Here is a 57,671-nt window from a genome sequence, read left to right as displayed (position 1 = left end):
AAAATAGAAATAGACGAGAACAGGATCTAACGTGGCTAAGGTAATCGCGATCGCGAATCAAAAAGGTGGTGTTGGTAAAACTACAACTGCAGTTAACGTGGCAGCATCAATGGCGGCAACAAAACGCAAGGTGTTGCTAATTGATCTCGATCCACAGGGTAATGCCACCATGGGAAGCGGCGTCGATAAATACGATGTCGAATGCACGGCATTTGAATTGCTGGTTGAAGAAAAGCCAATTAACGACGTTATCGTTAAAGCAACAAGTGGTAAGTATGACCTTATTGCTGCTAACGGTGATGTGACAGCTGCAGAAATTAAGCTGATGGAAATGTTTGCCCGTGAAGTACGTCTTCGCAACGCATTAAAGCCAGTAATGGATTATTACGACTTTGTTTTTATCGACTGTCCGCCTTCACTCAATCAGTTAACGGTGAATGCCTTAGCTGCTGCAGACTCAGTAATGGTACCTATGCAATGCGAATATTACGCACTTGAAGGGCTTACTGCGCTAATGGATACCATCCAAAAATTAGCGTCTGTGGTGAATCCTGAATTGAAGATTGAAGGGGTATTGCGTACTATGTACGACCCGCGTAATCGCCTTGCAAACGACGTTTCAGAACAATTGAAGCGTCATTTTGGTGAACAAGTTTATCGTACGGTTATTCCGCGTAACGTTCGCCTAGCTGAAGCGCCAAGCTTTGGTACGCCAGCGATGTACTATGACAAGTCGTCAACAGGCGCTAAAGCTTACCTAGCATTGGCCGGTGAAATACTGCGTCGAAGGGATAAAACATCGCCTGAACAGGCAAAAGCTAGTTAAACACAATAAGCTGAACACTATCAGCACATGCCATAGAGGACACTATGTCAGCACGTAAAAGAGGCCTTGGCCGCGGTTTAGATGCGCTACTTGCAACCAGCCAATCATCTGCTCAAAAAGAACAAGATGCCGCCGAGGTTAATTCATCAAGCGGTGAGTTAAGTAAACTGCCTATTGAATACTTAGTGCCGGGCAAATATCAGCCTCGTAAAGACATGTCGCCTGAGGCATTAGAAGAATTGGCCTCGTCAATTCGCGCGCAAGGTATTATTCAGCCTATCGTTGTGAGAAAAGTCGACGAACACCGCTATGAGATTATCGCCGGTGAACGTCGTTGGCGAGCCTCACAATTAGCGCAACTAGACGAAGTGCCGTGCTTAGTCAAAAACGTACCCGATGAAGCAGCTGTTGCCATTGCTCTTATCGAAAACATTCAGCGCGAAGATTTAAACGCGATGGAAGAAGCACAGGCCCTTGACCGTTTAATGAGCGAATTCGCGTTAACTCATCAAGAGGTGGCTGAAGCGGTAGGAAAATCTCGTACAACCGTGACTAACCTACTTCGTTTAAACAATCTAAACGACGACGTAAAACTGTTAGTTGAGCATGGCGACATTGAAATGGGTCATGCTCGCGCACTATTAGCGCTAGAAGGTGAAGCTCAATCAGAAACAGCGCAAGTGGTATCGGGAAAAGGTCTTACCGTACGCGATACCGAAAAGCTCGTTAAAAAGCTTTTAGAGCCAGTTAAACCTAAGCCTGAGAAGAAAGTTGATCCCGATGTACAAAACCTTATGACACGACTTTCAGAAAATTTAGGCACGCCTGTGAGCATCGACCACAATGCGAAAGGCAAAGGTAAGCTCACGATTAGCTTTAGTGACCTTGAACAATTAGATGGAATTATCTCTAAAATTCAATAAGTTAAAATCAATAGAATAGAGATAAAGCCTTTGCCTACCCGCAATTGACTCGATGTTCGGTGCTAACACCGGACACTCTCCTTTCCGGTTATAGCAATAGAATATTTTCAGAATAACTTTCAAAAAGCGTTGTACTGTTGAAAATTGTCGGTAAAACAGTATACTTCTGACGCTTTTTGTAAGACGTGAACAAGCTGCGAGTAAAAGTGACGAACAAGTTAGCAAAACGCGGGATAGACCTCGCTAAGAAAGGGCTACTTTTTCAGGCTGTAACGGCCCTATTCGTTTCTGCCCTCGCAGGCGCCGCAGGTGGAAGTCATTCCGCCATGTCGGCAGCAGCAGGCGCTTTAATCAGTATCTTGCCTAACGGTGTTTTTATGGCTTTCGCGTTTCGTTACGCTGGGGCGAGTAAAAATGACCTTGTTGCACGGAGTTTTAGCCAAGGCTCTAAATTGAAGCTGGCACTGACAATAATTTTATTTGTAATTGCTTTTAAAGGCTTAAACGCCTCGCCATTAGAAATTTTCATGGCATTTGTGATTACAACCGCTAGCCACGGGCTAGCCATGTTTCATTTCGGTACGAAACAATAAAGACAACGCGAGGCGTTGCGATAACTAAAACAGCGTAATCGACCGATTGAGACACAAGAACCAGTCACCAAATTTTTACACTTTACAACTTGGGTTAAACAATGGCATCTGAATATACTACCTCAGAATACATCAAGCACCACTTGACCAATGCCACCATGTGCTCAACTGACAATGGAATCGCTTTTAACAAAGCGTGTTCTGATGCTGGTTTTTGGGCATGGCATGTTGATACATTGGCATGGTCTATTGGTCTTGGTCTTCTTTTCTTAATCGTCTTTAGAAGCGTTGCGTCAAAAGCGACAACCGGCGTACCTGGCAAAATGCAGGCGTTTGTTGAGCTTGTGGTTGAGTTTGTTGACGACAACGTAAAAAGCACCTTCCACGGTAAAAGCGCATTAATCGCGCCACTAGCATTAACCATTTTCGTTTGGGTATTGCTAATGAACCTTATGGACTTGGTGCCAGTTGATTTAATCCCATGGGTATCTGGTCTAATTGGCCAAGCGGCTTTTGGTATGGATCCACACGACGTTTATAACAAGGCAGTACCAACGACTGACCTTAACCTAACGTTCGCACTGGCTTCTGGCGTGTTTATTCTTATTCTTTTCTACTCAATCAAGATGAAAGGCATTGGCGGTTTTGCGAAAGAGCTTACAATGCAGCCTTTCGGTCACCCAATCTTCATTCCGGTGAACTTCATTCTTGAAACGGTTACTTTGCTTGCGCGTCCGCTTTCATTAGCACTGCGTTTGTTCGGTAACCTGTACGCCAGTGAGCTAATCTTTATATTGATTGCTACAATTGGGTATTTCCAGCTTCCACTGCACTTTATGTGGGCTGTGTTCCATATTCTGGTACTTCCGCTACAAGCGTTTATCTTCATGATGTTAACCATCGTGTATTTAAGCCTGGCGTGTGAAGAACACTAAGCATTAACGGGTGTCGGTAACCTGGAAAATCCGGCACCGTTTTTACAGAGTTTGACTTTTAAACATTAACTTTAAATTTAACTTAAATCGGAGACGTAAATGTTATACATCGCTGTTGCACTACTGATTGGTCTTGGTGCCCTAGGTACCGCTATTGGTTTCGGTCTACTAGGTGGCAAATTCCTAGAATCTGCTGCTCGTCAACCTGAACTAGCACCTCAACTACAAGTTAAGATGTTCATCGTAGCGGGTCTTATCGACGCCATCGCGATGATCGGTGTTGGTATCGCTCTGTACCTATTGTTCGCTGTTGGTGCCTAATATTACTAAACACTTTTTTAGCGAACTTTAAGAGGAGGGGCGATTGTGAATTTTAACGCCACTTTTATTGGTCAATTAATCGCCTTCGCTGTGTTCGTGGTGTTCTGCATGAAATATGTATGGCCTCCACTAATGGCAGCGATTGAAGAACGTCAGAAGAAAATTGCCGATGGGCTTGAAGCTTCTGAACGTGCAGAGAAAGACCTAGAACTTGCTCAAGCGAAAGCTACTGAGCAATTGAAAGATGCGAAAGCGCAAGCAGCTGAAATTATCGAGCAGGCCAAAAAGCGCGCCAACCAACTGGTTGACGAAGAAACGCAAAAAGGCCATGCGGAACGCGAGAAGATTATCGCTTCTGGTTATGCCGAGATTGAAGCTGAACGCAATCGTGCCAAAGAAGATTTGCGCAAACAGGTTTCTGCTCTTGCAGTTGCTGGCGCACAGCAAATCTTACAACGTGAAATCGATGCTAACGCACAAAACGACATTGTTGAAAAACTTGTCGCTGAGCTTTGATAGGGAGATGAGCCATGTCTGAATTGACTACTGTTGCTCGTCCTTATGCTAAAGCTGCTTTCGATTTTGCTGTCGAGAAAAATGCCGTTGCAAAATGGCAAGAAATGCTCACCTTCGCAGGTGAAGTAGCAGTAAATGAAGATATGCACCAGTTGCTAACTGGTGCTATCGCCGCTGATACGCTAGCCGACATTTTTAATAATGTGTGTGGTGAGCAACTCGACGAACACGGTCAAAACCTAGTAAAGGTTCTGGCTGAGAATAAACGTTTAGCCGCGTTGCCTGAAATTTCTACTTTGTTTGATGCGTTTAAAGCAGATTACGATAAAGAAGTAGAAGTGGACGTAACCTCAGCATCTACGCTGACTGATGCCCAAACAAATGAATTGGTAGCATCTTTGGAAAAACGTTTGGCACGTAAAGTGAAGCTTAATTGTAACGTGGACCCTGCCCTGATCGCTGGAATGGTAATAAATGCCGGTGATACAGTAATTGATGGTTCCGTAAAGTCGAAATTGAACCGTCTAGCAGACGCGTTGCAAGCATAACGGGGATAAGAGCATGCAACTTAATTCCACTGAAATTGCTGAACTGATCAAGAAAAGAATTGAACAGTTCAATGTAAGCAGTGAAGCACGTAATGAAGGTACTATCGTCGCAGTAACTGACGGTATTATCCGCATTCATGGCCTTGCAGATGTAATGCAGGGTGAAATGATTGAGCTTCCTGGAAGCCGTTACGCAATTGCACTAAACCTTGAGCGAGACTCTGTAGGTGCAGTTGTTATGGGTCCTTATGCGGACCTGAAAGAAGGCGATAAAGTACAATCTACTGGCCGTATTCTTGAAGTACCAGTAGGTACCGCACTTCTTGGTCGTGTTGTAAACACACTAGGTGAACCTATTGATGGTAAAGGCGCAATTGACGCGGCTGGTTTCGAGCCAGTTGAAAAAATTGCACCTGGCGTAATTGAACGTCAATCAGTAGACCAGCCAGTACAAACTGGTTATAAGTCAGTTGATGCCATGATCCCAGTAGGTCGTGGTCAGCGTGAGCTTATCATCGGTGACCGTCAGTGTGGTAAAACAGCAATGGCTGTTGACGCTATCATCAACCAAAAAGGTACAGGCATTAAGTGTGTGTACGTAGCGGTTGGTCAGAAAGCGTCTACTATCGCTAACGTAGTACGTAAACTAGAAGAGCACGGTGCCCTTGACCACACTATCGTGGTAGCAGCATCTGCTTCTGAGTCTGCAGCGCTTCAATACCTAGCGCCTTACTCTGGTTGTACTATGGGTGAATACTTCCGTGACCGCGGTGAAGATGCGCTAATCGTATATGATGATTTGTCTAAGCAAGCTGTTGCTTACCGTCAAATCTCACTACTACTTAAGCGTCCACCAGGCCGTGAAGCTTACCCAGGTGACGTATTCTACCTTCACTCACGTCTACTAGAACGTGCTGCACGTGTAAACGAGCAATACGTTGAGCGTTACACTAATGGTGAAGTGAAAGGTAAGACTGGTTCATTGACTGCGCTTCCTATTATCGAAACGCAAGCTGGTGACGTATCTGCATTCGTACCAACTAACGTAATCTCAATTACCGATGGTCAGATCTTCCTAGAAACTGACTTGTTTAACGCAGGTATCCGTCCAGCGGTTAACGCTGGTATCTCGGTATCTCGTGTTGGTGGTGCTGCACAGACTAAAATCATCAAGAAATTGGGTGGCGGTATCCGTCTAGCCCTAGCTCAGTATCGTGAACTTGCGGCGTTCTCGCAGTTTGCTTCTGACCTTGATGATGCAACTCGTGAGCAACTTGAGCACGGTGAGCGCGTAACTGAGCTAATGAAGCAGAAGCAGTACGCTCCACTATCAATTGCTAACATGGGTGTATCTCTGTTCGCGGTAGAAAAAGGTTTCCTTAAGGGTATCGAGCTTAACAAAATCCTAGATTTTGAAGCCGCTCTTCACTCTTACATGAACAGCGAACACGCTGACCTTATGAAGACTATCAACGAATCAGGTAACTACAACGACGAGATTGCCTCTAAGTTGAACGACGCTTTAACAAGCTTTAAAGCGACACAAACTTGGTAATCAATGGTGCTGGTGTTTAACCACCAGCGCAATTCGTTGAGTAATCGGAGAGATAGTCATGGCCAGCGGTAAAGAAATAAAAGGTAAGATTGGGAGTATCAAAAATACTCAAAAGATTACCAGTGCGATGGAAATGGTTGCTGCGTCTAAAATGAAAAAGGCGCAGGAACGTATGGCTTCTGGCCGTCCATATGCACAAAATATGCTTAAAGTGATTGGTCACATTGCAAACGGTAACCTTGAGTATCGCCATCCATATTTGGAAGAGCGTGAAGTCAAGCGCGTCGGTTACATTGTGATTTCCACTGACCGAGGCTTATGTGGTGGCTTGAACACCAATGAATTTAAGCTCGTCACCCAAGACGTCAAAAAATGGCGTGAACAGGGTGTAGAAGTGGATTTCGCTGCATTAGGTTCTAAAGCGTGCAGTTTCTTCAACCGTTTTGGTGGCAAGTTGCTTGCTGCTGAATCTGGTTTAGGTGACAAGCCGTCTGTGAGCGATGTAGTGGGTGTTGTACGCGTTATGCTTAAAGCGTACGACGAAGGACAAATTGACCGAGTATTCTTGGTATTCAATGACTTCGTTAACACCATGACACAGAAACCTGTGATCAATCAGTTATTGCCTTTGCCAAAGTCAGAAGACGAAGAATATCAACATCGTTGGGACTACATCTACGAGCCAGATCCAAAGGAAATTTTGGAAGCACTAATGGTTCGTTACATTGAGTCTCAGGTGTATCAGGGTGTTGTAGAAAACGCGGCGTCAGAACAAGCTGCGCGAATGGTTGCCATGAAGGCAGCAACCGACAACGCCGGTAACCTTATTGATGAGTTACAACTGGTATATAACAAAGCGCGTCAGGCTGCAATCACACAAGAAATCAGTGAGATTGTTAGCGGTGCCGCAGCGGTGTAGGCAAAGGTTTAAAAGAGATAACGAGGACAAATTATGAGTCAAGGTAAGGTCGTCCAAATCATTGGCGCCGTTGTGGACATTGAGTTTCCACAAGATGCGGTACCAAGAGTTTATGACGCACTACGAGTTACCGAAGGTGACTTGTCAGGTCTAACCCTGGAAGTGCAACAACAATTAGGTGGTGGTGTTGTTCGTGGCATCGCACTAGGTACTACTGACGGACTAAAACGTGGTCTTGCAGTAGAAAATACCGGTAACCCAATCATGGTTCCAGTTGGTACGAAGACACTAGGTCGTATCATGGACGTACTGGGTAACCCAATCGACGAAGCAGGCCCAATTGGTGAAGAAGAGCGTATGTCTATTCACCGTGAAGCGCCTAGCTACGAAGATCAGTCTAGCTCGGTAGAACTACTAGAAACTGGTATCAAAGTAATCGACTTGGTTTGCCCATTCGCTAAGGGTGGTAAAGTTGGTCTATTCGGTGGTGCGGGTGTAGGTAAAACCGTAAACATGATGGAACTTATCCGTAACATCGCAATCGAGCACAGCGGTTTCTCAGTATTCGCAGGTGTTGGTGAGCGTACTCGTGAGGGTAACGATTTCTATCATGAAATGAACGATTCAAACGTACTTGATAAAGTATCGCTTGTATACGGTCAGATGAACGAGCCACCGGGTAACCGTCTACGTGTTGCACTTACCGGTCTAACTATGGCTGAGAAGTTCCGTGACGAAGGTCGTGACGTTCTTTTCTTCGTAGATAACATCTATCGTTATACCCTAGCAGGTACTGAAGTATCAGCACTTCTAGGTCGTATGCCATCTGCGGTAGGTTACCAGCCTACGCTTGCAGAAGAAATGGGTGTACTTCAGGAACGTATTACGTCAACGAAGACTGGTTCAATCACATCAATCCAAGCGGTATACGTACCTGCGGATGACTTGACTGACCCATCTCCAGCGACAACCTTTGCTCACTTGGATGCAACGGTAGTACTTTCTCGTGATATCGCGTCTCTTGGTATCTACCCTGCGGTAGACCCACTAGATTCAACGTCTCGTCAGCTAGACCCTCTAGTAATTGGTCAAGAGCACTACGACGTAGCACGTGGCGTACAGACTGTTCTTCAGCGTTATAAAGAGCTGAAAGACATCATCGCGATCCTAGGTATGGACGAACTATCTGAAGAAGACAAGCAAGTAGTATCACGTGCTCGTAAGATTCAGCGTTTCCTATCTCAGCCGTTCTTCGTAGCAGAAGTATTTACCGGTGCACCTGGTAAATATGTATCGCTAAAAGACACAATCAGTGGTTTTAAAGGCATTCTAGACGGTGAGTACGATCACCTTCCAGAGCAAGCCTTCTACATGGTTGGTTCTATTGAAGAAGCGCTAGAGAAAGCCAAGAAAGCATAATTGAATGGCTAGTGTAAGCTAGCCTTTCATAATGCTAACGTACCTAATCAGGAGGTTCACATGGCAATGACAGTACATTTGGACGTAGTAAGCGCGGAGAAAGCGATTTTCTCTGGACGCGTTGAATCGATTCAGGTGACAGGTAGCGAAGGTGAATTGGGTGTTAACCCAGGTCACGCGCCACTTATCTCTGCTATTAAACCTGGTATGGTGCGTTTGGTTAAACAGCACGGTGAAGAAGAAGTTATTTATGTTGCAGGTGGTGTACTAGAAGTACAGCCTAACAACATTACCGTACTGGCTGATACCGCGGTTCGAGCTGAAGATCTTGACGAGCAGGCAGCAGAAGAAGCCAAACGACGTGCCCAAGAGCACATCGCCAACCCAGGCGCTGACTTTAATTACGCTGAAGCAGCTCACGAGCTTGCAGAGGCTATTGCACAACTTCGTCTTATTCAGAAGTTACGCAAATAAAAAGCACAGCTTTGAAAAAAAACCCGCCAACTGGCGGGTTTTTTATTGCCGAACGAAAAGTAAACGTTCACATTCTCTTACGTTTATTTCTATTGCTATAACTGACTACAAAGCTTATCGTTAGTGCGTTTTAACTACTTTGAATTAAAACTCAATATGCGGTAACCACACTACAGCTGCCTATTTCAACGAATTATAAAAATGAAGTTCAACCCGTACTCAAACATGCACAAGGGAGCCTCTATTGGTTTCTTCCCTTTATTGGCAACACTGATCCTTCTTTCAGTGCATTTCTTTACGGGTGCCTTAGACTGGCCCTATGTTGGTGAAGTGAGAGCCCAGCGAGACTTTAATTCTGCTATTGGCATGTCGCTGTTAACGGGTTATTTCTGGTTTGCGCTACGCTTGATGCATCAAAATGTGGCTAGTACACTAATTTCACTGCTTGTTAAAACAAACCAACTCAGTCAGTTTTCCTCGCACCGCAATGAGCTCGCTCTAGAGTTTAAGCACCACATTTTCAATGCCGCTATTATTTCAATCATGATCACTATTATATATTGCATGTTTGAAGGACTGATAACGGTAAAGCAGGAAATTCACGTATTGTTCCTTACCGCAACCGCTGTGCCCTTTTGGCTTCTAGCAATATTATTTTTGTTCCAGATATCATCTAATATCAAGTATCTTACAAGCAAAGTATTACCAGATGCTGGGAGTAATATTGACCGCCTTAAGTCAGTAATAACTATCTTAAAATTGGGAACAACAAATAGTATTTTCGCTATGGGGGCACTCGCTATCTTCCCAGTTTTCTGGTTAAAGAAAGATATACCCTCAATTGACGTTTTAGCGGTTACTTTTTTTACGGGTGTTGTCGGCTTTTATTTATTTTGGCCAGTAATTAAACTCAATAAAATGCTTGAACAAGAGCAGGAAAAAGCAGTTTTACTTCTCGAAGAAAATATTGAAGATGGAATTAGACGTTGCGCAAAGCAACAAGAGTCTGCGACTGCAGTCTCTATAGAGCAGTTGGAAAGTGAAAAGGAACGTGTACTTAAGATGGGAGCCCGCATATTCGCACCTAGAGACAAAGCGCGCGTTGCAGCATGCATCGCTTTAATTCCAATATCATGGGTGTTTTTGTTTCTTATAGAATGGCTAATTCAGTTGCCGATTTACCATTGAAATCTATAAATTTAAATGATCCATTAATTAGCATTTTTTACTAAATTTTACTAATAGCAAAATTCCGTAGTTGCCTATATGCGTTTTTAAAGATTGTTGTTGATACGATGCATTGATATGGTAAGCGAATATGAGTCAACGAGATTACCGCAGTGCGAATTTACGGCGACAAACGTTCTGGAAATTGCTACAAGCTCCAACTACTCCTTTCTTTACTCGGCAAAACCTGCGAATGGATTGATGTAGACATAATGAAGGGCGAAACGAGAGCGCCGTCTTTTCTTGAAAAAACGCCCAATGGTAAGATCCCCTTGCTTGAACTCGATGATGGAAGGGTTCTGTCTGAGTCTAATGCCATCATGCACTATCTTGCCTCGAATACGCCGTTTATCCCCCCTTCGCCCTATCACTTTGCACAGCTGTTACAGTGGCAGTTTTTTGAACAGTATAGTCATGAACCGTATATCGCCGTTGCCCGTTATATCAACATTTACTTAGGGTTGCCCGTAAGCAGAAAAGCGGAATATGAGTCTAAACAAGCAGGTGGCTATCGCGCGTTAGCGGTTATGGAGCATCAACTTAACAGTACGCCGTTTTTACTTGGCGATACTATTAGCCTTGCTGATATTTCGCTGTTTGCCTATACACACGTAGCACATGAAGGTGGCTTCGACCTATCAGCTTATCCTGCGATCCGACACTGGATAAGATTAGTAAAAGAACAAAAAGGTTTTATACCTATGAACGCTTAGCGTGTTCTGTAGCATTCTTAGCGTCACACTTGTCGTCTATGAGATATTGGGCTTTGCCATTGTCTTTGAAAAGCGCTCTGAGCTTTATAAAGGCCAGTTACATCGGCGTTTTCTATACAGCTTATCGCGTAAGCAGTCGCTTCTAGTGTGGAAAGCGCGTTCTTTATTTTAGTATGGCGGATAGCATAATTAGATGTTGGCGCCGACGTAAAGTGAAAGGCAGGTAATACTGCAAGCCAGGGATTCTGCTTAACAATCCCAAATGCTTGTTTCCAACTCCCATCAATTAATACCAGCGTTGAAATTTGATTTGCCTTTGTGAGAGCGATACGCTCAAGCGGCATACTCGTGTCGCCAGGGTAAATAAGAGCCGACGTTTGTGGTAAGCACTCCTTTGCAAGGCTTTGCATTGCGTGGATATCGTTTGATAAAAGAATTTGAGTAGTAGGAATACATAAAGAGATAAGTCGCGCTGTGTTCTTCGCATGACTCACTTCTTTTTCGTGTTGAATAATGACGATATTTAATGCTGTATTTACAGCCCTAATATGGGGGCAAATACAGGTTTTTTTGGGATACTGGCATTGTTCACAATAAAGGCGCATAACCTGACTTCTCAATTCCTAGTTTACGGTGTTAATAGCGTTGAATTATCTAAATAACTAACTTACCAGATAGGATAATATACAAGATGCCAAATAAGGCAGTACAATTTAGAATTGAGAAAACCCTTTCTTTAGTACCCCGAGGAAAGGTAGTGAGCTATGGCCTACTCGCAGACTTATGTGGTTTACCGGGTAGAGCTAGAATGATGGGGAAATGTCTAAGAGAGATAAGCATAGACTGTAACTGGCATAGAGTATTACGCAGTGACGGAAAGATCGCCTTTCCTGCTGGCTCAGAAAAAGCAGAAGAGCAGCGACAGCGTTTAATAACTGACGGTGTATTGGTTAAAAACTACCGAGTAAATATGAAAAAATTTGGTTGGACACCGGATTTACTCACTATACTGGTAGAACTAGAATACTAAACCCTCTCCCAGAATAAGAACCGTGAAGTAGCAATGTTATATGTTTGGCCATTAGTGTTGTGCATTTAGAATGATAAAAAAGATTACTATAGATCAGCTTAAACCGGGTATGTTTGTTCATCGAATATTAGAACAAAAAGGTGACTTGACGGTAAAAAGCCAAGGGCGCGTTACTTCGAATGATGTTGTTAAAGCATTGAAAAAACGAGGCGTAAAAACCCTTGCCATTGACACTGATAAAGCGTTTGAGGTAGCCGATAGTACAGCATCGACATCAACAAAAATTAGTGAACAGACGACTTCTACTAAGGTAGAAAAATCAAAAAAAGTCTCGCTTGAAAATGAATTGTCCAGGGCGTCTAAGCTGCATGAACAGGGCAAAGCGATTCAAAAAATTTTACTTGCTAATGTGCAAAAAGAAACACCTTTCGATACGAGTATTCCTAAAGCGTTCTCTAGCAAGTTGGTAGAATCGGTAGATAGAAATCCTGATGCTCTACTTTGCTTATCAAAGATTCGTGAAAAAGACGACTACCTACTAGAACACTCTCTCAACGTTGCTATTCTTCTAGCTAATTTCGGAAAATTCTTAGGGATGTCTGAAGAAGAAGTCCAAGATCTCTCCTATGCTGGTTTTCTTCATGATTTGGGCAAGATAAAGATCCCTGACGAAATTCTTCACAAGCCAGGACGCTTAACAGATAGCGAAATGGAGATTATGAAAGAACATGTGAATTACGGAGTAGACTATTTAAAAGAGACAGAGATAGCGCCACCGCTTATACAGGCAATTAGTGAGCACCACGAGCGCTTAGACGGCCTAGGCTACCCAGCCGGAACCAAAGGTGACGATATTAGCCAAGCAGGGCGAATGTTAGCTATCGCCGATATGTACGACGCGCTTACTGCTGATCGGGTTTACAAATCGGGTATGTCTAGCCAAAAAGCGTTCTCTATTTTGATGAATGATGCACCTTCACGCCTTGACCAATACCTTGTTCAGCAATTCATTAAATGCCTAGGGGTTTATCCTGTGGGAAGTCTAGTTTTACTTTCCAACGAAAGGCTAGCTATGGTGATTGAACAGAAAAAATCTCCGCTAACGCCTTTAGTTAAAGTATTCTATTCGGTTCGCAACAATCACTATCTAACGCCAAAAGATATTGACCTGTCTGTGGACAAGTCTGTCGGTATCGCTAAAGCTGTTATCGCTTCAGACTACAAAATAGATGTAAATGCATTTTTCGAGCGCTCAATTTCTGTTGGTTAATACGTTACCTTTTAGCAACACAGTGTAGAGTTTACACTGGTTAATGTTCTTTCCTACATTCTCCGAATTACAAAACTCCCAATTCCGTTTAGCTTGCGTTCAGACTATGTCTTGTACAATTTAGCGATAAATGTAAGGAAAGATAGGAGGGATTAGTCTTCTGCTCTCTAATCTCCAGGCAATATTTTGTTTAAAATGGAAACCTAAACAAAAGACTTAATACACTGCCTGCTATCTAACCTTTAGTGAATGGAACGTTAATTGCTGTCTCTAGGCAATTAAAAAAGGTTTTTATACAAAGCATATTGAGGACGGTACTGGATATTTGCAATTCTCAATGTTGAGCTTTTAATCGAAATAAGAGGAAGTTATGAAAAAGACCCTTGCTGTAAGTTTGATTGCTGCATCATTAACAGTAGCCGGTTGTGCTACTGATCCTAATAATACCCAAAAAGGCGCTGCTATCGGTGCTGTTGTTGGTGCGCTGTTAGGTAAAGCAACAGGCGACAATGATAAAAGTCGCTATGCGTGGGGGGCGGCAGTAGGTGCGATTGCAGGTGGTGCCATTGGAAACTATATGGACAAACAGGAAGAAGATTTACGTAGTGAACTTTCTGACACTGGCGTACAAGTAGTACGTGAGGGTGATAACCTACGACTAATCATGCCAGGCGACATCACTTTTGCCACTGACAGCTCAAGTATCAGCCCTAACTTCAACCCTGTACTTCAAGATGTAGCTAAAGTTGTGAACAACTATGAGAAAACCGTTTTGATGATTAAGGGACATACTGATGACACTGGCTCAGAGCAGTACAACCAGTCGTTATCTGAGCGACGTGCGGGAGCGGTTAAAAACTTACTAATTAACTATTCGGTTAACTCAACGCGTATTACTACGGTAGGCATGGGCGAATATGCCCCTAAAGTGCCGAACAGTAGTGCTGCTAATCGTTCAATGAACCGTCGCGTTGAGATGGAAATTCAACCGCTTACTCAATCAAATACCTAATGGCTGACAAGTAGCAAAGGTAAAGGCCCCGTTTAACTGCGGGGTTTTTTTTACTGCATAGCCCTAACTTGGTCGGCAACCGCACCTGCAAGTGCATTTGGAATGGGGATGGTTAAATGATATTGAGTTAGTTTCCAATCACTCCCAGTCTTTATTAAAACACCAGTGCCTCGAGTTTCGCCCAAACCTTTGTTATCAAGCAACTCATCAAACCAAGCTACATTATTATCGGGTGAAAAGTAAATATGTCTGTCCCTGGGGTGGTATGTCCATCCTTTGCCCTTGTCAAAGTGAGGCTTGGCATAGGCTTTAAACGCTTCTTTAGTCCATACTTCTGACGCGTCAGTGCCTATAAAGACTGCGCTGTCATGATACAAATTGAAATACGCATCGAAGTCAGCAACAGAGGCATTATGATGCAAAGCATCAAGAGTTTGATTCACTAGATCACGGTTAGTATTGGCGCTGACGTTTGCTGCTATCGTAAGCATTAGCAACCCCAGCAGTAAATATTTCATTGCGACTCCTATGCCCTATTTATTACGAACGCTCCCGCGTTTGTAATACGGATCTATTGTTTTAGACTTATCTTAGCCTTCGTGTTTCACCGCAGACTCTCGCACTACAAGTGTTGGTTCAAAGCACAGTTGAACCTTATTAGATTGCCCATACACCTTATTAAGTATGTATTTCGCTGACATTTCTGCCATATCTGCAATGGGGTTACTTACTGTAGTAAGGCGGGGAAAAACGTGATGCGCAAAGACTACATCATCAAAACCAACAATAGATAGGTCATGGGGCAGGCTCATACCCAAATCTCTTGCGCAGCTAATTGCACCTGATGCCATCCAATCATTTGCACATACCAAGGCAGTGAAAGGCACATCGCGGGCCATAAGCTCCAACAGGCCAACCTTTCCATCTTCTTCGGTATAATCGCCGTTAAAGATGAGCTGCGAGTTTATTGGGAGTCCGGCTTCCGATAACGCCCGTTTGTGACCTTTTAAACGCATGCAGGCATCGCGCTTTTCTAAAGGGCCAGAAAGGTAAGCGATGTCTTTATGCCCTAATTCAAGTAAATGGCGCGTAGCAAGGTATCCGCCTTTTTCATTGTCTAGATTTATGCAGGCCTCTGGGAGGCCTTCTATTTGTCGGTTAACCAAAGCGACGGGCAATTTAGACTGATTGATGTCTAATAAGTATTCGTCGGATAACGCTTCGGCGTGCATGATAAGTGCATCGCAATTGCGACTAATTAAAAACTCTACAGCATCTTTTTCAGTTTCAAGGCAGTTTCGTCCTACCGTAATAATGACGTGTTTGTCTGCGGCACGTAGCGTTGATTCTACTGCCTGCATCAAGTCACCAAAGAATGGGGCATTTAATTCAGGTACAAGTACGCCTATGCTGTCAGTGCGACTATTGGCCAAAGAACGTGCTACAGAATTAGGGCGGTAATTTAACTCAATTACCGCGTTTTCTACCCGCTCTTTCAATACCTTGTTTACCGAAGCCTTTCCATTTAAAACGCGGGATACCGTGGATAAAGAGACGCCAGCGCGCTCGGCAACTTGGTAAATGGTAGGCACGAAATAAAACCCCGCTTATTTAAACAATCACTTGAAGTTTTTGTATTATGCCGTTATCGGCGTTTGTTCGCTACGGCGAGAGAGTAAAGCTTGAGTAACTTCTCTTTGTTTTTCGTCATTTAATGGGTACAAACAAATAAGTGCAGCGCCTGCAAAGCCAAACAGCGCGGGTATCCAACTCATTAGTGACTTCATACCAGGCAGGGATTGGCTAATAGTATTAATATCAAGCCCGTTGTACCCATAGCTACCCAAAACCAATAATACCAATGCGCCTGCGAAGCCCCCACCTGTCTTTTGGACAAAAGAGCCCGCTGAATAAACCAAACCTGTCGCTCTTCGGCCTGTTTTGTATTCACTATAGTCTGCTGAATCTCCCAACATAGAGAAGAATAACGTGGGTAATATAGCAGCAAAAAATTCAGCACTGCAGCCTAGAATGAATATTCCGTTTACATTGCCCTGAGGAACAAAGTAAATGCCACAGGTTAGTAAGCTACTTGCCAATAGCGCGACTATGAAAAGCTTCTTTCGCCCCATTATTGAAGATAGCTTTGACGTTGCTAGTGCTCCCACAATGGATACCAACAGAAGAGCAATGAAAAAGTACCCAGTAAGTAGTTCGTTTCCCATGTAATATTTAAAATAATAAGCAATAACGCCATACTTAATGCCGTTAAACATCATGGTTAAAAAACCCATTCCTAACAAAATAAGCCAGGGCTTATTGGAAAGCAGGTCGATAATATCTTGTTGAGAGCGGGTGTTGTTAGATTCTGGCCGACGAATGAGCCGTCTTATAGCGATAGTAGTAAGTGCCATAACGGCAATGAATATTGCACCCGTTAAAACGTCTCTATAATAAAAAAAGGCGGTAATGGCTGAAAGAGGGATTAAAATTAACGGCAGCTGCTTACCTAAGTCTCTAAGTTCAGATGACAATGAGCGAGGCGCGTCTGATAACTGTTTACCCGATGAAGTTTGAATTGAACTAGGCTGAGGCGGTAGTGATAAAGTAACACGCTCTTTCGTGGTAAATACTGTAATGCACATTAATATGACAAGCAATGTGGCGAACAACCACATGGTATACTGATATCCCGCTGCGTTATTTCCTTGTCCTAGTGAATCCACCAACATGGGTAAGCATCCCATGACGAGTAGTCCTCCGAAGAATGCCCCGGCGAAGCGAAAGCCAGATAAACTCGTACGCTCCCTATCGTCACTAGTCATCACCCCCATTAAAGCTGAATAAGGCACATTGTTAACTGTGTAGGCCAGAGTAAGCCCGATATAGGTTAGGTAGGCGTAAATGAGTTTGCCAGAATATGAAAGGTCCGGCGTAGTAAAGCAGAGAACCATAAAAAGGCCAAGAAACGGTGTGGAACCCAATATCCAAGGACGGAACTTTCCCATTTTGGTTTGGGTTCTGTCGGCAATCATCCCCATAATGATATCTGTAACGCCATCTGAAAGACGAACTACAAGAAATAGCATTGCTGCTGCGGCAGCGGTAATGCCAAACGTATCGGTATAGAATACCGCCAGGTAAGCTAGTGCGCCTCGCCATACTAAGTTGGCCGCCGCATCGCCCATGCCATAACCCACTTTTTCTTTTAATGTCAGCTTATGGTTCATCGATAATTCCACTGTTGTTATGTTCGGCTTGCTAATAGTGTTTTATATGCTTTGGCGCTGCGTTTAAGCGTACGCTCTTGGGACTCAAAATCTACGTAAACTAGCCCAAATCTTTTTTCATATCCTTCTGCCCACTCAAAGTTATCAAGAAGGCTCCATGCGAAGTAACCACTCACTTCAACTCCCTCAATCATTGCGTTGTGTATCATGTTCAAATGGGCATTATAATAGTCAATTCGATCCACATCGTTAACACTACCGTTTATGAGTTCGTCTGCCATCGCAGCACCGTTTTCAGTGATAAAAATTGGTGGCAGCGTATAGCGCTCATTTAAGGATGTGAGTAAATCATAAAGCGCTTTGGGATAGATTTCCCAACCAATATCGGTTTGTGGGCCTTGATGGGGGTGCTCGTAAAATAGTGCGCTTTTTTCTTTGGGCGCTGAATAGTGTAATCGTGTGTAGAAATTTATCCCTAGAAAATCAATAGGCTGACAGATTGTCTCCATATCCCCTGGTTCTACAGGAGGCCTATCCTCGTCATCTAAATCAAGTATCACCTCGGGATAGCTTCCCACCATTACAGGCTGCATATACCATTGATTAATATAGTCATCCGCCTTGCGGGTGGCTAACACGTCTTCAGGTTTTTGTGTGGCGGGGTAGCATGGGGTAAAATTAAGTACTATACCGGCTTCGCTATTTGGTACATTTTCTCTTAATGTTTTTATACCTAAACCATGAGCTAATAAAATGTGATGCGCTGCGGTGCGCCCATTTTTTGTTCCCGTTCTACCTGGCGCATGTACGCCAATTTCATACCCGAGGTAAGCGCTGCAAAACGGTTCATTGAAGGTTGCGTAGGAAAAGACGTCTTCACCAAGAGCTCGCGTGATTTTATCCACATAGTTTTGAAATTCATACACTGTTTGTCTGTATAACCACCCGCCTTTATCTTCTAAATATTGAGGGAGGTCCCAATGATAGAGTGTTACGAATGGTTTTATGCCCTTCTCGTTCAGCGCATCAATTAAGGTTTTGTAGAAGGCAACACCTTTCGGGTTTAACTCCCCACCTTGCGTCATAACGCGGGGCCAAGAAATTGAGAAGCGATAAGCGTCTACATTTAAATCTAACAGTATATTGAAATCTTCTTTCCAGCGAGCGATGTGGTCGCAGGCCACATCGCCATTAGAGTTGTCAGAAATTGCGGACGGGCGCTCACAAAATCTATCCCATATACACTCCAGTCGATTTTCAACATCACCTTCTATCTGGAAGCTTGATGTAGCGGTTCCGAAAAGAAATGGCCGCTTTAACAATGGGCTGTTTGCGGGGAGAGAAATACTGTGCATAGTAGATAACCTTTTTCTTACTGCGCAAAATTAAAAATGGTGTCGCGTGGGCAGTATGATGAGCCTTAAATAATGAAACGATTTATAGCACAAATAAAAAGCAATTAGAAAGCGCTTTCTCAAATAAATGTCATATTAACGTTAATGGAAAGGGTTTTGGCTTTAGATGTTTAGCTTTGCGGGGGTGAAATTTTTTATCTGTCTTATTAATTTAATTTATTGAATTTGTTGGTTTAAATTTTTCATGCGAAGTGTTTTCCAAATAGATAGGGTATCTTTCTCTGTGAATTATTTGTAAAAAATGTGTTGATCTAAACCTTTTGTTGAATTAATGTTCGGAAAGCGCTTTCTTGTTGCGGTTTTTTCATTCTATTTAAGAGAAAGCCCTTTCTGGTGGCGCAAAAGTTTAAAAACACACTTATACAACAGATGAAAGAGAGAGCGATCGTGACACACAAAACACCACACAAAAGTAAAATCGCAACAAGCTTGTCGTTAATACTGGGAACCGCATTAAGCAGTGGCGTTATGTCACCGGTCGCAGCGCAAGAGTCTGAAAAGGATATCGAAGTCATCCAGGTTTCGGGTATTCGAAGTAGTGTTCAGGAAGCCATGGGCATAAAACGTGACTCATCGGGCGTTGTTGACGCTATTTCAGCGGAAGATATTGGAAAATTCCCAGATACTAACTTAGCTGAATCTCTTCAACGCATAACAGGTATTTCCATCAGTCGTAACAATGGTGAGGGTAGTCAAGTTACAGCACGTGGCTTTGGACCAGATTTCAATATGGTTACCTTAAATGGAAGAACTATGCCTGGTTCAGCATTACCTGGAGGAGGCGGTACGCCAAATTCTCGCGCGTTTGATTTCTCAGATCTTGCCTCTGAAAGTGTAAGAGCTGTTGAAGTGTATAAAACCGGCAGGGCTAGCATTGCAACAGGCGGTATTGGTGCAACGGTTAACATTCGTACTGCCCGCCCATTTGATGCAGCAGACAATGGCATTACTGCTAGCGTGGGGGCGAAAGCCTTGCACGATACCACCAATCGCGTGGGCGATGATGTTACGCCAGAACTGTCAGGGTTTATTAATTATCTCAACGATGATAACACTTTTGGCGTTACATTTACGGGCTCTTTCCAACAGCGTGACAGCGCAGCACAAGGTGCATTTGTTAACCAGTGGAGAGTTAACCCCTTCGATGGAACCGTTCCTCAATCTCCAGACCCAGCTAATACAGATAGTGGCGACCCTGTTGTGTTAAATAACGCACCAGCTATGGGGCAACTGTTCGCGATTCCTTCTGACCTTCGCTATTACATGGCAGATCGAGAGCGTGAGAGAACCAATGCTCAACTTACATTCCAGTTTGCGCCAACAGAAAAAATGACGGCAACGCTTGATTACACTTATTCAAAACAGGACTTGTATGAAGCGCGTGCTGAACAGTCTATTTGGATGGACGATAGGTATTTCGCTGAGCTAACTTTCGATGATGAAGCGGTTAAAACACCAATATTAATTTCACAAGAGCGCCGGGATTTGCTTCCTCGTGATTTAGGCTTAGCGCTACAAGAACTTAACCAAGTAAACGAAAATAAATCGATTGGCCTAAACCTTGAGTACTTCGTTAATGACGACTTTACTCTGGTTTTTGACCTTCATAATTCGACAGCTGAAGGCCGCCCCGATGCCCCTTATGGGACGTGGACTAACTTAGGGCTAGGTGCAAATGTGGTTAAAGGACAAGGCGTCGACTTTAGCGGTGATTTCCCTGTTATGTTTGTCGATTTTGACGATGCAGCGCGGGATAATTTGAACGGTAACGGCGTGTTAGACCAAGATGATGTGGGTACATCAATTTTGGACATGAACTTTTCATCCCAAGATACCGAAATCACCCAAGCCCGTCTTGATGGCTCTTATACAATGGACACTGGAAGCATCAACTTTGGTATAGAGTCTCGTTCTATGGAAAGTACGTCGCTTCAGTCGCTAACCCGCCACACTATGGGTAACTGGGGCATAGAAAATCCAGGAGAGCTACCTTCAGGTTCATTAACCCCGCTCGATTTAGCTAACGAGTTTGATGACTTCAATACTGATGGTATGTTTTCTCAAGGCTTTACCGGAAGTGTTGGGCAAATTGGTGCATTTGCAGCGCAGCAGTATGGTTTCGACTTGGTTGCTAATAACCCGTTTGCAACAAACAGAACCATTGAAGAAGATATTACCGCCGTTTATTTCGAGCTAGATCTATCGGGCGAGTTAAACGGTATGGAATATAACCTTCTGACCGGTGTGCGTTATGAAAATACTGATGTTACTTCAATTGCAAATATCAGCCTGCCCAGCGGTATAGCTTGGGAAGGGAACAATGACTTCAACGTGCGTTTCGGTAGTGCAATGGAAGACGTTGAAGTAGAGGCTAGCTACGACCATGTACTTCCTTCGTTAGATTTCGATATTGAAGTGGTTGAGAATGTTATTGCTCGTTTTTCTTACAGTAAAACCATCGCGCGACCCACATACAACAACTTAAGTGCTGCTGCATCTGTATCACCTCAGAGTGGACCTACCCTCCTTTCCGACAGTATTACAGCAACGGCGAGTTCTGGTAACCCATCTTTAATTCCGCTTGAATCTGATAACTTAGATTTATCTTTTGAATACTATTTCGATGAGACAAGCTATGTGTCAGTCGGGTTTTACGATAAGCGAGTGAAAAACTTCATAGGTAACGAGCAAGTTGAAGAGAACGTATTCGGCCTAAGAGATGTGACAAATGGCCCTCGCGCAGAAGCTGCGCGTGCAGAGTTAGAAGCCCGTGGAATACCAGTAAACGATACATCTCTCTTTAATATGGTTGCTGCCATAGAAAACGGTATTGAATATGACTCATTAACCGATGAGCAATTTGAGCAACAGTTCGATATTTTACCGAACAGCGACGACCCTCTCATAACTTTTATAAACTCAAAGCCAGTGAACAATAAAGCCGCAAATATATATGGCTTTGAAGTAGCAGCGCAACACTTCTTCGGCGACAGTGGTTTTGGTGTGTTAGCTAACTATACGTCAGTTAAAGGTGACATTGGGTTTGACAATGAAGCGGCACCCTCTATTACTCAGTTCGCGCTAGTGGGATTAAGTGACACGGCAAACCTAGTATTCATGTACGAGAAAGACGCGCTGCAAGCTCGTATTGCATACAACTGGCGTGACAAGTTCTTAGACACTACATCTCAGTATATTAATGAACCAGGGTACACCGAAGCCTACTCTCAAATTGATTTGAGTATCTCTTACGATATAACCGAAGACTTAACCGTGGCTTTTGAAGGTATCAATATTACTGAAGAAAATATTCGCCGACATGGGCGCACCAGTGCAATGCTTTGGAACTTGGATGAATTTGGCGCAAGGTATGCGTTAAGTGCTAGATATACATTCTAAAAATTGGGGTGTATTTGCCCGTTATAGCGCTTAGGGTTGCGCTTTAGCGGGCTTTTTTGTCATAGTGCTGTTTGAATAGTAAACAAAAAATCCGACACGTGAGAGAAACAGTGCTTTTCAAGATAGCGTGGTTATCGTTATATGAGTAATTCACAAAACCAATGCGGTCTGCATCGGGTCGTCATTGTTGGTGGTGGAACTGCAGGGTGGCTTGCTGCTGGCGTTCTTGCAGCGAAGCTTAGCGCAAAATACTCGGTTACCCTTGTTGAATCTCCTACTATCTCATCCATCGGCGTTGGTGAAGGTTCATGGCCGTCACTTCGCGATACACTTCTTGATATTGGCATTAATGAAACTGAATTTTTAACCCTATGCCAAGGTGCTTTCAAGCAAGGCTCTAGTTTTGTGAATTGGTGCAAAGGCGGGCATCGCTATCACCATCCATTCACTATTCCAACGGGCTACAACGAACTTAATATTCATGCTTGTTGGCAAGCTTTTGCGCCCGACATGCCATACGAAGACGCCTTTTCTCTACAATCGGCAATGTGTGCATTAGGCAAGGCGCCCAAGCAAATTGCCACGCCCGACTATGCCCATGTGCTTAACTACGGTTACCACTTTGACGCCATAAAGCTCGCTGATTTATTGAAAAAGCACTGTGTAGAGAAGCTGAACGTTAATCACCTTATAGGCCATATTGCTTCGGTCACTTCACATTCGAATGGCGACATTGAAAAAGTAGTAACAGAATGTGGACAAGAGGTGTTTGGCGACTTGTTTATCGATTGTTCCGGAAGCAGCGGTTTGCTTATTGATAAACATTTCAATGTACCGTGGGTACCCGTTAAGCACGCTATGCTTAACGATAGAGCCATAGCCTTGCAAGTGCCTTACGCAGACGATGATAACGAAATAAAAAGTACCACTGTGGCTACCGCCCAAACCTGCGGGTGGACGTGGGATATTGCATTACAGCACCGTCGGGGTGTTGGTCTGGTTTACTCTTCTCAATTCTCAAATGAAGAAGAGGCAAAGCAGGTCCTTATCAACTATGTTCGTGAACGTCACCCTGGTGCAAATGAGCATGAACTTGCCTTTCGCACACTGTCTTTTGAGCCTGGCTACAGGTCAAAGTTTTGGGTTAAAAACTGCTTAAGCTTAGGTATGTCCTCGGGGTTTGTTGAGCCGCTAGAAGCATCAGCGATTGCTATGGTTGAGCTTGGCTTACGTATGTTATGTGAAGCCTTTCCGCATAATAAAGATCACATGACAATAGTCAGTAAAGGCTACAATACGCGCTTTGCATACCGCTGGCAGCGAGTCATCGACTTTTTGAAGTTACATTATGTTCTTAGCGATAGAGATGAGCCTTATTGGTTAGCACAGAGAAGTGATACTTCAATTCCTGACTCCCTCGCTGAATTGCTTAAACTGTGGCAGTATCAAAGCCCTTCACGCTTAGATCTTATCGAAAACGAAGAGATTTTTCCCTCTGCCAGCTACCAATATGTTTTGTACGGAATGGGCTTTTCGACATCTGCATCGCCACTACGTTTAAACGAAAAAGATAAGCGCAAAGCCCTGTATCTTCGTGAAACGTTACAACAAACTGAAAATACGTATTTGCAGGGGTTGCCGACTAATAATGCGCTGCTTAAAGATATCGCAAAGCGCTATAACGACGAACAAAAACACCTTCACGCGCATTTTCAACGTCAGGACTATGGCCACACTTGCCCTTCAAGTGAAAGTGATCGCGCTACAAATTTAAATAACAATTCCTCTTCAGATAAAAAGGACACCTCATATGGCCGTATCGGGTTTAGATAGCAGTAACAATCAAACGCCCGTTAAGAACGTTGTTATTGCAGGTGGCGGTACTGCAGGATGGATGGCGGCAACGGCGTTGACCCGGCTTTTGGGTAAGTCGATAAAGGTTACGCTAGTCGAATCAAAAGATATTGGTATTGTGGGCGTTGGCGAAGCCACTATTCCGCCGATTAGAACCTTTCATAAGTTGCTAGGTATAGACGAAAAAGCCTTTATGCGCGCTACCCAAGCCACGTTCAAACTGGGTATAGAGTTTGAAAATTGGCGTGAACAGGGTCACAGCTATATCCACTCGTTTGGCATTACCGGAAGAGAGTGCTGGGCAGGCGAGTTTCACCACTTTTGGCTACGGGCTAAAGAATATGGTTTCGGCGGTGAATTTGGTGATTATTGCCCTGAACTGATGGCCGCTAAGCAGAATAAATTTGCTACATCAGAAGCTATGCCGCTTAACTTTGCTTATCACTTTGATGCCGTCGCCTACGGTCGATTTTTAAAATCTTTAGCTTGCGAAGCTGGGGTGACGCACAAGGAAGGAGACATAGAAAAGGTCGTTGTTTGCCCGCAATCAGGCAATATCCAGTCTCTACAATTAGCAAGCGGTGAAGTGGTAAACGGTGACTTCTTTATAGACTGTACAGGCTTTAAAGGCCTGCTTATTGAACAAGCTCTTCATACTGGATACGACGATTGGCAGCACTATTTATTTTGCGATAGAGCAGTAGCCATGCAAACAGAGCTTCCTGCCCCACCTTGCCATATACCAAAAGTGTAGCGCACGAAGCGGGGTGGCGTTGGCAGATACCGCTTAAAGAGCGCATGGGTAACGGATTGGTATTTTGTAGCCGCTTTATGAGCGATGAGGACGCCATTAATACACTCAAATCGCAGGTAACAGGTGCGCCAATTAATGAGCCGAGAGTCATTCGCTTTACTCCGGGTAAACGCAGGCGTGGTTGGAATAAAAACTGTGTAGCGTTAGGGTTATCCAGTGGCTTTATCGAGCCATTAGAGTCGACCAGCATTCACCTAATCATGACCGGCCTTATACGCCTAATGCGTTTATTCCCTTTCGATGGCATCACCCAAAGCGCAATCGACGAATACAATAAAAAGTTTGATAGCGAAATGTCGGCCATACTCGACTTCATTGTTATGCATTACAAGGTGACACAGCGCGAAGACAGTCCATTTTGGCAACAGTGCCAGCGCATGGACGTACCGCCGTCACTTACACATAAATTGGCTTTGTTCGCCGAGTCTGGCCGTGTGTTTTTAGATGATGGAGATATCTTTCGTGTCGACTCCTGGACTCAAGTATTGATGGGCCAAGGCATGACGCCCAAGCAATATCACCGCGTTGCCGATGAAATGAGTGAGCAGTCTTTAAAGCAATTTATGGCAGGATTAAAACAGCAGGTGGATAACCATGTAGCTAAACTCCCCGCGCACGAGGCCTTCTTAACACAGTATTTGAAATGAATTATTTGAAGCGTTAGTTGTTGGCGGCAGGTCGCGCGTTAACAGTGAGCCTAGCAGCTCGTAACCGAAGAGCCATCAAACGCTCTGCTAAGCAACGCTTTTACCATCTCTCAGGTAAATACTGCGTGAAATACAAAGGCATCACGATATTGGTTTTTTCTAACGCTGAAGAGCCTTGTGTACCAGTCAACTTAAAAGTTTTACTTGGATTACATTTTTCAATGTAGGATGCCAACGATTTTGCTCTTGTACGTTTACCACTTTTGACTTCAACAGCGACGATATCGCCAACATCGGTCGCCAAGATAAATTCGATTTCGGCGCGGGCGTCATTCCACGAATAGCTTGGGTCAACGCCAATAGCAGTGAACTCTTGTTGCACAAAGTTTTCAGCTACATAGCCTTTGTATTCATAGTTTTGTTGCTTAATCTCTTTATAACTGCTGCCTAGCATATGATTGAGCAGGAAAAATAAAAAAGCCCTGTATTTGCAAGCAAATAACAGGACTCTTAAGACATTTCGGGATGGGTGAAAAACTACTCAATATTCTGAATTTGCTCGCGCATCTGCTCAATCAATACTTTAAGTTCAACTGCCGATTGTGTGATGTCAGTACTGATAGATTTTGAACCTAACGTGTTTGATTCGCGGTTAAATTCCTGCATCATGAAATCTAAGCGGCGACCCACTGCCCCACCCTTTTTAAGGATATTGCGCGTTTCTTTAACGTGAGCGTTTAGGCGATCTAGCTCTTCGGCAACATCCACTTTTTGCGCAAGCATAATCATTTCTTGTTCAAAACGGCCAGCATCAAGCTCTATCTTTGCTTCTTCAAAGCGGGTTTGCACTTTTTCTCGTTGCCACACCATAATTTCAGGCATACGCGCGGCTACTTTTTCCGCTTCAACTTCAATGGCGTCTAGGCGTTGCGTGATCATACCTTTAAGGGCTTCACCTTCTGTAGCGCGGGCGCTAATAAAGTCGCTTAATGCTTGGTCAAATGCCGCCATTACATCACCATGAATGGTATCCATATCGGCTTCTTCTGCAGCAATAACCCCAGGCCAGCGCAAGACGTCAAGCGGGTTCACACCGGTTGATTGGCCATGAGACTGCACCCAGTCAGCGGCATGAAGCACCTGCTTGGCCAATTCTTCGTTTAAGCTTAGCTTGGTTACAGCAGCGTCGTTTGCGGTAAAACGCAGAGCACATTCTACTTTACCTCGAGCCAGCTTTTTACGAAAACGCTCACGTAAAACCGGCTCTAACGAGCGGAACTGTTCCGGTAGGCGAAAATACGTTTCTAAAAAGCGTTGGTTAACCGAGCGTATTTCCCATACGGCTGAGCCCCACTCTTTTTTCGTTTCTACGCGCGCAAACGCTGTCATGCTGTAAATCATAAATGTCCTTTAAATTTTACTGAAAGCCTGCAAAAACAACCCGAACGTCGTGTTGTATACGTGAATATCAAAAGCAGGTTTTCTCGTATTTCGTATATTAGCGCACATTTAGGTAATTCGATAAGCAAACATGTAAAGTTCGTTTTTAACGGCCACGGGTAATGCGTTATACTTAGGCGCAATTTCGTAGCTACTTCGAATTTATAGGGTTTTAATCGCAAATTGAGCTATCTATTGCTATATCGCTAAAAATACCTATGAATCGCTACCCTTTTTAAGCATTTACCTTGTGGAGAACACTATGCGTCCAAGCGGCAGAACCGCCAGTCAAATTCGCCCCGTTACTATTACTCGTCAGTATACCTGCCATGCAGAAGGCTCTGTTTTAGTAGAGTTTGGTAACACTAAGGTGTTGTGTAATGCGACGGTGGAAGAAGGTGTACCACGCTTTATGAAAGGCCAGGGTAAAGGTTGGGTTACCGCCGAATACAGCATGCTTCCACGTGCTACCCATACACGTAGCGGCCGTGAAGCGGCGCGCGGTAAGCAAGGTGGTCGTACGCTAGAGATTCAACGTCTAATCGCGCGCTCACTTCGCGCGGCGATTGATTTAAAACTTCTGGGTGAAAACACAATTACATTGGATTGTGATGTCATTCAGGCCGACGGCGGTACGCGTACGGCGTCAATCACAGGTGCTTGTGTTGCTCTTGTTGATGCGCTTACCTATATGCGTGCAAAAGGCATTATCAAAACAAACCCGCTTAAGCACATGATTGCTGCTCTTTCTGTGGGTATTTATGAAGGTACGCCGATCGCTGACCTTGAGTACACTGAAGACTCTGAAGCAGAAACTGACATGAACATAGTGATGACCGAAACCGGTAAACTGATTGAAGTTCAAGGTACTGCTGAGGGTGAACCCTTCTCGTTTGAAGAGCTTGATGAGCTATTGAAAATTGGTAAGCACGGCTTACGCGAATTATTCGATATTCAAAAAGCGGCGCTTGCGTAAGCGAGGCAATTAAGCGTATTTAACGCCTACGTATTAGTTAGTAATTAAGAGGTCATCATGAAAGCGTTTCAGCGTGATTTTATCGAGTTTGCCATTGAGCGTGGCGTACTAAAATTTGGCGAATTTACTTTAAAGTCTGGCCGCGTTAGCCCTTACTTTTTTAATGCGGGCTTGTTTAATCGCGGCGGCGATTTGGCCAAGCTAGGGCGTTTTTACGCTGATGCGCTAATGGATGCAGGTGTCGAATTCGATGTACTGTTTGGTCCAGCGTATAAAGGCATTCCTATTGCGACGACTACCGCCGTAGCATTGGCCGATAGCCATAACCTTGATGTGCCTTATTGCTTCAACCGTAAAGAAGCGAAGACCCACGGTGAAGGCGGCAATTTGGTAGGTAGCCCGCTTGAAGGCAAGGTTATGCTAGTGGATGACGTAATCACCGCGGGTACCGCTATTCGTGAATCGATGACGTTAATCGAACAGCAGCAGGCCAGTTTGTCTGGCGTGCTAATCGCATTAGATAGACAAGAGCGCGGTAATGGCGAACTGTCCGCCATCCAAGAAGTTGAACGTGACTTTGGCACTCAGGTCATCTCTATTGTATCGCTTGCAGATGTGGTCGCTTATCTAACTGATAAAGGCGGGTTTGATAGTGAAATCAGTGCTATCAACACCTACCGCGAAAACTATGGCATCTGATTTTGATAGCGCCTTTAGCGCAGCAAGTCAGCATTTAGATGCACTAGGCTTACGTTGCCCAGAACCGGTGATGATGGTGCGTTTAAATATTCGTAAGCTGGCCGATGGGGAAACCTTATCGGTCACGGCTGACGATCCCTCAACGGCAAGAGATATTCCCAGCTTTTGCCGCTTTATGGATCATACGCTGGTAGCGTCTCAAACAGAGACCTTGCCTTACCAATACGTTATTAAAAAAGGGCGCGCTTAAGCGCCTTTTTTACTTTCAAATTTAGGCTATTAGCACCTTCCATTTAAATGTCCTACTCTACCTTTCTGTATTTTGCCTCCAGCGCACAATAAAGGCCGAACATAACAAAGCCTGCGCCTACTGCGGCAATGAGATAAGGGCCGAAGGGCTGCTTCATTAAGGTTTCTAATGCTTTTTGTAATCCACCTGCTTGCGATGGGTTACTCAATATGGCGGCAAGGATAAAAAATCCACCTACTAAGGAATAAACGACCCCTCTCGCGGTATACCCAAGGCGTCCCGTCACTTTCACACTTTTTCTAATGCGCTGATTTAAAGCGTGTAGCGAAAACTTCTTTAAAAAGTCGGCGGTGTAAGCATGTTTGAACTGCACAACGGCAAATATAATGATGCAAAGCCCAATTGCGGCTACAAGCAACAGCCCCCATTCATATTGCATCAAAAACTCACTCACCTTCTTTCCACTGCCTTGGGATGAAGAGCTACTTTGTACTTCTAATAAGGTTTTACCCCCTGCGTATGCAGCAACAAAATAGAACGCGCCTGATATAAAGAAGAACAGCTTATTTATAATGTGAATAAACAAACTATCGTCGTCTGATTTGTCGGTAATAAAAATCTGCAGCCAACGCCAGCAGGCATAACATGCTAAGCCAAGGACAAGAATGCCTAATAAGATCTGTCCGAGTGGTTGCTCTTTAAGTGTAATAAAGACATTGGACTGAGAGGCTTTTTCACGGTTTAACGCTGTAAATACAGATGTAAGAATGAAGACACCAAGCATAACGTACATGACTGTTTTGGCGCTATACCCCGCTCTAGCGGTTATCTCTTTCCATTTAGACGAAGGTTCCACGGTGTCCTCTCATAGCTTAATTGCAAAATAAAAACGATTTGGTTACTTATTCTGTATCAAGTTATGTTCCGTTTTGCTGCAGTCTGTGCTCATACGCTCGTGAGTTAGCGTTTCAGATTAACGTTCCGAACCGTCTACAACTGCTTTTAAAAGCAGTTGTTGTAGTGTACGTTTGCTGTGAGCACAGGTGCAGTGAACGTCAGTCATGTGTAGAACTTCACCTTTAAGCATTTTTTGTAATACAGATGCTCTTACATTCAAAGAGACAAAACCGTCTTCACTTGGCATTTGTTTCGACATCATCATTCGCTCCTTTAACTGTTATTTTTAATGAACGGCTGCAGACCCAAACTGCCTGCTAATTTGAGGTTCATAGGTTTGCTCAAGAGTGTGCTGAATGGCAGTTATAAGCCTACATACAGATGGATTAGTGGCATGCAAAGGCAATATGGCAATTAACTGCTGTTGGCACTCCTGCAAAATTGCATGAGACTCTTGTTTTTTATGCTCTTGTGCGAGTAATGAAGATAAGTACATACCCATGGTACCGAATGCGAGCACATCTTCTTGTACAGCGTTAACTTGTTTTGGCGACGTAGGTTGTAGCGCACTAAGAATGACCTTAGCGGTTTCAAAGGTTTGATAGCCTAGCTCTCTGGCGTAGTCTAATTTTCCTTGTTGATGCGCCTTTTGTGTCTGCGCCTGCATAGATAAGCGATGCTGTCGCGCATTTGAAGGGTTAAGCTGTAGCCACTTTCTGTAAATTGGGCATAGACGCTGAATATTCATATAAGCACCTCCTGTTTTTTATTACATTAGTGCAAATAAGAATCATTATCAAATGTAAAGTTCAAAAAATCTATCAGTGTGATGTGAAATGGGCATCTAAGCGATAGCTGGCATCATTTAGTCGATGCTACTTTGGAAGTCTATGAACCATTAAGTTAAGGGGTTCTCTCAGTCAGGTAAGTATATTGGACAGCCACCATAGTAAGACTATCACTAGCGTAATTGCGATGACGGCTTTCATCTTGTAGCGCTTTATAAGCTGCTCTGCTTTGTCTCCTGCATAATACACCACTGCCGCAAGGCCAAAATAACGAAGAGCACGGGCAATAACCGTGGCTAGAAGGAAAAGCGGAAGTGAGTATTGAGTGGCACCAGCTGCTAACATGGCCACTTGGAAAGGAATGGGCGCGATGCCTAAGGTCATCACAAACCAAAAACCTTGGCTTTTCATTTGTTGTTTAACACTGTCGAACTGATCTTGACTAAAGAAGGTATCAATAGCCCATTGACCAACCAGGTCGAAGAGGTAATAGCCGAGGGCATAACCGAAGATAGCACCAATCACGCAGCCAACGGTGGCCATTAACGCAATTTTCCAGAGCGACTCTCGCCTAGCCTGCATTAACGGCACCATAACGGCTTCAAGCGGTATAGGAACAATGGTCGATTCTAAAAATGACGCTAAGGTAATGCCCTTTAACATATGTTTAGAATCGATGAGCTTTTTGGTTTTGTGCTTAACCTTTTTACCTAGTGCCATGTAACCTCTACCACTTTTATTTTTTTACTGCTTATAAACGACCCCGTCTTTCATTACAAAAGACACGCTTTCCATAAGCGAAATGTCGTCAAGCGGGTTGCCTTGAACCGCAACGAGGTCCGCCAACTTACCTTCTTCTAACGTACCTAGAATGTCGCTTATGCCTAATAAACTCGCACTATTAACGGTAGCGCTTATTAGTGCGTCGGCAGGTTTCATACCTGCTTCAACCATTAAAGAAAACTCTTGCGCGTTATCGCCGTGTGCTGATACGCCGCTGTCTGTACCAAAAGCAATTTTCACGCCCGCTTTGTGTGCTTGCTCAAAGGTATTTTGAATAAGTGGCCCGATAGCCGCAGCCTTTGGACGAACTAACTCAGGAAAAAAACCATCAATTTTGGCTTTATCTGCCACAAACTTTCCAGCCAAGATAGTAGGTACATAATAGGTGCCGTGCTCCTTCATTAGCTTGCGAATTTCATCGTCCATATAGGTGCCATGCTCAATAGAATCTACCCCAGCCTCAATTGCCCGCTTCATCCCTTCTTTCCCATGGGCATGCACAGCCACTGTCATGCCGTAATCTTTTGCAGTATCAACAATCGCTTCTAATTCGTCGGTCATAAACTGTGGGTTTTGGCCGCTTTTGGCTACGCTTAGTACGCCGCCAGTTGCAGTAATTTTGATTAGGTCAGCGCCATCTTGATAGCGAGTTCGTACCGCCTCGCGAGCTTCCACTTCACCATTAACCACCCCCTGTTTAGGTCCAACGTCAGGTCGAAGTAAATGAGATAAGCCATTGCTTGGGTCAGCGTGTCCGCCTGTGGTAGCAATAGACTTCGCGACAGTGTAAATTCGTGGACCTGTGGCGTAGCCCTTATTTATGGCATTTCTTAAAGCCACTGTTTCGTTATAGCCATCACCTAGGTTTCGCACAGTGGTAAAACCTGAATTTAGGGTTATTTGGGCGTAGTTTGCTGCACGCAGTGCGTAATCGGCTTCATTAAGTGAAAAGCGTTCTAAGTAAGTTTGTGGCCCGCCGTGTTGCGACGATAAATGAACATGCATATCCATAAGGCCTGGCATAACTGTTGATGAGGTTAAATCGATAACAGTGTCGCCTTCTTGCGCTTCAATAAATCCTTTCTTTATTCCTTTTATTTTGTTGTCTTCAACAACAATGGTCATTTTTTCTTGAAGTGATTTTGAGGTGCCAGTAAACACTTTTCCGGCGTGTATAAGGGTATCGGCAACCGCAGACAAAGGTGATGAGATTAGTGCGCTTGTAATCGCAAGGGTGATTAAAGGCTTTTTCATAATGTAGGTCTTCTTTTGATTGTTTTATAGACTACATCGAATGTAATGCACACAACGTGATAACGCAAAACAAAGTGCTGTAAATGACACATTGATGGCGATGAATAATGCTATGGTAGGTTACTGGCACAGAATAGCAGAGTAACAACGAAAACCATGGATTAGGGTGTTTGACTTATCTCACCCAACACAAACGTCGTACCGCTAGATTGAATACTAAATCGCGTGCCCGAACCATCTGATGTTTCGTTGGCTTGTTCTAACAGCTGGTAATAAGTGTTTTGATGCAGTCTAGCCCATAAGTTTCTGCGAACACAGATATAAGGGATAGATGTAGCTTGTGGATCCTGTATTGCTTTAGGTGGAACGCGAAGTTCAAGCTGTTCTAAGCGCTCTAAACGGACAATGTCGCCTGTCTGCGTGGTGAGTATATAAGTGCAGTCGCTAGTTGTTTCACCCTCTTGCCCAACTTCACTCGCTTCGCCGCCTTCATTCTCTTCTCTATGCCACTGAGTGATAAGAAACGGCGTGTCTTCGACTGTGATCCCTACTTTTTCAACAGGGGTGACTAAAAAGTACTTATCGCCTTCTCGCTTTAGTACTGAGGCGAAAAGCTGGACTAAGCTCGCTCGCCCGATAGGGCTGCCTTCGTAAAACCATCGACCATCAAGGGCAATTGTTAGGTTGATGTCACCGCAAAAATCAGGGTTCCATTGCTCAACAGGAGGTAAAGGGCGCGCCTTTGAAGACGTACCCTTTAACTGTTGTTGGAATCTAGTTAGATCCACGCTCTTCAACCAAGGTTTTAAGTTCACGAAGCTTCGCTTTAATACGACGCATATTATCAGGGCCTGTACGAAGTAATTGTTTCTGTGGCTCGTTTAGGTTTTCTAAGCGTTCGTCTGCATATTTATAAGCTACCGAGTCAGTATACACCTCTACAGGAACCGGTACTTCCGGTGTATCAAGAAGCTGATCAATGGCTTCTAGCAATACGCCGTTAAAGTCTTGGTCTGGATTACCAATTTCTGCAAACTTCGTCTGAATATCGCCCTTATAAATACCGTAGATATTAAGCAGCGCTTCATTATCGAACGACTCCAGCATATCTACATACGGCGTATATCGTTTATAACTTGCAGCATCAATCCACTGCTTTCCTGCTTGAGAGTATACGCGGAAGTTCTGTTCTGGCGGTGTAAGTAGCTGATGGTTTGGCGCCATCTCATCGTTCGCTAGGTTAGTTACAGAGACGACAAAGCGTTGAATAAGGCCTTCGTTAACCAGCATACGATTTACGGTTTCTTCGTCTGCAGACGAACTTTCAATTAATGACGCTTTGACTGCTGGATCGCTAGTATCTAATGGCTCTGGATCTGGCTCAACGGGCTCTGGCAGTGGCTCAACGTCGTCTTTTTCTTCAAGCTCAACGGTGGGCGCTGGTTGAGTAGGTTCAAAGATCTCTGGTTCTTCCGGTGCTGTGATTTCAGGCTCGGTCACTTCAGGTTCAGGGGTAATGACCGGCTCTGGCTTTTCGTCGCTTGGCCAAAAAACTACAGCCAGAATAACAATAAGAAGAATGCCGACAATAATAAAGTGTGGGCCTAACGATTTCTTTTCTGACGATTCGCTCATAATGACTCCGCTACAAAAATATCCTTTAGATAATACTACCAGAGATAACACCTAAATTTAGAAAATCAATCAAGAGAAATGTTCCCCCTAAATATAAATTCCTTAATTTGAACAACTTTTAACGTTGGAAAGCCACTTTTCGATTTATTTTTAGCCAAATCTAGTGGGAATTCCTTATTCTTTTACCCCGCTGCTCGCAATAAAATGTAAATGCACTGTCAAATATCAAACAATTGTTTAACAATTGCTTTTTTTATACTAATGTATTAACCAATCATCAGTAATCATATTCTAGTGCACTGTTATTTATAGTAATTAGCGAATGTATTAGAGTTCGCGACCATGTTTTTATTTTAATGTGCCCTTGTAGGATAGTCAGCGTGAGTAAATTTAGACCCTATCACCCAAAGTTACACCGAGCAGTTAAGCGTTATAGTGCGATACAGTACGTTATCGTGCTGGGGATAATGCTCTTCCTGTCTTTTAATATGCATAGCTTGCCAATGCATCACCAACTTATTGCAGTGATAACCGTGGTTGTTATGTGCATACAAAATGGGTTTATTTTATTAAGAGCAAGAGTAGCGCTTGCTGTTGAAGGGCCTCGACTGTTGATATTTCCGCTTTTGTGGGTTGCAGCGGGAATGGGTATTGCGGCGTTGGTTTATAGCGTTTTTTCCTTTGCAGCGCTAATGGTTTTAGTAAATGCAGTGCGACATAAAAATCATCGTCCACCACTTCATTTAGCAAATGAACCTGAAAACCTCGCATAGCGTATAACAGTCATTATCTCGTCCCGCTTTCATTTAATTTAAATAAAACCAAGCTGGACAAGCATAATGTGCACGCAAATTTCACGAGGTAGAAAATGCATAAGTTTTATTTTCGGGATATTCAAGAGTCGCCGACGGTTATCGATTACTTAGAAGTTCAGTCTTATGAAATGAACGTGTACTTGGTTTATCTGACCATCGATAACCAAAGCGGTATGCTTTACGACAATAAAGACAAGCCTATGCGCTTTTTTAGTGCCGGCCACATACGTGAAGCTTTTGCGAATTGTCGCGTTCAGCAGGCCGTAATGAAGCACGATACACCGTATGACGAAATGATTGGCAACCCGCCGAAAAGTAAAGAACAGATGGCTTTACCTTTTAGTATGGAATTACCCTATTAAGCGCAATGCTACTAATCACGGTACCACGCTGGGTGTAAATGACGGCGAGTTCATCCAGCGGAGTCTTCGTAGTTGATGTTCTCACTTTTTTAAGAATCACATAGCGCGTGACAGTGACTAATTTCAGATAGCGCTCAACTTTGTTAAGAGTAAAGCCATTCGCCTGCAGTTTTACGCATATCCACTTTGGCTTGTAATCGCTTAGCCAGTAAAAATAATCCACCAAGCTTTCTATGTATGAAGAGCGCGTCAACCGGCGGCGTGTGCCAAAAGTTGTGTTCCATTGTAAGCGCCATTCCTTTTTCGTGAAGCCTTGCGATTAAATCGCTTTTTCCAAAATCGTAAGCACCCTCATAGCGTATGGCTTCACAGGCTTCCATGCCTATTTCGATGACTGCATTTACTTGGCTCTGAGAATGACTGTCATCAATAAGGCCAATATTGTATGCGGCTTGCTGCATTAATGCTTTATCATTGTCTGCGGCGCTTTTAAGTAAAGTTTGGTATTGCTGAGATATAGTTTCAGGTACTTCGCGAGTGGCGCCAAAATCTAATAGAACGATTTCTTTGGTATCGGGTTTGAACTGATAGTTGGCTAAGTTAGGGTCGCTTTGCAGCAGCTTAAAGTGGAAAACTTCATTGAAAAACAAAGTCATCAATGCCGTTATTACGGCATCGCGGACTTCTTGAGGTTCATCAGTTAGCGCATCCAAATTGTGCGCCTCGATAAAGTCCATGGCTAGTACCGTACTTGTGGTAAGCGGTGCATAGGGCTTTGGAATAACAAACGCGCTTTGTCCTTCACATCGTATATCAGTGGCTTCAACTAGGTCGCGATAGCGATTTAGCATATCGGCTTCTCGTTCATAATCTGCTTCTTGGTGAAGCTGCGCTTTAGCTTCCTGTAATAGCGGGCCTATATCTAATGATTTGGGCACCAAGCCAGTAAGCTTTATAAGCGTTGCCACGTTATCTACATCGCTATCAATACTCCTTTTCACGCCAGGGTACTGTACTTTTACCGCTAACATTTTGCCGTCCATAGTAATAACTTTATGAACTTGTCCTATGGAGGCTGCGGCAACGGGGGCAAAAGAAAAATAAAGTAAGTCATCCTGCCAATTTTCGCCCCATGCCTGGTTAAGCGTGGATATGAGTTGCTCCTTTGGCATAGGGTCAGCGTCATCTCGCAACCGTCCTAAAATAGCGGCGAGTTCTTCGGGCAAAAAGTCTCCCGCATCCATAGAAATGAGTTGCCCGAGCTTCATTGCTGCGCCACGCATACTGGCAAGCTGATCGGCAATATTTGAAATATTCTTTGGTGTTAAAAGCAGCGAAGACAAGACTGGCTTCTCACCTCTTAGTAACTGGCCAGCGCCCTGAGAAACCACATTACCTGCAACCCTTCCTGCTAACGTGCCTAAGCGACCTATACGAGATAGGCGAGACGAGGGTACTGCATTACTCGAACGGGTTGGCGATTCGGGAGATCTATTTGGCTTCTCTGCCATAGGTTCACTCAGTTTTATTGAAGACGGAAAGGGACACTAATTGTTATCGTTTAAAGCATAACTTAAAAAAGTACTCTGACCCTTTATACATTTAAGTAAGGTGGCTGGATCGGGTATAAGAGTTATAAGTAACCTAATATTTTAATCAAATAGCTAAATAGTAAGGTTAAGATTACAGAATAAGGCAGAGATTTTAGAATAAGATGCAGCACCGCATAAGTGTGCGGTTTACACGGTGCTATATATTTAAATGATCTGTGAAATAAATTGAAGCACTAGGCCAATAACGCTTCCATAAGCAAATCCAGCCCAGCCGTTTGCTGTTCTGTAACGCCAAAGCGCAGCGCCAAAGAATCCGCACCATAGCATTGCAGAATAAGTCGATATAAGGCCGCCGCCCATGCCGGTATCGGGCAGAAATAGCATTACGATAAATGTCAGTGCCATAGCGCCACTTAGCAGCACCCACATGATATTTTTCTTATCAGCGAACGCATTGTTTTGTTTAATGCTCGTTGTATTTGCGCCTTTAGTTTGTTCTGCACTTTCCGCTTGCTCAGCGCGCTCTGCTGCTTTAGCTGTACGCATTTTTTTTACGCGACGCTCGCTTCTTGATTGGGTTTTCTTGACCTGAGAAGGCAACGTTGCTGTAGCGCTATTGGTCATGACTTACCTCATTAACTGGTTTTAAATAACGTATCTGTCTGCTTTTAAGGTAGTGCATGCTCGCTTAGATGACTATAAGACTTCGGTCTCACACCGACATCATTGAGTAAAACTTCTTATACGAAGAGTAAAGAGCGGCTCTTTGTGCATTCGATATGGGTATTTGCTAGCTCAGTTTTAATCAAAGGGCATGTGAGTCAGGGTATTCGAAATAGAGAACTAAAAAGTTAGCCATTAAAAAAGCCCGCCAGCATTCATCGTCGATCAACGATGAAAGCTGGTGGGCTTTTTACAAGTTACTCAGCTAAATATTAGTGATGGTTGCTGTTTTGGCTTTCAAAGCTTACTTCCAGCAAATTAACGCTGTCAGCAAAGGTTAGGGTTTTAATATCGCCCTTGCCTTCTACATTTAGCGTATTCACTTGCTTCGGCCACAAGTCGCGTAATGCATCGTGGCGAATTTTAATACCTTCAAGCACAGGCGGTTCAACAGTTTCCTGATAAACCCAAAAGTGTTTACCTTCAACTTCAAAGCCCACATCAGCAAGCGTTAACGCATTGCCTGCCGCGTTCAAAATAGCAAAATGCTTGGCAACGTAATCAGCAAACTGCTGCTGTGTTTTAACGTCATCCATAATATCTGCATGCTTGTCGAACAAAGCTTTAACCGCGTGCTCAGCATCATGCAAATTAAAGCGGTGCATTACTTCAATATTTTCTGTTCTAGGGTTGAACAGTACCGTTGTAATCGCTGCTTTTATTTGATGCGCTTGTGCCGTTGTGCTGAACGACATCGCGCTAACGAATAGCGCAGCCGCAATAGCCAACCCACTAACGCTTGCAAGCAGAGCATGAGGGCTCTGCAGCAAGCGGGCTAAAGACAACTTATTCGTCATCTTTATCCTCATCGTCAGTTTTTAGCTCGGTCTTTGAATCGTTGATAAGGTCGCGGTACTCGTAAGTATTACGAGGCTTGTTCTTATACGCTTCAATGCGAGAAGGAATGATACGGCGTGGATAGTGGTTATTTTCCACGTCTACATCCGCTGTTTCCCAATGCGGGTCAACCGTTACGCTTACCAGCTCTTTGTCTTTGTCAGTCACAATAAGCTTGCTTACGGCCTTAGGTGTACGACGCCAGATTTCCGCCGGAATGCGCATTTCTTCTTTCGTACCGTCTTCAAAGGCTAGCTCAAGAATAATCGGCATCACCAAACCACCTTTGTTGCTAAAGTCTAGCACGTAGTAGTTTTTGTCTTCTTTTACTGCACGTTCAAAGGCTTTACGCTCCCAAGGTTCAAGCTTATCAAGGAATTTCTTGTACTTGTTGCGCTCTTTGTTGGTTACGGTATAGCGGTCATTTTCGTCGTAAAAATCGCTGATATCTTCAAAACGGTCTACCCACAGCTTTTTACCTTCTTCTTTATTTCGAATATCGGTAAGTGACTTAGGTTTTTCCATTTCCGCTTCGCGCTCACGAGCAAAGTCGATATCTGGATCTTCAGTGTCTAAACGCAGCTTGTGTACGCTGTCTAGGCTAATATCTACGTGGTCTGTGGTGTAGAACCAACCACGCCAGAACCAATCTAGATCTACACCCGATGCCTCTTCCATAGTGCGGAAGAAATCAGATGGAGTTGGACGTTTAAACATCCAACGCTGTGCGTATTCTTTAAATGCGAAGTCAAATAGTTCACGGCCAAGAATCGTCTCACGAAGAATGTTTAGCGCTACTGCTGGCTTGGTGTAAGCATTTGGACCTAGGCGAAGTACCGAGTCAGACTGCGTCATAATTGGCACCTGAGTCTGAGACTTCATGTAGCCTGTAATATCACGCGGCTCTACACCCCAAGGAATTGTAGGGTCCCATTCGCGACCGGCAACGCCATCTAAGAAGCTGTTAAGACCTTCATCCATCCATGTCCACTGACGCTCGTCAGAGTTAACCGTCATTGGGAAGTAGATGTGACCCACTTCGTGGATAACAACGCCAATAAGGAAACGCTTTTCAGCAAGCGAGTAAGTGCGTGAACCATCGTCGCGAAGCTCTGTGCGCGGGCCATTGAAGGTGATCATGGGATATTCCATGCCGCCAACCGGGCCGTTTACTGATTGCGCTACAGGATATGGGTAGTCGAAGCTAAAGCGGCTGTATACATCCATTGTATGAATGATTGATTCTGTTGAATACTTCTGCCACAGCTCACCACCTTCTTTCGGGTAGAAAGACATTGCCATTACCAATGGCTGAGTGTCGCCGCCTTGCTGATAGCCACGTGCGTCCCACGCAAACTTACGTGATGAAGCCCATGCGAAATCACGTACGTTATCCGCTTTAAAGGTCCAAGTTTTAAGTTTAGTTGTACCCTCTTTTTCGTTTTCAATGGCTTCTTCTGGTGAAACGATGAAGACGATGCGGTCAGCTTTTTCTGCTTTTTTAAGGCGGTTGCGCTGTGTTTTAGTTAGTACGTCTTTTGGGTTTTGAAGCACACCTGTTGACGATACGATGTGGTCAGCCGGAACTGTGATATCTACTTCGTAGTTACCGAATTCTAGCGTGAACTCACCTCGGCCGATGAACTCTTTGTTAGTCCATGCTTCGTAATCGGTGTAAGCGGCTAAACGTGGGAACCACTGGGCCAACAAGAAGATATCGTTGCCACCTTCACGTTCGTCATCTGGGAAGTGCTCGTAACCTGCACGAGCTGACACGGCGTCTTCTTCTACAATATTAAATGCAAAATCGATATCGAACGTTACTTTACTGCCCGGCTTTAGTGGCTTAGCTAGGTCAACACGCATTAAGGTGCCAACTACTGTGTGGCGTAAGTCGTTGCCCGCTTTGTCTTCAACGCGAGAAATGGTGTAGCCCAGCTCATTGTCTTCAACAAACTGCTGACGGCGCAATGCACCCATGCTTAGCTTTGCTGGGGCATCTCCACTGGCAGCTTGCGAGCCTGGCCCACGGTTGCCTATGCCGCCAAACGTGGTAGTAAGCGCTGACATTGAATCGTCGCGGAATTTGTTTTGGTCAAGCTGGATCCACAAGTACTTAAGCGTATCTGGCGCGTTGTTGTGGTAAGTAATGGTTTCACTTGCTTCAATACGACGTTCGTTTTCAAGTAGCTTTACATCAATATCGTAATCTACTTGTTGTTGCCAATATTGATGACCGGGCTCACCAGCGGCATTGCGATACACGTTCGGAGTAGGAAGTACTTCGTCTAGCTGACGGAATTTATCTTCAAAGTCGCCTTTTGTTTGTTTTATAGCGGCGGTAGTAGGAAGAGAAATCAGCATAGACAACACTGGCGCTAGCCAGAAAAAATGTCGTTTTGCGGTGCTCATGCGGGTTCCTTGCAACTTTTAAATTAGAATTGTTATAAGATAACACTTGCCAGTATATTAAGTATGACGAGCACAATCCAATTTTTTGAGCGTATAGTAACCCTGTTTTAACGCAAAAAACTGTAACAGAACGTTTTGTTTCAGCCTTTAACTGTCGTATTCTTAAGCCCTTGTTTTTTTCTTTTCTTCCCAATATGAACCGTTTTTCATGGCAACGTGCCGTTATAAAAGTGGGCAGTGCGCTCATTGCACCTGAAGGCAACGAATGCAGTGGCCGCTACTTACTTTCCTTGGCCCGTTTTATTACCGCAAGCCGAGAGGCGGGCAAAGAAGTAATTTTGGTTTCATCTGGTAGTGTGGCTGCCGGCCGGAGCAAGGTGAGAGTAAGGCATAATGCCTCTATTGCTGAGAAGCAAGCAATGGCAGCAATTGGCCAGAACTTGATGATGGCCAACTGGCAGCGCTTTTTCGACTTCCCCTGTGCGCAGGTATTGCTAACAGCAGATGATTTACGCAATAGAACGCGCTACGTGAATATCAAAAACACCTTGCGTGAAATTTTAAATCACAATGCACTACCCATTGTGAATGAAAACGACACGGTTGCCGTTAATGAACTTAAAGTAGGCGATAACGATAACTTGGGGGCTTACACGGCATTAGTGGCGCAGGCTGACACCTTAATTATTTGTTCGGATATCGATGGTTTATTTACCGCAGACCCCAGAAAAGATGCCTCTGCGACCCTTATTCCGCAGGTAGAAAAAATAGACAGTACTATTTACGGCCTGGCCGGTGGCGCTGGCACGGCGGTAGGCACAGGTGGTATGCGTACAAAAATTGAAGCGGCGGATAAGTGCACCAGTAGCGGTATTCAGACATTGATTGTTAACGGTCGAAAAGGCGAAACCTTCGATGCTTTGCTTGAAGGCAAAGTGCCGGGGACTTTGTTTACTGCAAACAGTACACCGGCCAGCGCCCGCAGGCTTTGGCTTACGCACACCCTCAAAACCGCTGGAAAAATAGAAATTGATAGTGGCGCGAAAGAAGCACTAGTAAGAAAAGGCGCATCGCTATTACCCACTGGTATAGTAGGTGTGACTGGTTCATTTGAACAAGGGGATGCCGTTGAAGTGCTATGCGATGGAGAAATTATCGCTAAAGGTCTTTGCTTATATAACGCAAGAGACTTAACGCTTATAAAAGGGAAAAAGTCGAAAGAAATCGCCAGTGTGTTAGGTTATGAAACAAGCGATGTTGCCGTTCACCGTGACGACATGGTGCTTTATTCATAGCACTATCAATAGAATACGATATAGCGCTTAGGAGCTATATTTGTTCACTGTTTGTATTGATTGGGCAACAACACCCTCTTAAATGTATATGCCAAGGATTGATCATGACTGACATTACACCAACACTTGCCGACTACCCTTATAACGTCACTATTGCCACCCGCTGGCAAGACAATGATGCATATGGTCATATCAACAATGTTGTGTATTACGGTTTCTTTGATAGCGCGGTAAACCGCTTTTTAATTGAAAAAGGCAATTTAGACATACACAACGGGCAAACCGTTGCGTATGTGGTAAGCAGTCAATGTCAATACGTGGCACCAGCGGCATACCCCGAAGACATTTTTGTGGGGCTACGAGTTATCAAAATAGGTAGAACCTCTGTTACCTATGGGCTGTCAGTTTATGCCGGCGAAAACAAGCGTAGAGTGGCGCATGGTCAATTTGTGCATGTATTTGTAGATAGAAAGACCGATAAGGCTATTCCCATTCCGGTTAACGTGAAAGCGGCGTTAGAATCTATTGTGGAAGTAATGTAGGCCTAGCGATAATGAAAGAACACAATGCTGCAAAAGGTAAAGTCGAAGATAACCAAACCCAATCACCGCGCAATGGGCAGAAAAAACAGGTTGTGTTTCTAGACGCCGAAACCATGGATTTACCCAGCCTTGATACTTCTGTACTCGATAGTCTTAATGCCGACATCACACTTTATCAGCAGACCCATGCCGAAGAGGTTGCCGAGCGTATTCGAGCTGCCGACGCAGTTTTGGTAAATAAAGTTGTGTTAAAAGCCGAAGATTTAAAGCAGGCAAAACAGCTTGGGTATATTGGTGTAACGGCCACTGGCATGAACAATATCGATCACGATTATTGCAAGCAAGCCGATATCAGCGTTCAAAATGTTGAAGGTTATGGCACCGATAGTGTGGCGCAGCACACGTTAACCCTGGCGTTAAATTTGGCTACGAATTTTGTCGCATATCAGCGTGATATGGAGAGTCAGGCTTGGTCTGCCTCTTCCCATTTTTGCTTACTTAGTCATCCAGTCGTTGAGCTTGCAGGTAAGCACGCGGTGATTGTAGGTCACGGCGAGCTTGGAAAACGCGTAGAAGCTTTGTTTAAAGCTATGGGGATGAAAGTGAGTATTGCTGCCCGCCCTGGTAAACAAGACGACCCTCGCCCTAGCCTTACGTCTCTTTTACCCGATGCCGATGTGATAAGCCTTCATTGCCCGCTTACTGAGGACACCGAAAAACTCATTAACGCTGATACCTTGTCGTTAATGAAGTCAACGGCCTTTCTTATTAATACCGCTCGTGGCGGACTAATTGATGAAAAGGGGCTTTACCATGCGCTTAAACACAACAAAATTGGTGGTGCAGGGCTAGATGTACTTAGCGTAGAGCCACCGCCCGTTGATCATATATTACTAAAAGAGCCATTACCCAACTTACTGATAACACCACATAATGCCTGGATTGGTAATGGCGCTAGGCAAAAACTGTTTGATAAGGCTCTTACCCATTTAGCAGATTTTTTAGGTTAAAGCGCGGCTATGAATAATGCGACTTTATTTGCTCTATGTTGCCTAATTTGGGGCTCAACTTGGATAGCGATTACCTATCAAATAGGACATACTTCTGAAACCTTTGCTATTGCTCTACGCTACTTGCTGGCATCGGCGTGTTTAGGGGCATACTGTGTTTTTAAACGATTACCGTTAAAGCTCCCTTTGCACATTCATGTGAAAATGGCAGCGGTGGGGCTCTTCTTGTATAGCTTAAATTACACGCTGTTGTATGTTGCGCAAGCGCATATTATTAGCGCGCTGTTGGCACTTATGAGCTCATGCATCATTTATATTAATGTTGTACTTCGTCGCTGGTGGCTAAAAGAGCCCATAAGAAAAGAGGTAGTTATTGGGGCGACCTTTGGTTTGCTGGGTATAGTCTGTTTGTTTGTGCCTGAATTTTCAAAAGTATCCATGGATGCGGCGCTTGCTACCGGGCTTGCCATAGCGTTTGTTAGCTTTTTCTGTGCATCAACGGGTAACGTTATTTCCGAGCGTATCTTGACCTCGGGCACGCCTGTAATACAAATGAATTTCTATGCCATGAGTTATGCCATGGTGCTGCTTTTCATCACCTCGTTAGCTATGCCTGGCGAATTAAGAATACCTACCCACATTGAGTTTTATCTATCACTCGTCTATTTAGCAATTTTTGGTTCTGTGTTTGCGTTTGGCGCGTACATGAAGCTTTTAAAGCAAATGGGCGCGGACAAGGCTGCATATGTTGTGTTGGTATACCCCATGGTTGCATTGGTTATTTCCACCTTTTTTGAAGGCTATACCTGGAGCGTATTATCTGTGGTCGGAGTGATAATTGTGCTGGTGGGCAACGCAATTGCAATGGGAAAAGTACCCCGCTTTATGCGTCGTCCACCGGTATCGAGTTAGCTAGGACGTTTATTTGAGCGCGTTGATTTTCTTGTTTAACTCATAAGCAGGCTCAGTGACAATAGTCTCGAGGGTTTCAATACGCGCCATTAACGTTTCAATCTGGGCATCTTTTTCTTTTAAGCGCTGTTGCTGTTTGTCGGTCACGTTTTTTATAAACGGGTTGCTGCACTCGCCGTTCATCCAGTCGTTAAATCGCCATTGAAATTTTGCGTCTAGGTAGCTTGCCAAGAGCATAAGCGACGTGATGCTGCCAATTAACAAAACTAAACTTAATGTAGACATAGTGTTTTCCTCATTTAAATTACAAAACTTAAAAGTTGAAGCTTTTTAGGGGGAATGCCCTACCGCCCGTTTCTTCATACTGTATTTTCAGTTCTATTTTTATAGTCCTTAGCTGTTCAAAAAAATTACAGCTTCATCGAAAAAAGTTTGTAATAAAAACGAGCATGGGCAGACTGATAGAAGTAACACAATAAAATAACAACAGTTTTTTGCTAATAGGGATGTGACCTTGGGGCAGGGTTTTGAAGATGTTTTTGCGCAATACGGAGCACTCCTTGGCCGTGTAGCTAATAGCTATGAGGCTAACGAGGCGATGCAACAAGAGTTATTGCAAGAAATTGCTATTGCAGTTTGGCAAGGGCTGTCTCGCTTTAAGGGGGAGAGCAGTGTGAAAACCTATATTTTAAAAATAGCCCATAACCGCGCCGTAACACACGTAGCAAGCCAAGTTAAACGTCTCGATACTCATCAATACGACCACGAAGATATGGGCTCTGATGGGTTTGCAAGTACTACTCAGTCACCAGAGGAAGTCTCTAGTCAACACCAATCCTTAGAGCGTTTACTGCGCAGCGTAAGAGCGTTGCCACTGCAGCCAAGGCAGGTGCTTACCCTTTCTCTTGAAGGCTTAAGTTACGACGAAATAGCAGACGTATGTGGCCTAACTAAAAACCATGTTGGGGTGGTATTAAAGCGCGCAAAGCAAAGTATCGTCCAGGAGCAACCGCATGCATAATTTAGATAAAGAAAATCAAAAAACGGCGTCTGCGCGAGCAGAAAATGAGCAAAATGACGCCCTATCTGTGCTATGGCAAACTCAGCCAGTAACAACTATAAATTTAGAGGAAGTTAAAGCCAGTCTTAGCAGTGAGCGAATAAAGCAGCGCTGGTACATGGTTATTGACTCGTTAGCATTTGTCCCAGCTATTTATCTACTCATTAATAGTTGGGATAAATTTACGTTTGTCGCTCACGCAATATTTATATTTATGCTGATTACTGCTCTTCCCCTGCTTGTCTATCAGCTTTGGCTAAGAAGAGTGGCTGCATTTTCAAATGACACGCAAACTGTTGATCATCTCATGCAGTTAACTAAGCAAATTAAAAATAATGTGAAAATTGCCTTTATCACCAAGCACTCAACGTGGACTGCAGTGCTTTTCGGGTATGCTTTTTTGTTGGAACGTTACCTATTTGGTAATCCTACGCCAGAGAAAATCGTTAATATGTTTGTAGTTATGACATCAGTTAGCATCGGGATGCTAGTGTGGTATGTGTGGGCACATAAAAGGCAAAAGCGTTTTGAGCGGCAGCTTAAAACGCTAGAAAGTATGGCCCAGCAGCGCTAGAAGAATAGAACCAAGCTAAGATGCGGCGTTATCACACAGACGATTTAGCTGTCTTTACTATCGCTAGAAGTATTGGTTTTGCCTTCCTGAGATGATTCTGAATTATTATCGGCCTCATCGGTATCATTACTGTCGTCATCACCGTCGTTGTCATCGTCTTTGCGGGTTCTTGTATCGCCTAGGAAAAACTCATAATAAAGATCTAACGCAAACTCTGATTGGTCTTCTAGTGTGGTTTGAATAGCTTCTAAATACAGGCTAGGCAGCAGCTGGTATTTAAGCGCCAAATCAGGTGGGAGCTGTCGGCGTCTCAAGGTGCTATTAGCATCGTTATTACTTAAGCCTACGTCTACATTGTATTCTACCGAGAGCCTGTCGTTGATTTGTCCGGTAACAGAAAGCATATTTTCATTGGTACTTAAGCTAAAGTCGTCTATGCCTAAAGCACTGCCTAACTGCCCGGTGAGGGTTTCTGTGTTCGATAGCCCAAAGCCCAATAGCAGTGCAGCATAGTTAGGATCTGATGAACCGCCTGAATCTGGACCAGAGCCTGTTAATAAATACGATAATACGCCTTGTTGGTCCATGGAGGGTTCAGAGAATAAGTTGATGCTCGGTGCGTCAGTGGCGCCGTCAATGCGGATCCCCGCAATAACATCGTCATCGGTCTTAGCTGGGTCTCGTATAGCCTCTACCAGCAACAAGGGTTGGTCGATAGGACCATTGAACTGCACCTCCCCAGTTTGAATAATCAATTGCTGATCATAGGCGCTGTATCGACCATTTATTATTTGCAGGTCTCCATAGCCAACTAACGCGGGCTGAGTGTTCACGCGTATTCCACCGAATAAGCTGGCGGTAAGCCCAAAGGCCTCGAGTTTTACTTCTTCTGTTTTGTTTTTATCAATGTTAAGAAGAACCGAAGCATGAACGATATCAAGTGGCTCTTCCTTGTCTGGTTCTCCTCGCAAATGCACGTCTTTTGACGGTGACACAGCGCTTTCAGGCAAGGACTCTACCTCAATGCGGGCCCAAGGGATGTTGACCTCGCCCGTTACATCGACCTTTTCTTTAGTTGCGGCAACATCAATATTAGGCGACACCTTAAGGCGTATGTTTGGCTGTCTTATTTCAAAGCTGTTGCCCTTTAACTTAAAAGTAGCGCTAGGCTCAGATGACCAGTCGAGTTCGCCTTTTAGCGTACCTTTACCGCCACCGAGTACAAAACTGCCATCGAGTGCTGCAGTTTGGTCGCTAAGCACCACTTTTTGATTCCAGTTGGCTAACGTAACAGGCGTATCTTGGATATCTATCGCGCCATTAGACACAGTAAGCTCGCCATTTAGGGATGGGTCATCGACATAACCACTAAGAGTAATATTTCCGTTAAGCAAGCCTGTTAAGGTGCGAATAGCGGGTGAAAGAGGTTTCAGCGGCGCTACATCAAGCCCCTCCATGACCAACTTACCGTCTAAAGGAATTTTCTCTTCAAACGGTCGGGTGTTTAACGTAAGCGTAGCATCGCCGATATCTTGGCTAGAAATTAATGAGGTTGATTCCAGCTGCCCTTGTCTTATTTTTCCATTAGTTTCAAAAGAATTGATGGTTAGTGTTAATGGTCTGGTTTCGCCTAATTGCCAAGGAGCAGTGCTCATTGACGCGGTAAAGCTGGCGTCGATAGGATCTTGTTGTGAATAGCTTCCTTTTGTTTGAACACTCAGTGTAGCCTCTGAAGGGGCTGAAACCATGGTTGGTACTAGTTCATTTGCCCACAACCCTACAGGGAGTGACGTTGCCTTAATATCCCAACTTGCTTTGCTGTCTTGATAATTCACGTTCGAGATACACAACTCTCCTTCGCGACGTGATGTCCAGCAGTGTTGGCCGATTTTGGCCGTCACAGGCGCGGTACCTATATCAAGCGTGAAAGGGCTTGATAATATCCACTGCATATTAGCAAGCTCTAGCTTGGTATCGCTAATTTGACCTATCCAATGATTGTTTGTCCATGCGCCTTTAAAGCTGAAGGCTACTTGATTACCCGGCACAGAAAGATCTACTTGCGCCTGGTGGTCTTTATAAGTGCCATCTAGTGTTACCTCGCCGCTTAATGGCCCCTGCTGAGCGGCAGAGGTATTTAAATTTGGCGATACAGTGACGTTTGATAAACTTAACTTGCCGTTAGCACTAGGGTTTTGCCACGGGCCAGAGGCGGATATTTTACCATTTATCGCACCGGATACTTCTGGATAAAGACTATTTATGGTGTTTGCGCTAATAGTGATATCGGCGTTCAAATGACGCTTGTTCAAGACCTGTGCAATAGCTCGAATAGCATTTTTCTCATTCTCACCTTCTTGAATAATATTCACGTTAGTAACGAATAAGTCGCTTGGGCCGGCATATACTGCATTGCCTATAATCTCAAGCGGTTTATCTTGTAACACGCCAGATACCTGCATATCTTTTAAGCTCATATGCAGCCCGCCGCGCTCTGAGTACTGTAAAATACTCTCTATCTCGCCGCTTAAGTTTTCAGGTGCGTAGGTGCTGAATCGCTGTGCTGATACGTTAGAAAGTGTCGTTTTACCTTCCCACGCAATACTCTCGTTCAGGTAAAGGGTTCCTGTATTAACTAAGCTACCTTCTAGCGCCTGAATATTGGCCTGATTTACGTAGATATTGTTCTTTTTTAATACGACGTCCAGTGATACAGGTACATTGCCTATGTCAGGCAAGGTTGCTGCACCAGCGCCTTTTAGCTGGTAATCGCCCATAGTACCTTCTAGTGACAGCGTACCTGCTTTTAACGTGGCGTTTTCCATTGTTGGAATGGGTTGTTCTTTCCATTTTGCAGTGAATTCAATGGGGAGTTCGGTATTAAGAACATTTGCCGCCAAATTAGCATCGGCGTTTACAGCTCCCTTTGTGTTGACGGAAAGGGCCAAGTCATCCAGTGCTCCCGATGCATTTAAGTTTATGGTAAGCGGAGCATCATCAAGCACTGTCTTTGCTCTAGCTGCAATGCTTAGTGGAAAGTTCTCACTAAAGGTAGCGTTTGCCTTTGCTTTTACTTCCCCTTGTTCATGCGCGACGACCATTTCTTCAATGGCAATATCACTGTCTTTGAACTGTGCATCAAGTAGCGATATAAGTGAAATCTTTTGTGTGGAAGCGCCTTGGATAAAGTGAAGGTCTTCAACCAATAAAGTACCAAGTGATACGGGAATGGGGGCGGTAATTGTTGGTAGCTCAGGTACTTCATAGCTAAGCGAGTACGAGCTAGGCAAGGCGCTCTTATCATCTGGTGTCGCTTGCTTTGCTGTCTTTTCAGTGCTTTGTTTAGGTGTCTGTTGAGACAGGGAAGACTGAGCTTGAGAAGCCGTATTTGCCGCTACTGAACTCGTGTCTGTATTTTGTTCTATTAGGGTAATACGAACCCCTTTTGTGGCTAAACTGTCTAGGGCTAGCGCTTGGTTACCGTTGAAGTTAGTCAGTTCTAGCTCATCGACTTCAACGGTTGTGGTAAGAAGCGCAACGTTAATATCTGTAAGCGACAGATACCCTACCTCAATGGGAATAGGCAAAGAAAATTCATCGCCAGCGTTGGTTTCTTCAACGGTTTCTGGAGCGGCAGCGAGTTGCGTTAACGTGGCATTTTCAAGCGTGAGTTCATTAACACAGACTTTTGGTTCAAAGAAGCAACGCCACGTTACATCAATGTAAGCGTACTTAGATAACACTCGCCACTGCGCGTTCTCCCACTGTAAATTATGTATTTCAAGGGTATCGGCAAAACTGCCCTCGATGTCATCAATGGAAAGGTTAGTAACAAAGCTGTTCGCGATAAGTTTTACCGTTGGGCCGGCTAATGGGCTGATGAGTAGCGCATAAATGGCAACTAACAGAAGTATTGGCGAGAGTAAAATGGCAGAAAGCGTACGTTTTCTCATAGTTCAGGCCCTAATATGATGTGCAACTGCCACGTATTTTCATCTGGGGCGAAGCCTCTTGCGATATAGAAACGAACGGGTCCAATAGGTGAAAGCCAGTGAACTCCCGGCCCAATACCGTAGGTCAGCGTTGTGCTGGTATCGTTTGTTGCTGTACCTGCATCGATGAAGGCTGCTAAGCGCCATTTATCAGCAATGCGATAGGCGTATTCTACACTGGTGGTTAGCAAGTATTTACCGCCAATGGAGTCGGTTTCCAGCTCTCCAGTTTCTGGGTCTATAACATCGTCAGTAGGCGATATTTCTCGGTAGTCAAAACCACGTACGCTCTGATCGCCCCCTGCATAGAAGCGCAATGAGGTAGGGACTTCATCGAAGCTGTTGGTCTTAATAGCACCCACTTCGCCTCGCAAAGATATTCTGTGGACGTCATTAAACGTACGTATCACTGTGGCTTCAACAACAGCTTTGGCAAAATCGATATCGGAACCAAAACCCTCTTTGCCATATTGAGCCAGTGCTTGAACATAGGTGCCGTTGCTAACGTTTAGTTCATCGTCTTTATTTCGGTAGGTTAGTGAATAGCCCGGTAAAACTAACGAGGTGGTATTGGTATCAAGGTCCCCCTGATCGTAAGTCTCTCTAAGGTAGGTTACGGAATAATCATGTTGCCAGGGCGAACCATCTTGTTGCGTGTATCTATGTGCTGATAAAGAAAGGGTTTCGCTTTCAAATGACGTATTGGCGTACTCAATAAACTGATAGCCCGCTTCGATACTGGCATAGTCGCGAGTGATATTTTTCATTGGAATGCGATAGTCCGCGGTAACCGACTGCTCAGGCTCTGAAATGAAAATATCTGATGAAACCGAATGGCCTTTGTCATTTACCCAAGGACGTTCCCAACCCAAACGTACTCGCGGACCCGTATCAGTAGCTGCACCGACCGAGACATTAAATGCATCGGTAGGTCTGTGTTGAAGTGACACCTCAATAGGAACCAGCAACCCTTCTGCGTCGCTCACTACTGGCCTTGCTATCACTCGGTTGAAATAGCCCGACTGATTTAAACGTCTGTTAAAATCGCCTAACACTGATGATGAATAGGCATCGCCGGTTTTAAAAGGTTTTAGGCGCTCAATAATCGCTTTAGCTTTATCATCACCTACGAATGTGAGTTCCCCAAACTTATATTGAGGCCCGCTTTGCGCAATTAAAAGCACATTCGCTTGCTTTTCGCCACGTACTAAATCTAGCCGTGTTGCCTGCCAGAAATAATCGAAGTAACCGTTGGAAAGAGCGTAGTTAAACATTGAAGATTTAAATGACTCATAGACAGTCTGATTTAATACGTCGCCTTCTTTGAGTTTAAGCGAGTTAAAGCGCTCTCTAAAGGCCTTATCTTCACGGCCAGCGCCAATAATTTCTCGGGTAACTTTATTGATGGTAAGAGGCGAATTTAACGCGACAGTTACTGTGACCTTGTCTCCTTCTTGTATACGTACCTCTGTATCACTGTTGTAAAAGCCATAGGGTTGTACTGCCGTTGCCACCGTTTCTGCAACTTCGTCTTGCCAGTAAGGGTCAGTTAAAAGTGCTTTTTCTACATCAAGTCCGTTTAAGTGCAGCCGAATATTATTGCGAAGCTTTGCGTCTTCAACACCCTGTATTTCGTAGGTAATTGTCTCTTGAGCAGGGAGGGCTGTACAAAAAAAACACACCAGCGCGCACCATAGCCCCTTAGTCAATAAAGAAGATGCTTTGGATGTTCTGACCACTAATTGTCGGAAATATAGGTCTTGCAAAGTGGCAAGCCCACTCCAAGTTGAAGGCATGAAAAGGCTAAATCCTTAAGGTAACGCTGGGCTAAGAAGCTTACCACTTGAGGGTAAAATCCATATTATATCTGTGGTTGATAATAACATATCTACATTTTGTATTCGTAAAGTACGTCGAGAGATCAAATTATTGCGCCAATATTATTTATATCAAACCGTATAGGTTTGTTTTTTGTACATATGGTCACAAATTTGTATACTCGAATTAACATGGTTTTGAGGTTTGCTCATTAGCTAAGTTCCGCCCACAATAAAAAATTACAAGGGAATGTTATGTCTCATAAGAAGGCTTTCTCACCTGCTACGCTTTTTGCCCTACTATTGCTAGCTATTTCGACTACGTTGAGCGCTGAGTCGATTACTCAGCAAAATGCCTACGATGCTTTTAGTTCGCTGCCAACCTATTGGACTCCATCATTGTCACCCGACGGAACGAAAATCGCTTTTGTTCAAAATGTTGAACAAGAAGAGGCGTTTGCCATGCTAGCTACCTTTGATTTAAAGAAGGGCGAAAAGCATTACCTTCTTCGCTCTGACAATGAACGTGTAAAAATTAACTGGTACAAGTGGGTAAACAATGAACGTGTCGTGGTTAGTGCGCGCTATGAAACTCGCCGTGGTACCACAAAAGTGCATGACACCCGCTTACTAAGTATTAAATTTGATGGCGAGGGCGGCGCGTTTAACATGGTCGAGTGGGAGCGATTAAAGCGTCGGGCCGGTAATCCTAACCACATTCCCCAATTTCAAGATGAGGTTATCGATTGGCTACCTGATGACCCAGATCATGTGCTTATAGCAATAGATGCCGAGGTACTAGGTTTACCTTCAGTGTATAAAGTCAATGTTAATACAGGAGGCGTAAGTCGCATTATGCGCGGTAAAAAGCGCATCAGAGACTGGCTTACCGATCAGCAGAGTAACGTTCGTATTGGCATTTCACTCAATTATGATAGCGGTGAGCGCGAGGTCTTCCTAAAAGAGGGAGATGGCTGGCGAACCTTGTTTGCCTATAACGCCATGACGGAGAAGGGTGAATACCCTGTGGGCTTCGCTAAAGACCCAAACATCCTCTATTTCAAAGGCTATAAAGGCGACTATCGCGCACTTTATACCTTAAACCTTAAGACCAACGAGCGAACTGAGGTGTATGCCGACGAAGGCTATGATGTCAACGGAAGCCTTATATACTCGCCGGTTACGCGAGATGCTATTGGAGTGCGCCATGACGGTCGTTTTTATTGGGATGAACGCTATGTTGCGCTTCAAAATGGTATCGACAATGGGCTTCCTGATTACGATAACACGCTTGTAAGTTTTAGTGACGATGAGCAAACCTATATCGTTTATTCTGAGTCTGACATACTGCCTGGTGTTTACTTATTAGGTGATCGCAAAGAAGGCACGTTGAATGTGCTATTTCAACAATATAGTCAGATAGACTCGACGAAACTATCCGAGCATAAACTTATCGAATACGAAGCCAGAGATGGCATTAAGATAGAAGCATATTTGACCCTGCCAAAGGGAGACGGGCCCTTCCCAACCATTATTCATCCTCACGGCGGGCCGGGGGCTCGGGATTTCAGTGGTTTCGACTACTGGACTGCATACTTCACCTCAAAAGGCTACGCGGTGTTAAGACCAAACTTTAGAGGCTCAAGAGGGTATGGATATAGTTTTGCACAAAGCCAAATGAAAGGATGGGGCCTAGCAATGCAAGACGATATCACTGACGCTGCAGGTTGGATGGTTGAGAAAGGATATGCAACGCAAGATAACATGTGCATTGTTGGCGCAAGTTATGGTGGCTATGCCGCGTTAATGGCAACGGTTAAAACCCCTGAACTGTTTCAATGCGCTGTAAGTTTTGCCGGTGTTAGTTCGCTTAAACACGTCATCATTCACTCTCGCCGCTTTCTGAATAATGAATTTGTTAAAAATCAGATTGGTGACGACTACGACGATTTAGAGGCGCGTTCGCCTTATTACAATGCAAAAGGGATTAAGACGCCTATTTTACTCGTGCATGGAGAAGAAGACCGTATTGTTCCACCTCTTCACAGTCGCTACATGGCTGACGAGTTAGAAGACTATGACAAAGTTTTTAAATACGTGGAGCTTGAAAGTGGTGATCATCACCTCTCCATTCAGCGCAACCGTCATCTATTCTTTAAAGAAATGGACGCGTTTTTAGATCAGTATTTGAAACCCGTAAAAACGGCGATGTAGAGACGGCAAGTCTTACTCCTGAGTAATTCCCGTTAAACGTGTCAGTATTTACGACAAGATAGTCTAATGTGACGGCTTTTTGACCAAGTTTAAGGTATACTTACTGGGGCGCGATTATTTCGCGCCTTTTTAATTATCCCCACTTTATTTCACATTCGAGACTTTATGCCCCAGACATCTTATGGCGTATCTGATGATACTGCAGTTGTGCAAAAGCCCGCGCTTGGCCTTGTTGAATTTGTTGCTTTGATGGCGACCATGACATCGCTGGTCGCACTTAGTATAGACGCTATGTTGCCCGCCCTTATTCAAATTGGTGAATCACTTAATGTGCAAGAAGCGCATCAGACCCATTTAATTGTCACCGTGTTCTTTCTGGGTATGGCATTTGGCCAAATGTTTTTTGGCCCGTTCTCAGATAGCCGTGGTCGCCGTCTTACCATTTTAGTGGGTTTATGTATTTTTGCGTTGGGTACCTTTGTATGTATGCTTGCCACTAATCTTGAAACCATGCTGGTGGGGCGTGTTATTCAAGCGTTTGGGGTGTCTGGCCCTCGTATAGCTTCTATGGCAATTATACGTGATCTGTACGTGGGTGATGCCATGGCAAAAGTTATGTCGTTTATTATGATGGTGTTTATCTTAGTGCCCATGTTGGCCCCAATTATTGGGCAAACTGTGATGGAGTTGACATCTTGGTTCCATATATTCACGCTTTTTCTTGTGGTTGCGACGATGGCAGGAGTTTGGTTCTTTTCTCGTCAAGGCGAAACTTTGCCTCGTGCAAAGCGCAGAAAATTCTCGCGGGCACACTTTTTTAAATCATCAAAGTTTATTCTGACCCATCCAGAAGTTATGGGTTATACCTTTGCCATGGGTTGTATCTTCGGGGCGTTTTTGGCGTATCTAAGCGCGTCACAAACCATATTTACCGTGTTTTACAATGTTGGAGAGTGGTTCCCGTATATCTTCGCTACCCTTGCCTTTTCTATCGGGCTTGCTTCTTACTTCAACGGTAAAATGGTAATGCGTTTTGGCATGCGCAAGCTGTGTAGATTTGCGCTAAAAGGTGTAAATGGGTTTGCGGTGGCGTATCTAGCATTGCTGTTTGCGTACGATGGTCTGCCGCCACTAATTCCAACCGTGGCCGTCATGTTCGTTGGCTTTTTCTTTGTGGGCATTCTATTTGGTAACCTCAACGCTATGGCCATGCAGCCTCTTGGCGATATGGCAGGTTTAGGTGCTGCAATTATTGGTTGCTTTTCAAGCTTGTTCTCGGTGCCCGTTGCTCTGATCGTTGATAGTTTTTTGAATGGAAACTTAATGCCCATCGGTTGGGGCTTTCTTATCTTTTTTGCATTAGCTTACGCATCAGTTCGCTTCGCTGAGCGTGTTCGTGAAGTGGTTGTTTCTTAGAGAGATAAGTGGTTGTTAGTAACTGCTTTGAGTTAGCTAAGCAGTTCGCTGTAAAAGGATATGTGACTCACTGAGTTACAGGCATAAAAAAGCCCGACCAAAATGGTCGGGCAAGAGGGCTTAGTTAAGCACCTAACGACAGAAACTGTCCTATCCTATGATGGCCTTCATATCAGTCATGTAGCCACGCAAGGTCTTACCTACCGATTCCACACCGTGTGAGCGGATGGCTTCGTTAATCTCAACAAGGCGTTTGTTCTCTACTTGATTAGAAGCAGCAGTCAAACCCTTACCGATAACACTGGTATCAATAGCAGGCATAAATTTCTCACGCAAAATTGGAATTGCTGCGTTGGCAAACAAATAGTTTCCGTATTCTGCTGTGTCTGAAATAACCACGTTCATTTCATACAAACGCTTACGTGCGATTGTGTTAGAAATTAGCGGTGTTTCATGCAGTGATTCGTAGTACGCAGACTCAGGCAGAATTCCAGCTTCAACCATTACGTCAAACGCAACCTCAACACCACACTTGATCATGGCAACTAGCAAGATGCCGTGGTCAAAGAATTCTTGTTCGCTGATTTCACCTTCATAAGCCGGTGCGTTTTCAAACGCGGTCTCACCGGTTTCTTCACGCCACTTAAGTAGGTTCGCATCGCCATTTGCCCAATCTTCCATCATGGTGCGAGAGAACTCACCGCTGATGATGTCGTCTTGGTGCTTTTCAAATAGCGGACGAAGTAAATCAGTTAACTGCTCAGAAAGCTCAAACGCTTTCACTTTTGCAGGGTTTGATAGACGGTCCATCATGTTTGTTACACCGCCAATCTTAAGTGCTTCAGTAATGGCTTCTAGACCGTACTGAATAAGCGCACCTGCATAACCTGGGTCGATGCCATCATCAACCATTTTCTCGAACGCAAGTACGGCTGCAACTTGTTGCATACCACATAAAATGGTCTGCTCACCCATAAGGTCAGATTTAACTTCAGCCACAAATGATGACTCAAGTACACCTGCCCGGTCACCGCCAGTTGCACTTGCCAGTGCTTTGGCCTGATCCCAACCTTTACCTTCAGGGTCGTTTTCTGGGTGCACAGCTATTAGTGTAGGTACACCAAAGCCACGCTTATATTCTTCACGTACTTCAGAGCCTGGGCTTTTCGGCGCACACATAATTACTGTGATATCGCTACGAATTTGCTGGCCTTCTTCAACAATGTTGAAGCCGTGTGAGTAACCTAGGGTTGCACCTTTTTTCATAAGCGGCATTACTGCCTCTACGACACTTGCGTGCTGCTTATCAGGTGTTAGGTTGTAAACTACATCAGCTTCTGGAATAAGCTGCTGATATGTACCAACAGTAAATCCATTGCTTGAAGCGCGTTTGTAAGAGTCGCGTTGCTCATCGATAGCTGCTTGACGCAGCGCATAAGAAACATCTAACCCTGAGTCACGCATATTCAGACCTTGGTTAAGGCCCTGCGCGCCGCAGCCTACAATGACAATTTTCTTGCCTTTTAAAAACTGACAACCGTCAGCGAATTCATCGCGTGCCATAAAACGGCAGCGGCCAAGCTGGTCTAACTGCTGGCGAAGTGACAGGGTGTTGAAATAATTAGCCATAAAAATTTCCGAACAACATTCATTTTTGTCAATATCAAACACCGACCTTGGCGTTGACAGACCTCGTCTATGACGACTTGGTAGTGAGACTAAAAGATTTCTTTTGTTTTGGAAAATGATATATTTGCAAGATAATATTGCATAAA

Annotated in this window: 52 protein-coding genes and 2 pseudogenes; 32 read left to right on the top strand and 22 right to left on the bottom strand. The window is 44.2% G+C overall.

Annotated features, from left to right (window positions below; all coding sequences use genetic code 11):
• Positions 1 to 31: 31 nt before the first annotated feature.
• The 13 genes from KL866_RS01530 (at position 32) to KL866_RS01470 (ending at position 10,969) form a co-directional block, all read left to right on the top strand.
• Complete coding sequence (locus KL866_RS01530; RefSeq protein WP_025257155.1) at positions 32 to 826, top strand: ParA family protein; 795 nt, start codon at positions 32 to 34, stop codon at positions 824 to 826.
• A gap of 44 nt (positions 827 to 870) precedes the next feature.
• Positions 871 to 1,749, top strand: coding sequence for a ParB/RepB/Spo0J family partition protein (locus KL866_RS01525; protein WP_025257156.1), 879 nt, complete (start codon positions 871 to 873; stop codon positions 1,747 to 1,749).
• Positions 1,750 to 1,955: 206 nt separating this feature from the next.
• Positions 1,956 to 2,342, top strand: a complete 387-nt coding sequence (locus KL866_RS01520; RefSeq protein ID WP_025257157.1) for an ATP synthase subunit I — start codon at positions 1,956 to 1,958, stop codon at positions 2,340 to 2,342.
• A 101-nt stretch (positions 2,343 to 2,443) separates the two neighbouring features.
• Complete coding sequence (gene atpB, locus KL866_RS01515; protein WP_214992679.1) at positions 2,444 to 3,277, top strand: F0F1 ATP synthase subunit A; 834 nt, start codon at positions 2,444 to 2,446, stop codon at positions 3,275 to 3,277.
• A 99-nt stretch (positions 3,278 to 3,376) separates the two neighbouring features.
• The gene (gene atpE / locus KL866_RS01510; RefSeq protein WP_012520222.1) at positions 3,377 to 3,598 is read left to right on the top strand and encodes a F0F1 ATP synthase subunit C; all 222 of its coding nucleotides are present in this window, start codon (positions 3,377 to 3,379) and stop codon (positions 3,596 to 3,598) included.
• A 45-nt stretch (positions 3,599 to 3,643) separates the two neighbouring features.
• Positions 3,644 to 4,114: a F0F1 ATP synthase subunit B gene (gene atpF / locus KL866_RS01505; RefSeq protein ID WP_014951452.1), complete on the top strand. Its 471-nt coding sequence runs from the start codon at positions 3,644 to 3,646 to the stop codon at positions 4,112 to 4,114.
• A gap of 14 nt (positions 4,115 to 4,128) precedes the next feature.
• Positions 4,129 to 4,662: a F0F1 ATP synthase subunit delta gene (atpH, locus tag KL866_RS01500; protein ID WP_025257159.1), complete on the top strand. Its 534-nt coding sequence runs from the start codon at positions 4,129 to 4,131 to the stop codon at positions 4,660 to 4,662.
• Positions 4,663 to 4,675: 13 nt separating this feature from the next.
• The gene (gene atpA, locus KL866_RS01495; protein WP_214992676.1) at positions 4,676 to 6,217 is read left to right on the top strand and encodes a F0F1 ATP synthase subunit alpha; all 1,542 of its coding nucleotides are present in this window, start codon (positions 4,676 to 4,678) and stop codon (positions 6,215 to 6,217) included.
• 58 nt (positions 6,218 to 6,275) lie between these two features.
• A complete protein-coding gene (gene atpG / locus KL866_RS01490; RefSeq protein ID WP_012520217.1) occupies positions 6,276 to 7,136 on the top strand; it encodes a F0F1 ATP synthase subunit gamma in 861 nt (286 codons plus the stop codon).
• Between the two features lie 33 nt (positions 7,137 to 7,169).
• Complete coding sequence (gene atpD / locus KL866_RS01485) at positions 7,170 to 8,555, top strand: F0F1 ATP synthase subunit beta (RefSeq protein ID WP_025257162.1); 1,386 nt, start codon at positions 7,170 to 7,172, stop codon at positions 8,553 to 8,555.
• Between the two features lie 60 nt (positions 8,556 to 8,615).
• Entirely contained in the window at positions 8,616 to 9,029 is a 414-nt protein-coding gene (locus KL866_RS01480) for a F0F1 ATP synthase subunit epsilon (RefSeq protein WP_025257163.1), read from the top strand.
• 201 nt (positions 9,030 to 9,230) lie between these two features.
• Complete coding sequence (locus KL866_RS01475) at positions 9,231 to 10,217, top strand: hypothetical protein (RefSeq protein ID WP_025257164.1); 987 nt, start codon at positions 9,231 to 9,233, stop codon at positions 10,215 to 10,217.
• 152 nt (positions 10,218 to 10,369) lie between these two features.
• Complete coding sequence (locus tag KL866_RS01470; RefSeq protein WP_025257165.1) at positions 10,370 to 10,969, top strand: glutathione S-transferase family protein; 600 nt, start codon at positions 10,370 to 10,372, stop codon at positions 10,967 to 10,969.
• Positions 10,970 to 10,992: 23 nt separating this feature from the next.
• Here KL866_RS01470 and KL866_RS01465 read toward each other — a convergent pair whose 3' ends face one another.
• Positions 10,993 to 11,574, bottom strand: coding sequence for a tRNA-uridine aminocarboxypropyltransferase (locus KL866_RS01465; protein WP_025257166.1), 582 nt, complete (start codon positions 11,572 to 11,574; stop codon positions 10,993 to 10,995).
• 86 nt (positions 11,575 to 11,660) lie between these two features.
• Between KL866_RS01465 and KL866_RS01460 the strand changes: the two genes are divergently transcribed.
• From KL866_RS01460 to KL866_RS01450, 3 genes are all read left to right on the top strand, one after another.
• The gene (locus tag KL866_RS01460; RefSeq protein ID WP_025257167.1) at positions 11,661 to 11,999 is read left to right on the top strand and encodes an MGMT family protein; all 339 of its coding nucleotides are present in this window, start codon (positions 11,661 to 11,663) and stop codon (positions 11,997 to 11,999) included.
• Positions 12,000 to 12,069: 70 nt separating this feature from the next.
• Entirely contained in the window at positions 12,070 to 13,269 is a 1,200-nt protein-coding gene (locus tag KL866_RS01455; RefSeq protein WP_025257168.1) for an HD-GYP domain-containing protein, read from the top strand.
• Between the two features lie 370 nt (positions 13,270 to 13,639).
• Positions 13,640 to 14,281, top strand: coding sequence for an OmpA family protein (locus tag KL866_RS01450; RefSeq protein WP_025257169.1), 642 nt, complete (start codon positions 13,640 to 13,642; stop codon positions 14,279 to 14,281).
• A 50-nt stretch (positions 14,282 to 14,331) separates the two neighbouring features.
• Here KL866_RS01450 and KL866_RS01445 read toward each other — a convergent pair whose 3' ends face one another.
• The 4 genes from KL866_RS01445 to KL866_RS01430 form a co-directional block, all read right to left on the bottom strand.
• Positions 14,332 to 14,799, bottom strand: a complete 468-nt coding sequence (locus tag KL866_RS01445) for a nuclear transport factor 2 family protein (protein WP_025257170.1) — start codon at positions 14,797 to 14,799, stop codon at positions 14,332 to 14,334.
• A gap of 72 nt (positions 14,800 to 14,871) precedes the next feature.
• Positions 14,872 to 15,873 (bottom strand): LacI family DNA-binding transcriptional regulator, encoded by a 1,002-nt coding sequence (locus KL866_RS01440; protein WP_214992673.1) that lies wholly within the window; start codon positions 15,871 to 15,873, stop codon positions 14,872 to 14,874.
• A 45-nt stretch (positions 15,874 to 15,918) separates the two neighbouring features.
• Positions 15,919 to 17,511 carry an MFS transporter gene (locus KL866_RS01435; protein ID WP_025257172.1) on the bottom strand — a complete coding sequence of 531 codons (1,593 nt, stop codon included), beginning with the start codon at positions 17,509 to 17,511 and terminating at the stop codon, positions 15,919 to 15,921.
• A 17-nt stretch (positions 17,512 to 17,528) separates the two neighbouring features.
• Positions 17,529 to 18,866, bottom strand: coding sequence for a GH1 family beta-glucosidase (locus tag KL866_RS01430; protein WP_025257173.1), 1,338 nt, complete (start codon positions 18,864 to 18,866; stop codon positions 17,529 to 17,531).
• Positions 18,867 to 19,394: 528 nt separating this feature from the next.
• Between KL866_RS01430 and KL866_RS01425 the strand changes: the two genes are divergently transcribed.
• The 3 genes and pseudogenes from KL866_RS01425 to KL866_RS01415 all read left to right on the top strand — a co-directional run bounded on the left by KL866_RS01425 (position 19,395) and on the right by KL866_RS01415 (position 25,640).
• Positions 19,395 to 22,325 carry a TonB-dependent receptor gene (locus KL866_RS01425; RefSeq protein ID WP_251139765.1) on the top strand — a complete coding sequence of 977 codons (2,931 nt, stop codon included), beginning with the start codon at positions 19,395 to 19,397 and terminating at the stop codon, positions 22,323 to 22,325.
• A 141-nt stretch (positions 22,326 to 22,466) separates the two neighbouring features.
• Positions 22,467 to 24,158 carry a tryptophan halogenase family protein gene (locus KL866_RS01420; RefSeq protein WP_214992670.1) on the top strand — a complete coding sequence of 564 codons (1,692 nt, stop codon included), beginning with the start codon at positions 22,467 to 22,469 and terminating at the stop codon, positions 24,156 to 24,158.
• Positions 24,136 to 25,640 (top strand): annotated as a pseudogene (locus tag KL866_RS01415) (tryptophan halogenase family protein). Before KL866_RS01420 ends, KL866_RS01415 begins: the two are co-directional and overlap by 23 nt.
• A 100-nt stretch (positions 25,641 to 25,740) precedes the next feature.
• Here the strand turns inward: KL866_RS01415 and KL866_RS01410 are convergent.
• A pseudogene (locus tag KL866_RS01410) lies at positions 25,741 to 26,124 on the bottom strand (DUF4143 domain-containing protein); the annotation flags it as partial.
• Between the two features lie 53 nt (positions 26,125 to 26,177).
• Entirely contained in the window at positions 26,178 to 27,041 is an 864-nt protein-coding gene (locus KL866_RS01405; protein WP_214992667.1) for a YicC/YloC family endoribonuclease, read from the bottom strand.
• A gap of 301 nt (positions 27,042 to 27,342) precedes the next feature.
• On the opposite strand from KL866_RS01405, the gene rph reads away from it, so the two are divergent.
• From rph to tusA, 3 genes are read left to right on the top strand one after another with little or no spacing between them, the layout of a single operon-like run.
• Positions 27,343 to 28,056: a ribonuclease PH gene (rph, locus tag KL866_RS01400; protein WP_025257195.1), complete on the top strand. Its 714-nt coding sequence runs from the start codon at positions 27,343 to 27,345 to the stop codon at positions 28,054 to 28,056.
• Between the two features lie 57 nt (positions 28,057 to 28,113).
• Complete coding sequence (gene pyrE, locus KL866_RS01395; RefSeq protein ID WP_214992664.1) at positions 28,114 to 28,755, top strand: orotate phosphoribosyltransferase; 642 nt, start codon at positions 28,114 to 28,116, stop codon at positions 28,753 to 28,755.
• Complete coding sequence (gene tusA, locus KL866_RS01390) at positions 28,745 to 29,005, top strand: sulfurtransferase TusA (RefSeq protein ID WP_214992661.1); 261 nt, start codon at positions 28,745 to 28,747, stop codon at positions 29,003 to 29,005. Before pyrE ends, tusA begins: the two co-directional genes overlap by 11 nt.
• A 52-nt stretch (positions 29,006 to 29,057) precedes the next feature.
• Here tusA and KL866_RS01385 read toward each other — a convergent pair whose 3' ends face one another.
• The 7 genes from KL866_RS01385 to KL866_RS01355 all read right to left on the bottom strand — a co-directional run bounded on the left by KL866_RS01385 (position 29,058) and on the right by KL866_RS01355 (position 34,362).
• A complete protein-coding gene (locus KL866_RS01385) occupies positions 29,058 to 29,861 on the bottom strand; it encodes a DUF1206 domain-containing protein (protein WP_214992659.1) in 804 nt (267 codons plus the stop codon).
• Positions 29,862 to 29,978: 117 nt separating this feature from the next.
• Positions 29,979 to 30,167 (bottom strand): hypothetical protein, encoded by a 189-nt coding sequence (locus KL866_RS01380; protein WP_251139756.1) that lies wholly within the window; start codon positions 30,165 to 30,167, stop codon positions 29,979 to 29,981.
• Between the two features lie 21 nt (positions 30,168 to 30,188).
• The gene (locus KL866_RS01375) at positions 30,189 to 30,650 is read right to left on the bottom strand and encodes a hypothetical protein (RefSeq protein WP_025257200.1); all 462 of its coding nucleotides are present in this window, start codon (positions 30,648 to 30,650) and stop codon (positions 30,189 to 30,191) included.
• 172 nt (positions 30,651 to 30,822) lie between these two features.
• Positions 30,823 to 31,410, bottom strand: coding sequence for a YqaA family protein (locus KL866_RS01370; RefSeq protein WP_025257201.1), 588 nt, complete (start codon positions 31,408 to 31,410; stop codon positions 30,823 to 30,825).
• Positions 31,411 to 31,434: 24 nt separating this feature from the next.
• Positions 31,435 to 32,727, bottom strand: a complete 1,293-nt coding sequence (locus KL866_RS01365; RefSeq protein WP_025257202.1) for an amidohydrolase family protein — start codon at positions 32,725 to 32,727, stop codon at positions 31,435 to 31,437.
• A gap of 161 nt (positions 32,728 to 32,888) precedes the next feature.
• Positions 32,889 to 33,515, bottom strand: a complete 627-nt coding sequence (locus KL866_RS01360; protein WP_025257203.1) for a DUF1285 domain-containing protein — start codon at positions 33,513 to 33,515, stop codon at positions 32,889 to 32,891.
• Entirely contained in the window at positions 33,502 to 34,362 is an 861-nt protein-coding gene (locus KL866_RS01355; RefSeq protein ID WP_025257204.1) for a DUF3014 domain-containing protein, read from the bottom strand. The genes KL866_RS01360 and KL866_RS01355 overlap by 14 nt, the downstream gene beginning before the upstream one ends.
• A gap of 380 nt (positions 34,363 to 34,742) precedes the next feature.
• Between KL866_RS01355 and KL866_RS01350 the strand changes: the two genes are divergently transcribed.
• Together KL866_RS01350 and KL866_RS01345 are read left to right on the top strand one after the other, a co-directional pair.
• Entirely contained in the window at positions 34,743 to 35,135 is a 393-nt protein-coding gene (locus KL866_RS01350) for a hypothetical protein (RefSeq protein ID WP_025257205.1), read from the top strand.
• A 95-nt stretch (positions 35,136 to 35,230) separates the two neighbouring features.
• Positions 35,231 to 35,539, top strand: coding sequence for a DUF6482 family protein (locus tag KL866_RS01345; protein WP_025257206.1), 309 nt, complete (start codon positions 35,231 to 35,233; stop codon positions 35,537 to 35,539).
• Positions 35,540 to 35,682: 143 nt separating this feature from the next.
• On the opposite strand, the gene KL866_RS01340 is transcribed toward KL866_RS01345, so the two are convergent.
• The 4 genes from KL866_RS01340 to KL866_RS01325 form a co-directional block, all read right to left on the bottom strand.
• Positions 35,683 to 37,050, bottom strand: coding sequence for an AarF/ABC1/UbiB kinase family protein (locus KL866_RS01340; RefSeq protein ID WP_214992657.1), 1,368 nt, complete (start codon positions 37,048 to 37,050; stop codon positions 35,683 to 35,685).
• Between the two features lie 246 nt (positions 37,051 to 37,296).
• Positions 37,297 to 37,716 carry a hypothetical protein gene (locus KL866_RS01335; protein WP_025257208.1) on the bottom strand — a complete coding sequence of 140 codons (420 nt, stop codon included), beginning with the start codon at positions 37,714 to 37,716 and terminating at the stop codon, positions 37,297 to 37,299.
• Positions 37,717 to 38,027: 311 nt separating this feature from the next.
• Positions 38,028 to 38,612 carry a DUF6702 family protein gene (locus tag KL866_RS01330; protein WP_025257209.1) on the bottom strand — a complete coding sequence of 195 codons (585 nt, stop codon included), beginning with the start codon at positions 38,610 to 38,612 and terminating at the stop codon, positions 38,028 to 38,030.
• On the bottom strand, positions 38,602 to 41,064 hold the full coding sequence (locus tag KL866_RS01325; protein ID WP_025257210.1) for a M1 family aminopeptidase: 2,463 nt from the start codon (positions 41,062 to 41,064) through the stop codon (positions 38,602 to 38,604). The genes KL866_RS01330 and KL866_RS01325 overlap by 11 nt, the downstream gene beginning before the upstream one ends.
• A gap of 194 nt (positions 41,065 to 41,258) precedes the next feature.
• Here KL866_RS01325 and proB point away from each other — a divergent pair, with 194 nt between their 5' ends.
• The 4 genes from proB to KL866_RS01305 all read left to right on the top strand — a co-directional run bounded on the left by proB (position 41,259) and on the right by KL866_RS01305 (position 44,823).
• A complete protein-coding gene (gene proB / locus KL866_RS01320; protein ID WP_025257211.1) occupies positions 41,259 to 42,359 on the top strand; it encodes a glutamate 5-kinase in 1,101 nt (366 codons plus the stop codon).
• Between the two features lie 104 nt (positions 42,360 to 42,463).
• Positions 42,464 to 42,901 (top strand): thioesterase family protein, encoded by a 438-nt coding sequence (locus KL866_RS01315; protein ID WP_025257212.1) that lies wholly within the window; start codon positions 42,464 to 42,466, stop codon positions 42,899 to 42,901.
• A gap of 11 nt (positions 42,902 to 42,912) precedes the next feature.
• Positions 42,913 to 43,911, top strand: coding sequence for a D-2-hydroxyacid dehydrogenase (locus KL866_RS01310; RefSeq protein ID WP_214992655.1), 999 nt, complete (start codon positions 42,913 to 42,915; stop codon positions 43,909 to 43,911).
• 9 nt (positions 43,912 to 43,920) lie between these two features.
• Positions 43,921 to 44,823 carry a DMT family transporter gene (locus KL866_RS01305; RefSeq protein ID WP_214992652.1) on the top strand — a complete coding sequence of 301 codons (903 nt, stop codon included), beginning with the start codon at positions 43,921 to 43,923 and terminating at the stop codon, positions 44,821 to 44,823.
• Between the two features lie 9 nt (positions 44,824 to 44,832).
• On the opposite strand, the gene KL866_RS01300 is transcribed toward KL866_RS01305, so the two are convergent.
• Positions 44,833 to 45,108 carry a hypothetical protein gene (locus KL866_RS01300; RefSeq protein ID WP_025257215.1) on the bottom strand — a complete coding sequence of 92 codons (276 nt, stop codon included), beginning with the start codon at positions 45,106 to 45,108 and terminating at the stop codon, positions 44,833 to 44,835.
• 229 nt (positions 45,109 to 45,337) lie between these two features.
• Here KL866_RS01300 and KL866_RS01295 point away from each other — a divergent pair, with 229 nt between their 5' ends.
• Positions 45,338 to 45,844 carry an RNA polymerase sigma factor gene (locus KL866_RS01295; protein WP_214992649.1) on the top strand — a complete coding sequence of 169 codons (507 nt, stop codon included), beginning with the start codon at positions 45,338 to 45,340 and terminating at the stop codon, positions 45,842 to 45,844.
• On the top strand, positions 45,837 to 46,457 hold the full coding sequence (locus KL866_RS01290) for a hypothetical protein (RefSeq protein ID WP_214992646.1): 621 nt from the start codon (positions 45,837 to 45,839) through the stop codon (positions 46,455 to 46,457). Before KL866_RS01295 ends, KL866_RS01290 begins: the two co-directional genes overlap by 8 nt.
• 44 nt (positions 46,458 to 46,501) lie before the next feature.
• Here the strand turns inward: KL866_RS01290 and KL866_RS01285 are convergent, their stop codons facing one another.
• Entirely contained in the window at positions 46,502 to 50,410 is a 3,909-nt protein-coding gene (locus KL866_RS01285; protein ID WP_214992643.1) for a translocation/assembly module TamB domain-containing protein, read from the bottom strand.
• Entirely contained in the window at positions 50,407 to 52,245 is a 1,839-nt protein-coding gene (locus KL866_RS01280; RefSeq protein ID WP_214992627.1) for an autotransporter assembly complex family protein, read from the bottom strand. The genes KL866_RS01285 and KL866_RS01280 overlap by 4 nt, the downstream gene beginning before the upstream one ends.
• 276 nt (positions 52,246 to 52,521) lie before the next feature.
• Between KL866_RS01280 and KL866_RS01275 the strand changes: the two genes are divergently transcribed.
• Both KL866_RS01275 and KL866_RS01270 read left to right on the top strand, forming a co-directional pair.
• Positions 52,522 to 54,480: a S9 family peptidase gene (locus KL866_RS01275; protein WP_214992624.1), complete on the top strand. Its 1,959-nt coding sequence runs from the start codon at positions 52,522 to 52,524 to the stop codon at positions 54,478 to 54,480.
• A gap of 165 nt (positions 54,481 to 54,645) precedes the next feature.
• Positions 54,646 to 55,896: a multidrug effflux MFS transporter gene (locus KL866_RS01270; protein ID WP_214992621.1), complete on the top strand. Its 1,251-nt coding sequence runs from the start codon at positions 54,646 to 54,648 to the stop codon at positions 55,894 to 55,896.
• A gap of 150 nt (positions 55,897 to 56,046) precedes the next feature.
• Here the strand turns inward: KL866_RS01270 and ilvC are convergent, their stop codons facing one another.
• The gene (gene ilvC, locus KL866_RS01265) at positions 56,047 to 57,525 is read right to left on the bottom strand and encodes a ketol-acid reductoisomerase (RefSeq protein WP_025257222.1); all 1,479 of its coding nucleotides are present in this window, start codon (positions 57,523 to 57,525) and stop codon (positions 56,047 to 56,049) included.
• Between the last annotated feature and the right edge of the window lie 146 nt (positions 57,526 to 57,671).

Source organism: Alteromonas sp. ALT199 (assembly GCF_018619335.1).
Taxonomy (GTDB): Bacteria; Pseudomonadota; Gammaproteobacteria; order Enterobacterales; family Alteromonadaceae; genus Alteromonas.
Note: the sequence above shows the minus strand (reverse complement) of the source record. Positions and strands in the feature narration are given on the sequence as shown.

Bases quoted from the DNA above. Each gene is read 5' to 3' on its own strand.
- KL866_RS01525 (WP_025257156.1), top strand. From the start codon at position 871: ATGTCAGCACGTAAAAGAGGCCTTGGCCGCGGTTTAGATGCGCTACTT.
- atpB (WP_214992679.1), top strand. From the start codon at position 2,444: ATGGCATCTGAATATACTACCTCAGAATACATCAAGCACCACTTGACC.
- atpE (WP_012520222.1), top strand. From the start codon at position 3,377: ATGTTATACATCGCTGTTGCACTACTGATTGGTCTTGGTGCCCTAGGT.
- atpH (WP_025257159.1), top strand. From the start codon at position 4,129: ATGTCTGAATTGACTACTGTTGCTCGTCCTTATGCTAAAGCTGCTTTC.
- atpA (WP_214992676.1), top strand. From the start codon at position 4,676: ATGCAACTTAATTCCACTGAAATTGCTGAACTGATCAAGAAAAGAATT.
- atpG (WP_012520217.1), top strand. From the start codon at position 6,276: ATGGCCAGCGGTAAAGAAATAAAAGGTAAGATTGGGAGTATCAAAAAT.
- atpD (WP_025257162.1), top strand. From the start codon at position 7,170: ATGAGTCAAGGTAAGGTCGTCCAAATCATTGGCGCCGTTGTGGACATT.
- KL866_RS01480 (WP_025257163.1), top strand. From the start codon at position 8,616: ATGGCAATGACAGTACATTTGGACGTAGTAAGCGCGGAGAAAGCGATT.
- KL866_RS01475 (WP_025257164.1), top strand. From the start codon at position 9,231: ATGAAGTTCAACCCGTACTCAAACATGCACAAGGGAGCCTCTATTGGT.
- KL866_RS01465 (WP_025257166.1), bottom strand. From the start codon at position 11,574: ATGCGCCTTTATTGTGAACAATGCCAGTATCCCAAAAAAACCTGTATT.
- KL866_RS01460 (WP_025257167.1), top strand. From the start codon at position 11,661: ATGCCAAATAAGGCAGTACAATTTAGAATTGAGAAAACCCTTTCTTTA.
- KL866_RS01455 (WP_025257168.1), top strand. From the start codon at position 12,070: ATGATAAAAAAGATTACTATAGATCAGCTTAAACCGGGTATGTTTGTT.
- KL866_RS01450 (WP_025257169.1), top strand. From the start codon at position 13,640: ATGAAAAAGACCCTTGCTGTAAGTTTGATTGCTGCATCATTAACAGTA.
- KL866_RS01445 (WP_025257170.1), bottom strand. From the start codon at position 14,799: ATGAAATATTTACTGCTGGGGTTGCTAATGCTTACGATAGCAGCAAAC.
- KL866_RS01435 (WP_025257172.1), bottom strand. From the start codon at position 17,511: ATGAACCATAAGCTGACATTAAAAGAAAAAGTGGGTTATGGCATGGGC.
- KL866_RS01430 (WP_025257173.1), bottom strand. From the start codon at position 18,866: ATGCACAGTATTTCTCTCCCCGCAAACAGCCCATTGTTAAAGCGGCCA.
- KL866_RS01425 (WP_251139765.1), top strand. From the start codon at position 19,395: ATGTCACCGGTCGCAGCGCAAGAGTCTGAAAAGGATATCGAAGTCATC.
- KL866_RS01420 (WP_214992670.1), top strand. From the start codon at position 22,467: ATGAGTAATTCACAAAACCAATGCGGTCTGCATCGGGTCGTCATTGTT.
- KL866_RS01405 (WP_214992667.1), bottom strand. From the start codon at position 27,041: ATGATTTACAGCATGACAGCGTTTGCGCGCGTAGAAACGAAAAAAGAG.
- rph (WP_025257195.1), top strand. From the start codon at position 27,343: ATGCGTCCAAGCGGCAGAACCGCCAGTCAAATTCGCCCCGTTACTATT.
- pyrE (WP_214992664.1), top strand. From the start codon at position 28,114: ATGAAAGCGTTTCAGCGTGATTTTATCGAGTTTGCCATTGAGCGTGGC.
- tusA (WP_214992661.1), top strand. From the start codon at position 28,745: ATGGCATCTGATTTTGATAGCGCCTTTAGCGCAGCAAGTCAGCATTTA.
- KL866_RS01380 (WP_251139756.1), bottom strand. From the start codon at position 30,167: ATGATGATGTCGAAACAAATGCCAAGTGAAGACGGTTTTGTCTCTTTG.
- KL866_RS01375 (WP_025257200.1), bottom strand. From the start codon at position 30,650: ATGAATATTCAGCGTCTATGCCCAATTTACAGAAAGTGGCTACAGCTT.
- KL866_RS01370 (WP_025257201.1), bottom strand. From the start codon at position 31,410: ATGGCACTAGGTAAAAAGGTTAAGCACAAAACCAAAAAGCTCATCGAT.
- KL866_RS01365 (WP_025257202.1), bottom strand. From the start codon at position 32,727: ATGAAAAAGCCTTTAATCACCCTTGCGATTACAAGCGCACTAATCTCA.
- KL866_RS01355 (WP_025257204.1), bottom strand. From the start codon at position 34,362: ATGAGCGAATCGTCAGAAAAGAAATCGTTAGGCCCACACTTTATTATT.
- KL866_RS01345 (WP_025257206.1), top strand. From the start codon at position 35,231: ATGCATAAGTTTTATTTTCGGGATATTCAAGAGTCGCCGACGGTTATC.
- KL866_RS01340 (WP_214992657.1), bottom strand. From the start codon at position 37,050: ATGGCAGAGAAGCCAAATAGATCTCCCGAATCGCCAACCCGTTCGAGT.
- KL866_RS01335 (WP_025257208.1), bottom strand. From the start codon at position 37,716: ATGACCAATAGCGCTACAGCAACGTTGCCTTCTCAGGTCAAGAAAACC.
- KL866_RS01330 (WP_025257209.1), bottom strand. From the start codon at position 38,612: ATGACGAATAAGTTGTCTTTAGCCCGCTTGCTGCAGAGCCCTCATGCT.
- KL866_RS01325 (WP_025257210.1), bottom strand. From the start codon at position 41,064: ATGAGCACCGCAAAACGACATTTTTTCTGGCTAGCGCCAGTGTTGTCT.
- proB (WP_025257211.1), top strand. From the start codon at position 41,259: ATGAACCGTTTTTCATGGCAACGTGCCGTTATAAAAGTGGGCAGTGCG.
- KL866_RS01315 (WP_025257212.1), top strand. From the start codon at position 42,464: ATGACTGACATTACACCAACACTTGCCGACTACCCTTATAACGTCACT.
- KL866_RS01310 (WP_214992655.1), top strand. From the start codon at position 42,913: ATGAAAGAACACAATGCTGCAAAAGGTAAAGTCGAAGATAACCAAACC.
- KL866_RS01305 (WP_214992652.1), top strand. From the start codon at position 43,921: ATGAATAATGCGACTTTATTTGCTCTATGTTGCCTAATTTGGGGCTCA.
- KL866_RS01300 (WP_025257215.1), bottom strand. From the start codon at position 45,108: ATGTCTACATTAAGTTTAGTTTTGTTAATTGGCAGCATCACGTCGCTT.
- KL866_RS01290 (WP_214992646.1), top strand. From the start codon at position 45,837: ATGCATAATTTAGATAAAGAAAATCAAAAAACGGCGTCTGCGCGAGCA.
- KL866_RS01285 (WP_214992643.1), bottom strand. From the start codon at position 50,410: ATGAGAAAACGTACGCTTTCTGCCATTTTACTCTCGCCAATACTTCTG.
- KL866_RS01280 (WP_214992627.1), bottom strand. From the start codon at position 52,245: ATGCCTTCAACTTGGAGTGGGCTTGCCACTTTGCAAGACCTATATTTC.
- KL866_RS01275 (WP_214992624.1), top strand. From the start codon at position 52,522: ATGTCTCATAAGAAGGCTTTCTCACCTGCTACGCTTTTTGCCCTACTA.
- KL866_RS01270 (WP_214992621.1), top strand. From the start codon at position 54,646: ATGCCCCAGACATCTTATGGCGTATCTGATGATACTGCAGTTGTGCAA.
- ilvC (WP_025257222.1), bottom strand. From the start codon at position 57,525: ATGGCTAATTATTTCAACACCCTGTCACTTCGCCAGCAGTTAGACCAG.